Below are 54,923 nucleotides of genomic sequence, written 5' to 3' on the forward strand. Positions count from 1 at the left end.
CCCGCAAGCCTGATCCAGCTTCCAGGACACACCATGACGGCAGCCTAGCGCTGCGACGCGCCCGTCGTCGCCTCGTTTACCGCATGCCCGGCGGCATGCCGTAGACGTGCGAGATCGGCAACGTCATCAGCACCCGGCGGTCCTCCACCATCGCGTGCCGGTATTCGTCCCAGTCCGGATGCTCGCCGGCGATATTGCGGTACAACGCAATCAACCCCTCCACGGTGTCGTCATCAAGCGATGCGGCGGGCGGGGTGAGGATCGCACTGCCCTCAGCCACCGCATAGGCCCAGCCGTCGTCGGAGCTGACATGGATCGACGCGCGCGGATCACGACGCAGATTGCGGGTCTTGGCGCGAGGCTCGGTGATCGACGCCTGGATCGTCAGGTTGCGGGCATCGAAGTGGTACGAGATGTTCGACAGCTGCGGGCGACCGTCTTTTTTGATGGTGGCGAGCACCCCCAGCGAGTTCCCGCTGATCAGCGCCAGCAGCTTGTCGTCGAACACGTGACGCCCCATACCGCGAGCCTACGTCGCTACGCTCGAATCGATGACTGGTCAATCGCAAATCGACGGCAACATTCTCGAAGGCGTCTCGGCCACCACGCTGTGGACCTTGCACAACCGCGGCACCGAGGCCAAGCGCTCCGACGGCGTCATCCGCGACCCGTGGGCGATCACACTGTTCGACGCCATCGACTACGACTACCGCAAATTCGGCAGGCCCAACCAGTCGCACGCCCTGCGCGCCCAAGCGTTCGACGCAGCCGCTGCCGCATACCTCACGGAGCACCCGAAAGCATCGGTGGTGGCCCTCGCCGAGGGTCTGCAGACCAGCTTCTGGCGCCTCGACAGCATGGGCGTCGCAAGCGAATTGACGTGGTACTCCGTTGATTTGCCACCCGTCATGGCGCTGCGCGACGAGTTGCTGCCGCACGACGACCGCATCGTCAAGATCGCCCAGTCGGCGCTGGACCGCAGCTGGATGGACCCCGTCGACTCGACCAACGGCGTGTTCATCACCGCCGAGGGGCTGCTCATGTACCTCGATCCGGAGGACGCGCTTGGCCTGATCCGCGATTGCGCCGCCCGCTTCCCCGGCGGTCAGATGATGTTCGACTCCATCCCGCACTGGTTCAGCCGGCGCACCCTCAACGGAATGAAACTGTCCGACCGCTACGTCGCCCCGCCAATGCCGTTCGCACTCACGCCCGACGAGGCCCTCGCGCTGGCCGAGAGCATTCCCAACGTGCGCGCGGCTCACGATGTTCTGTATCCGCCTGGCCGCGGCCTGTGGAAGCTGACGAAGGCGCTGGACCACGTCGGGTTCTTCCACCGCAACCGGCCCAGCATCACGCTGCTGGAGTTCGGCCCATGACCCGCTACGCCGCATTCCTGCGCGGCGTCAACGTCGGCGGCGTCAACCTCAAGATGGCCGACGTGGCGGCGGCGTTCGAGAAGGCCGGCTTCACCAACGTCAAGACGATCCTCGCCAGCGGCAACGTGCTGTTGGACAGCCGCGACGGCGTGGATGCGGTGCGGAAGAAGGCCGAGAAGGCGTTGCGCGACGAATTCGGCTACGACGCTTGGGTACTCGCGTACGACCTCGATACGGTGCACTCAATATCCGAGAACTATCCGTTCGAACGCGAGGTCGACGGGCATCACTCCTACGTCACCTTCGTCACCGACGAGAACGTGCTCGACGAACTCGCGGCGCTCGCCGAGGAAACCGGGCCGGACGAGAAGATCCAGCGCGGCGAGGGCGTCATCTATTGGCAGATCCCCCGGGCCGCGACGCTGGACAGCACCATGGGCAAGACGATGGGCAAGAAGCGCTACAAGTCGTCGACGACCACCAGAAACCTGCGCACGCTGGACAAAGTCCTGCGCTAGGTACATTCGAAAAAATGACATCCACACCCACGGTCAAGGCGGACGGCACGGTGTTGACGGGCGTCTCGGAGACGGCGTTGATGACGCTGTGTGTGCGGGCGAACGAAGCCCGTCGTCCCGACGGCATCATCGACGACCCGATGGCGATCCGGTTGGTCGACTCCATCGATTTCGACTTCGCCAAGTTCGGGTTCACCCGCCGCCAGGACATGGCACTGCGCGCCCTCGGCTTCGACACCATGGCCCGCCGCTATCTGGCCGAGTATCCGCGAGCCACCGTCGTCGCCCTCGCCGAGGGTCTGCAGACCAGCTTCTACCGGATCGACGCCCGGGGGCTGGGCGGTCAATTCCGCTGGCTCACAGTCGATCTGCCGCCGATCATCGAACTGCGTCGCAAGCTGCTGCCGCCGTCGGACCGGGTCACGATGTGCGCCCAGTCGGCGCTGGACTTCAGCTGGATGGATCAGGTCGACGCCTCTGACGGCGTGTTCATCACCGCGGAGGGCCTGCTGATGTATCTGCAGCCCGAAGAGGCGATGGGACTGATCACCGAATGCGCTCGACGCTTCCCCGGCGGGCAGATGATGTTCGACCTGCCGCCGGCGTGGTTCGCCGCGTGGGCGCGCCGCGGCATGCGGACGTCGCTGCGCTATCGGGTGCCGCCGATGCCGTTCAGCCTGTCACCGTCGCAGGCGGCGGAGCTGGTGAACACCGTGCCGGGTATTCGCGCGGTGCACGATCTGCCGATGCCGGCCGGGCGGGGCCGGGTGTTCAACGCACTGCTGTGGACGATGCAGCGGCTGCCGCTGTTCGACAACGTCCGGCCGGTCTGGACGTTGCTCGAATTCGGGTAGCCGGGCGTCAGCCGAACGCTGCCTCGATGTAGCGCAGCGCGTCGGCCCGGTCGACGCCCAGCGCTTTGGCGGCCGACACGTAGTTGTACGCCGCGGTGGCCATCGCCGCGTCGGCCGGATCCTCGCGCGCGACGAAAGTGCCGAACCGTCCTCGCGTTTCGAGGATGCCCGCCGCTTCCAGCTCGCGATAGGCGCGGGCCACGGTGTTCACCGCCAGGCCGATCTTGGCCGCGAGCTCGCGAACCGTCGGCAGCCGCGTCCCCGGGGGCAGCCGACCATCGCGGACGCCGTCGATGATCTGCGACCTGAGCTGGTCGAACAACGGCTGCGCAGCGTTCGGCTCTACGCGTACCCAATCCCCCAACTCGGCCACGTGCTTAGTATCACCTAGACCCGCTAGTTTGGTCATGTGCAAGTGACGGTGCTCAGCGGAGCAGGCATTTCCGCCGAGAGCGGCGTACCCACCTTCCGCGACGTCGAAACGGGGCTGTGGGCCAAGGTCGACCCGTACGAGATCTCCAGCTCGCAGGGCTGGCAAGCCCACCCAGAGAAGGTGTGGGCGTGGTACCTGTGGCGGCATTACATGATGGAGTCGGTGCAGCCGAACAACGGTCATCTGGCCGTCGCCGCCTGGCAGGACCACGCCCAGGTGCACGTCGTCACCCAGAATGTCGACAATCTGCACGAGCGTGCCGGCAGCCGCAACGTCTACCACCTGCACGGCAGTCTGTTCGAGTTCCGTTGTGACGCTTGCGGATCACCGTTCGAAGGGGATCTTCCCGCGATGCCCGAACCGGTGGCGTCGGCCGACCCGCCGCAGTGCCCGTGCGGCGGGCTGATCCGGCCCAACGTGGTGTGGTTCGGCGAGGCGCTGCCCGAGGACGCGTGGCAGCGATCGGTGGACGCGGTCACCAATGCCGACGTGGTGATCGTCGTCGGCACGTCGTCGATCGTCTATCCCGCCGCGGGTCTGCCCGAACTGGCGCTGGCCAACGGCACGCCGGTGATCGAGGTCAACCCCGAGCGCACGCCGCTGTCCGACGCGGCGACGGTGACGCTGCGCGAGACGGCCGCCAGCGCCCTGCCGGGGCTGCTGCAACGGCTGCCGGCGCTGCTGCGCTAGCCGGCGGGTCGGACGGCGCGGCCGATCGCGAACTCCGCAACCGGTAGCGGCACCCATGCCGGCATCGCCCACTCCCGCCGCGCGCCTTGGACCTCGAATCCGGCGTCGACGATCGTCGCCTCGGTGTGGCGATGGGTATGGCAGTTGCCCAGCAGTCGCGGCCACACCGTCGCGTCGGCGATCTTCTGCAGTCGCGCCCGCGCCCCGGTACCGGCTATGTGCTCGAGATAGCGCAGCTCGCCGCCCGGTCGCAGCAGCGAAAAAAGCTGGCGCAACACGCTTCCCGGCTCATCCACCGAGCACAACACCAGCGAGCAGACGATCGCGTCGAAGGGTTCATCGGCGGTGAACTGCTCCACGGTGTCGGTACTGATGCTGACGGGCACCGGCGCGTCCTCGGCCGCCCGCTGCGCCAACACCGCCAGCCGCCGTTCGGGTTCGACTGCGATGACCTGCTGCAACGTCGTCGGATAGAACGCGAAGTTGGTGCCGGTGCCGGCGCCGACCTCCAGCACGCGACCGGACAGCCCCGCCAGGTTCTCGCGTCGCAACCGCCTGACCGTCTCGGGCTCGTGGCCCGACATCACGGTCCACACCCGCGCGAAGAACGGGTTGTCAACGGTATTGCTGGTGTTGGGCATCTGCCAGTCCCTTCAGCCGTTCGACGGTCTCCTGCGGCCCGGCGTCCCAGCCAATCATGCCGGACACGATCTGACCGCAGCACGCCGCGCGCATCACCCGGTCGGCGAACGCCTCGACGTCGCCCCACGGCAGGTATGGCCGCGAGATCAGCAGCGCCGCCACGCCGTGGGCCACGGTCCATAGTTCCAGCGCCATGGTCATCGCGTCGCCGGGCGGGTAGATGCCCTCGGCGATCAGCGCCTCCACCGAATTGCGCATGTGCACAAACGCCGAACTGTTCAGCGTCACATCGACATCGCTGCCCGGCCTGCCCTCGCCCATCATGGCGATCCGGTACAACTCCGGGGTCTGCCGGGCGAATCGCACGTAGGCCAGTCCCTGGGCGCGCAGCACTTCGATGGTCGAGGGTTGGTCGGCCGCCACCCGTTGCATCTCTTCGTCGAGTTTCTCGAAGTACCGGGCACACACCGCGTCGAGCAGCGCGTCTTTGTCCGCAAAATGCAGGTAGATCGACGGCGGTGTCACACCGACGCGCTGTGCCACCGACCGGATCGAAACCGCTTTGGCGTGGCCGGTTTCCAGCAACAGCTCAGTGGTCGCGTCGAGGATCTCCTCGCGCAACTGGTCACCGGATCCGCGCGGCGCGCGTCGACGCTTCACGTCAGCCCGCCTTGGCTCGCTCGCGGTTTTCGGCCGGCGCCGGCGCATCGGCCGAGTCGCTGAAGCCGATGCGCTGGTGTAGGCGGGCCAGCGGCCTCGGTGCCCACCAGTTCCACCGGCCCAGCCAGTGCATGAACGACGGCACCAGTGCCATGCGCACCAGGGTGGCGTCGGCAAGCACCGCCAGGGTCAGTCCCACCCCGAACATCCGCATGAATGCGACCTGCGCGGCGATCAACGCGGCGAACGAGATCGACATGATCAACGCCGCGGCGGTCACCACGCGGCCGGTCCGGGCCAGGCCCAGCGCGATGCTTTCGTCGTTGTCCGCCCGCGTCTTTCCGGATTGCAGCCAGTATTCCCGGATGCGTGACACCAGGAACACCTCGTAGTCCATCGACAGCCCGAAGGCGATGCAGAACAACAGCACGGGCATGTTGGCCACCAATGTGCCGGTGGGCGTGGTGCCGAACGCGCCGAGATGCCCGTCCTGGAAGATCCATACCAGTGCGCCGAACGCGGCGGTCAGCGATAACACGTTGAGCAGCAACGCTTTCAACGGCAGGATCACGCTGCCGGTGAGCAGGAACAGCAACACGAAGGTGATCGCGGCTATCACCCCGAGCACCAGCGGGAGCCGGGAGGTGATCGACTCGGAGCTGTCCCGGTTGATCTGGGCGACGCCGGTCAGCTGTACGTCCGCCGGCGCCGGCACCGCTCGCAGCTGATCCAATTGGGCTTCGGACGCCGCCGTGAAGAGCGGCGCATCGCTGCCGACGGTGAGGAAGGCACTGCCGTCGTTCAAACCCGTTGCCGCCGATGGCGGTCCGACGAGGCGCCCGTCGACAAATGTGCCACCAGGTGCGGATACCGACGAGACGTCGGTCACCTGCGACAGCGCGGCAGCATAGCGATCGAGCGCCGGCGGGCTGACACCCGCGACATCCGGGAGGACGACGGTGACGTTGGCGGCCGAGTCGATGGCGAAGTCGTTGCGCAGTTCGTCACCGACCTGTCGCGCCGAGGCCGACGCGGGCAGTACGCGGTCGTCGGGGAAGCCCCACTTGATGCCGAGGAACGGCGCGCCGAGCACCAGCAGCAGCGCCACGATCGCGACTGCGATCGGAACCGACCGGCGCATAACGTATTTCGTCGAGCGGTACCAGAACGTCTGCTCGACGGGCTTGCGTACCGGTTCGGGCCGCCCCAGGATGCGACGGAAGAGCCGACGCACGTCGAACGCGTCCAGCCGGTCACCGAGCAGCACGATGGCGGCAGGCGCCACGACGATCGCCGCGATGGCCGCGAACGCCACCACCGCGATACCGGCGTAGGCGAACGACTTGAGGAAGTACATCGGGAACAGCACCATCGCGACCATTGCCAGCGCGACCGTCATCGCCGAGAACAGTACGGTGCGCCCGGCCGTCGCCATGGTGCGCACCAGCGCCTGCTCGCGGTCGGCGCCGTCGGCGAGCTCGTCGCGGTAGCGGCTGATAATCAACAGGGTGTAGTCGATGGCCAATGCCAATCCCATTGCGACCGTGAGGTTCAGCGCGAAGATCGACACGTCGGTGACCAAGGTGACGGCACGCAGCACCGCCATCGATCCCAGGATCGCAAACGCGCCGACCGCCAACGGCAGCGCGGCGGCCATCAGCCCGCCGAAGACCCACACCAGCACCATGAAGCTCAGCGGGATCGCGATGGATTCCATCATCAACAGGTCGCGTTCGCTCTGTCCGTTGATCTGGACGTAGAGCATCGCCTCGCCGCCGGCGCGTACGGTGACGCCGTCGCGGTCGTGAATCAGCTTCTCGGTCAATGCCTTGGCGTGTTTCTGGGCGTCGCTTTCGCCGCCGGTGATGCCGGCGAGGATGAGCCCGGTCTTGCCGTCCTCGCTGACCAGCGCCGGCACGGCGGGCGGCGGCGCTGTCCACGCCGACGTCACCTCCGCCACATGCGGCGACGCCTGCAGCTGCGCGGCGATGTCGGCGGCGACGGCGCGGGCCGCCTCGCTTTGTGCGCCGCTATCGGAGGTGACGGCGATGACGAGCTGCATATCGCCCTGGCCGAATTTGTCCACCAGCAGCTGGGAGGCCTGCGCGGATTCCGACGTCGGGTCCTGGAAGCCGCCGGCGGACAGGTGGTTGGCGACGGGGATGCCGAAGATGCCGGCGGCCGCCATCACCAGTGCGGCGGTGACGAGGATTCGGCGCGGAGCGGCGATGGCCAGGTAGGCAATTCGTTGCAGCACGTCGCGTCCTTCCGCTGGCTTATCGTCGATAAGTTACCCGCGATAAGTTAGGGGTGTCAACGGCAGTCCCCACGCTTATTACGGGACCGGGCCGCCAAATGTTCACCGCCGCGCCTCAGCGCAATCAACGGAGCCTGCGCGATGTCGGTGCCGCGCCTTAAGCTTCCGAAGCATGGCGACCACCGAAGCGATCACCCCGGCCACCACGACCCTGTCCGATACGGGACTGTTGATCCTGCGCCTCGGCGTGGGCGCGGCCATGCTGCAGGCCGGTCTGCGAAAAGTCTTCGACTTCAACACAACTGCCGATTTCATGGAGGCCGGCGGCTGGCGGCTGCCGAAGTTTGCCGCGTTCATGGTGACCGCGGCAGAGACACTCGGCGGCATCGGTCTGCTGCTGGGTGTGCTGACACCGCTGGCGGCGTGCGCGGTGATCGCGGCGATGATCGACGCCTGGGCCGTGAATGTGTCGGCGGGCGCGTTCTGGTCCGACCCGTTCAACGCGCCGTTCCTCATCGCGATCGGCGCGACGGCGCTGCTCTTCACCGGTGCGGGCGCCTATTCCGTCGACGCCCGCGTGCTCGGCCGCTACCGCTGGCCGGCCCCGATCGCCGTCGGGCTGCTCATCGTGGCGATCGCGGCAGCCGTCGTGACCTGGGTCGTACTGAACGGCAGCAACCCGATCCACTTCAGCTCGCCGGTCTGACCGAATCTGTCACGCGGCCTTGGCTCGCTCGATCTGGGTGGCCACCTTTTCGGCGTCGTCGACCTGAAGAACCAGCCGGGCGTACGGCTCATCGACCAACTCGATGACCACGACCTTGGCCGGGTCGCGCACATCCCAGAACACCCGCTCGCCGTCGCGGTAGTAACTGCCGGCGGTGATCACGCGTGGTAGATGTATGCCCGGCGCCCGGATACCCTTGCGCTCCTTGGCGATTCCCGGGTCGGCCGTGGCGCCGCGCACGTGGCTGAGCGGTATGCGCATACGGCTTTTCAGCGCCCACAATTTGTTCAGTCCCTGGATCCGCACCACCAACCGATCGCCGTCAACAGTGACTTCGGCCATGTTCATCTCCTTCATCCCTCAGTGCGATGTCTCTCGACTCTGCGCCCAGTCGTTGACCAATCGCGTGTAGTCGCCGCCCGACCGGATCCGGATACGCAGGCCCAGCAGCGTTGCCGTCGACAGCTCCGGGTCTCCAAGCGACGAGGTAATGCCGTCGAGCTCCGCGAGCGCCGCCGACACTTCTGCGGCGACGTCCTCGTCGGCCTGTGCCTGCTCCACGGCGGACATCAGCAATAGGTCCAAACCACCGATGTCGTCGGAAAGCACGGCGCCGCGAAGCGCCGCCACGGGATCATTGGCAGCGACGATCGCCTTGACGTCGCCCGCGCGAACTGCTCGCAGGGCCGCGATGTACAGCCCGCGTTTACTACCGAAAGTGCGATAGAGGCTGTTGCGGTGGACGCCGAGCTCGCTCACCAGATCGTCGACCGAAACCGCGTTGAAGCCACGACGGGCAAACAACTTCGCTGCGCCCTCTACCACCGCTGACTCGTCGAAGCCCCGAGGACGACCCATAACTGCAGCGTAGTCAATTTAGGAATGAACAGTCAAGAATGATCATTCCCAAACGCTACTGGCGGGTTCTACTCCGAAGTAGGATTGCCACCGTTTTCCGAACCGTGACTCAATGATTCCTTAATGGTGACCCATACGCTCAGGGGCATGTGGATCGACGACACCAGTGCTGATGTCATCAAGGTTGACTTCGAGGCGCTCTACCACGGCGATGTCCTGGTAGAGGGTGACACCTCGGAGCAGCTCGACGACGAGCACACGCTGCCCACCGCGGTCTGACGCAAACGCGCGCCCCAGCGGCGCGCGTTCACCCGCGACAGTTTGCCCATACGGGCACCCCAGTCGATCTTCTATTTGCCGTTGAGATTCCCGCTTAGGCGACGTTCTCTTCTTCGTCGACCTCGATCATGTCGGCCAGCCTGCCGGTGATCAGCTCCTCGGCCTCGTCGACGATGCGCGCAACCAGCTCCCCGACCGTGGGGATGTCGTTGATCAGGCCCATCGACGTGCCGACGGACCAGATGCCCGCGTCGAGGTCACCGACCTCGTAGACCTTGTTGCCCCGTACGCCTGCGACCAGATCCTTCACATCCGGGAATTGCCCGCCATTGTTGAGGATCTCGACGACCTCACGCGACACCTTGTTGCTCGCGACGCGGGCGGTGTTGCGCAGCGGGCGGAAGATCAGCTCGGTGTCGAGCTCGCTGCCCGCGACGATGGCTTCCTTGACGTTCTGATGGATCGACGATTCGACGGTGCACATGAAGCGGCTGCCCATGTTGATGCCGTCGGCGCCCAGCGCCAGCGCCGCCACCAGGCCGCGGGCGTCGGCGAAACCGCCGGAGGCGATCATCGGAATGTCGATCTTGGCCGCCGCCGCCGGGATCAGCACCAGCCCGGGAATGTCATCCTCACCGGGATGGCCCGCGCATTCGAATCCGTCGATGCTGATGCCGTCCACCCCCAGGCTCTGTGCCTTGACTGCGTGGCGCACCGAGGTGCACTTGTGCAGCACCTTGATCCCGTTCTCGTGGAACATCGGCAGGTGCGGGGCCGGGTTGGAGCCCGCGGTTTCGACGATCTTGATGCCGGCGTCGACGATCACCTGGCGGTACTCGTCGTAGGGCGGCGGATTGATCGTCGGCAGAATTGTCAGATTCACGCCGAACGGCTTGTCGGTCAGATCTCGCGTCTTCGCGATCTCCTTGGCCAGATCCGCCGGCGTCGGCTGCGTCAACGCCGTCAAAAACCCCAGCGCACCCGCATTGGCAACGGCCGCAACAAGTTCCGCGCGGCCCACCCACTGCATACCACCCTGGACGATCGGGTGCTCGATACCGAACGTCTCGGTGAACTTCGTCGAAATCGTCATCGGGGCGCCATCCTGATCGCGCCGTCCAGCCGGATCACCTCGCCGTTGAGCATCGGGTTTTCGACGATGTGCACGGCCAGCGCGCCGTACTCGTCGGGATCGCCGAGCCGGGCCGGGTGCGGCACCTGCTTGCCCAGCGAGGCCTGCGCCTCCTCGGGCAGCGAACCCAGCAGCGGGGTCTTGAACAGACCCGGCGCGATGGTGACGACGCGAATGAGTTCACGGGAGAGATCGCGGGCGATCGGCAGTGTCATGCCGACCACGCCGCCCTTGGACGCCGAGTAGGCGGCCTGCCCGATCTGGCCCTCGAACGCGGCCACTGAGGCGGTGTTGATGATGACGCCGCGCTCACCGTTGATGGGCTCGGTCTTGGCGATGCGCTCGGCGGCCAGCCGCAGCACGTTGAACGTGCCGATCAGGTTGACCTCGACGACCTTCTTGAACCCGTCGAGCGGGAACGGCCCGTCCTTGGACAGCGTCTTGATCGCGTTGCCGATGCCGGCGCAGTTGACGTTGATGCGCAGCGGGCCCATCTTCTCGGCCGCGTCCAGCGCTTCGGTCACCGCATCGGGGTCGGTCACGTTGGCCTCGACGAACTGGGCGCGCTCACCGAGTTCCTTGACGGCGGTTTCACCCTTGAGGTCGATGACGACCACCGACGCGCCTTTGTCCAGCAGGCGTTTGGTGGTGGCCAGGCCGAGCCCGGAGGCCCCGCCGGTGACGACCGCTACGGCGTCTTTGATCTCCACTGATTGCGTTCCTTTCTCTAAACCCAGTCGCGTAAGACGGCTTCGGTATCCGCCCCACGAGGTGCCGGTGGCTTGGGTGTGGACGGTGCGGTACGGGAGAACCGCGGCGCCGGCGCGGGAAACAGCGCGTCGCCATCGCGGTAGAAGGTGCCGCGCTCGGTGTTGTGGCTCTCGTCTTCGACTTCGGCGAACGACAGCACCGGCGTCACGCAGGCGTCGCTGTCGGCGAACACCTTGGCCCAGTGGTCGCGGTCCTGCGAGGCGAACACCTCGGTGAGCTTGGCGCGCAGTTCGGGCCAGCGGGACATGTCATTCTGATCGGGCAAGTCCTTGGGGTCGAGCCCCAGCTTGTCGAGGAGTTCGGCGTAGAACTGCGGCTCGATGGCGCCGACCGCGACATAGCGGCCGTCGGCGCAGGTGTAGGTGTCGTAGTAGGGCGCGCCGGTGTCGAGCATGTTGACGCCGCGCTCATCGCTCCAGATCCCTTGCGCTCGGAAAGCCCACATCATCGCGGACAGCACGCTGGAGCCGTCGACCATGGCCGCGTCGATTACCTGGCCCTTGCCGGAGCGTTCGCGTTCCCACAGCGCCGAGAGGATGCCGACGAGCAGGAACATCGAGCCGCCGCCGAAATCGCCGACGAGGTTGAGCGGCGGGACGGGCCGTTCGCCCTTGCGGCCGATCGCGTGCAGCACGCCATTGAGCGAGATGTAATTGATGTCGTGGCCGGCTTGCTGGCTGCGCGGACCGGTCTGCCCCCACCCGGTCATCCGGGCGTAGATGAGTTTTTCGTTGACCTTCGCGCAGTCCTCGGGTCCGAGGCCCAGGCGCTCGGTGACGCCCGGGCGCAGGCCTTCGATGAGCACGTCGGCCTTGGCGATGAGTTTGAGGACCAGGTCGCGGTCCTCGGCGCTCTTGAGGTTCGCGGCCACCGAGCGACGGTTGCGCAGCAGGTAGTCAGGTTTGTTGTTGGTCGGGATGCCGGGGCCTTTGGTGGGCCGCTCGATGCGGACGACGTCGGCGCCCAGGTCGCCGAGGATCATCGCCGCATGCGGCCCCGGTCCGATGCTGGCCAGTTCGACGACTCGCAATCCCTGCAGTGGTCCCGCCATCACGCCTCCCAGTAGTTGACCGCGACATAGCTTACTTGTATAACCTTGTCGCCATGACTGTGGCCTCCAACACCTCCGGCGCCGAAACCTATACAAGCATCGACGACCTGATCGTCACGCTGTCCGACGGCGTGCTGTCGGTGACGATGAACCGGCCGGACAGCCTCAACTCGCTGACCGAGGCGATGCTGAACGGGATCGCCGAGGCGGTTGAGCAGGCCGCTTCTGATCCGCGCGTGAAGGTTGTGCGCCTCGGCGGCGCGGGCCGCGGGTTCAGCTCGGGGGCGGGGATCAGCGAAGAGGACCAGGCGCGTAAGGCGGCCAGTTCACCGGCGGGTGTGCTTGATGCGGCCAACCGTGCGGTGCGCGCGCTGGTGGCGCTGCCGCAGCCGGCGGTCGCGGTGGTGCAGGGCCCGTGTGCGGGGGTGGGCGCGTCGCTGGCGCTGGCATGCGATGTCGTATTGGCGTCGGATGCAGCGTTTTTCATGCTGGCATTCACCAAGATCGGGTTGATGCCCGACGGGGGCGCATCGGCGTTGTTCGCGGCGGCGGTGGGGCGCATTCGCGCGATGCGGATGGCGCTGCTGGCCGAGCGGATTCCGGCGGCCGAGGCATTTTCGTGGGGCTTGGTGACGGCGGTATATCCGGCTGAGGCGTTCGACGCCGAGGTTTCCAAGGTGATCGGCACGCTGGTGTCGGGGCCGGCGGTGTCGCTGCGCAAGACGAAGCAGGCGATCAATGCCGCGACGCTCACCGAGCTCGAGGGTGCGTTGGCGCGCGAGCGCGAGGGGCAGCTGTCGCTGCTGACGTCCAACGACTTCCGCGAGGGGACGCGCGCTTTCCAGCAGCGCCGTGCGCCGAAGTTCACCGACTCCTAAAGCCACTCGGCGAGCAGACGCAGAATCGCATTACCGCCGCCGGTTTCGTGCGATTCTGCGACTGCTCGTCTGGGGAAAATCGTTGGACTGAGCCACAGCCCGTCCGCCACCATCGAGTGGTGAGTACGCAATACGACATCGAACAACCGGTAAAGGCACCCGGTCGATGGCGCGTACTCGCCCCCTTCCAATTCCGCGAGTACCGCCTGCTGATCGCGGCCGTCTCGATCTCGATCTTCGCCGAGGGCATGTGGGCCGTGGTGATGGCGCTGCAGGTCATCTCCATCGACAACGACCCGGCATCGCTCTCGCTCGTCGCCACCTGCCTCGGCGGCGGCCTGGTGGCCTTCGTGCTGATCGGCGGTATCGCCGCGGACCGAATACCCCAGCGCACCATCATCATCGCGGTCGAGACGGTCAATGTCATCGCCGTGTCGGCGGTCGCCATCCTGGGACTGGTTGGCGCACTGCAGATCTGGCATATGGCGGTGGCCGCCGCCGCCTTGGGTATCGCGGCCGCGTTCTTCTTCCCCGCCTACAGCGCCATCCTGCCGCGAATCCTGCCCGCCGAACAGCTGTTGGCAGCCAACGGCGTTGAAGGCGTCGTGCGGCCGGTGTTCCAGCGGGCCGTCGGCCCCGCCGTCGCCGGCATGATCGTCGGCGCGACGCTCCCGACCGTCGGCGCCGTCGTCGTGGCGGTGCTGTTCGCCATCGGTCTGGTGCTACTAGTGGCCACTCGCCCGGCAACCAAGGACGCTGTGCCGGAAGAGACTTCGGAGCGCCCCCACGTGCTGCGCGACCTGCGTGACGGTTTTTCGTTCGTGGTGCGCACCCCGTGGCTGCTGTGGACCCTGCTGTTCGCCAGCATCTTCGTGTTGGTGGTGCTCGGCCCGATCGAGGTGCTGCTGCCGTTCATCGCGCAGGACCGTTTCGCCGACGGCGCCCGTATGTACGGTTTCATCCTGGCGTTCTTCGGGATTGGCAGCGCGATCGGCGCGCTGACGGTTTCGTCGGGACGGCTACCGCGGCGCTATCTGTCGGTGATGATGGCGATGTGGGGTCTGGGCTCGATCCCGCTGGTCGTCGTCGGGTACACCTCGTCGTTCCCGTTGATGGCCCTCGCGACATTCGTCATCGGTTTCACCGACGGTGCGGGCATGGTCATCTGGGGCACGCTGCTGCAGCGGCGGGTACCGACCGAGATGCTGGGCCGGGTGTCCAGTCTCGACTTCTTCGTCTCGCTGGCGTTCATGCCGCTGTCGTTCGCGATCGCCGGCCCGCTGTCGAAAGTCGTTTCGATGCAGACGATTTTCCTGGTGGCCGGTATCGCACCGATGCTGCTGGCCGTCGTCGCCGTCGCGGCCGCGCGGATGCGTCGCGACGAGTTGGCCCATCCCCTGCGCTAGGCTCACTCATTCCCATGCCGCGATATCGGTTTGGGTGAAGTCATCGCCTTTGAAGAGGAGTGGTAGGTCGGACTGCTTGGCGAGCGCATAGGCAAAGCAGTCACCAAAGTTGAGAGCAGCCGGATGCCGGCCCTTGCCGAAGCGACGCCACGCGGCAACGGCGGTGAGCGCCAACTGCTCATCCACTGGGACAACCTCGATGCCGACGGTGGAAACGAGCAGTTGGAGGTCGCGACCGGCATCCGGCCCCTGTCGACTCTCGACCAAGATCATCGCTTCGGTCAGGTTCGGCGCGGCAATGAAACGCTCGGCCGGCGCCTTGCCGGTCAGTGCGTTTGCGTAACGCGCAGCATCCGGTTCGGCGAGGATCACCGCCACTAGGGCGGAGCTATCGACGATCACCCCGGGAGGCCACGCTCGTCATAGCCGAGGATCTCGGCCTCGGAGCGATCATCCAGTGTCGGACGGCGGCGGCCGCGCTCGATGATGTCGTGCACGATGTCGGCAGCATCAGCCTGGCGTGCGGACCGCCGAACCCGCGCCAGACGCTCGGCGAGCGCGGTGCGGGTGGCCACGGTGATGGTCTCACCGGTGGCCTGCGCCAACTCGCGGGCGAGGCGATCGGCCTCGTCGTCCTTGATGTTCAGAGCCATATTCCTCAGGATAGTCCGGGTAGGAAGATAGGAGGGTGGATTTCTTCCTTCCATGGAAGAATTCGTTAGACGCCGAAGATCGGCGGCAACGCCAGCACCATGATCAGACCCCAGAAGAAGTGGGTGAGGATCGGCGCCAGCACACCGCCGGTGATGCGGCGCTCGAATGCGCAGACCGCGCCCAGGACGACCGCAGCGAAGCCCAGCATCGGGTTGCCGGTGGCCATCACCGCGGCGATGTAGAGCAACGTCGAAACGATCGCCGGGTAGTGCGTGCCCAGCGCGGTGTACAGCGCGCCGCGGAAGAACAATTCCTCGGCGACGCCGTTGACCAGCGTGATGGCCACGACGAGTAGCAACGGGCCGTAGTTCGCGAATTCCAATACACGACTGGCGTAGTCGGACAACACCGGGATCTCCCTGGCCACCAGCCCGCCGAGCACGAACACGCCGCCGAGCAGCAGCCCCACCGTCGTACCGGTGATCACCGGCCGCTGGTTGCGGCCGCGGAACCGCACGCATCCCAGGTGCAGTGGGCCAGATATCAAGGCGCCCAACGCCCATACCGCGGCCAGCGCCAGTGTCAGCCAGTAGAACGACTCGTCACCCGGCTCGCGGCCCAGCGAATAACCAAGCAGCGCAGCGCCGATCACCAAGACGACGGCAACGACGATCCGTCGCCGCAGTACGACCGCGGGCGGTTCATGATGCGGGACGGCGACCGTCGTGACAATGTCGCGTATCTCGCGTGACAGCGTCATACCAGCCGGGCCAATACGTCCAAACCGGTACGCAGCGCGCCCGCGACGGGACCGGGTACCGCGCCGATCAATCCCAGCGCGGGGCGCGCGAACGACGGTGTGACGGCGCGCGCGATGCGCTGGATGCGCCGTGTGTCGCCGCCCGCCCATACGGGGTCGGTGTCGGCGAGGTGGTGCGGGTCGGCGAGCTCGTTGACCGGGCGGGGGCGATGGCTGGCCAGGGCACGGGTGATCGCCTCGTCGACGGCGAGCAGGCCGCCGGGCGGATCGGGCACCAGATCCCGCAGGCCGTCGTCGGACGCCATCATCGGATGATCCAGCGATTCAACAAGATCCGCGGCCAACCCACCGGGAACGGGCAACGCGAATGCCGTCACGTGCGAGGCCAGCGCGGTATCAATTGCGGGAATCGGCACCACGGCCCGCCACTGCCCCTTCGCTTTTGCGTACGCCGTCAACAGGTCTCGGTAGGTGGTTGTTTCGGGGCCGAAGATGTCGTAGGCGCCGGCCGGTACCGTGTCGGCGTCGGCGGCGGCGACGAGGTAGTACAGCACGTCGCGGATGGAGATCGGGTCGATCGGGTTCGTCATCCAATCCGGCAGCGGCATCACCAGGAATCGATCGCCGACGTAGCGCAGCATCTCGAATGACGTTGAGCCCGAACCGATGATCATCGCCGCGCCCAGCCAGACCACGTCGGGCCCGCCGTCGACGCTCAGCGCGTGTGCCACCTCGGCGCGGCTGGTCAGGTGTTCGGAGAGTTCGTCGCCGTCGGGCACGAAGCCGCCGAGATAGACGATGCGCCCGACGCCGGCGGTTTTGGCCGCCGACGCGACGTTGGCCGCGGCGGCGTTGTCGGCGTCGCGAAAGTTGGGCTGACCGATGCCGTGCACCAGGTAGTAGACGATGTCGATCGGCTTGGTTTGTGCGAACGCTGCCGCAACCGATGCCTCGTCGTGTGCATCCAACGCGACGCCGGTGATGTCGTCGTACCAACCGAAATCGGCGAGTCGGTCGGGGTTGCGGGTCGCGGCGACGACGTCATGGCCCTCGGCGAGCAGAGCGGTGACCAGTCGCGACCCTACGTAGCCGGTGGCGCCGGTCACCAAGATCCGCACGCCACCACGCTACATCGAATTTTGCGGCCGCGGGCTACCGCGTACGCCCCTGACGTGGGCCTTTTGCGGCTGATCACGGCCGACACATACCATTCGATGCGGCGCCGCGGGGAACGCCAAGGCAATGGTGCTCGCTTTAGCGTCGTTACGGGAGGAACCCAAGAATGCAGATTCGCACTGGCAAGGCTCTGGGCGCTGCCGCCGCCGTCGCGGCGATCGCGGTGTCGATACCACTGTCGGTCACCGCTTACGCCGAGCCGACGCCGACGACGACAACAACGCCCGAGACGCCCGTCGCGGATCCACAGGGTCCCGGGTGTGACGCATTCAAGAAGGCGCACCCCGAGTGGAAGGCCATGGCCAAGCAGAAGACCGGTGCCGTCTTGGCCGCTATCCCCGAGATCAGCACGTTCAGCTCCGCGGTCACCGGCCAACTCAATCCCGAGTCCAACATCATCGGCGTGCTGGAGAACGGGCCCTATGTGATCTTCGCGCCGACCAACGATGCGTTCGCCGAGCTGCCACCCGGACAATTCGACGCTTTGAAGGCCGATCCGGCGGCGTTGACCCACCTGCTCTACTACCACGTGTTCCTGGGCCTGCTCGGCCCGGACGATGTCGAAGGCCAGCAGCCGACGCAGGCCGGCGAGCAGCTTGCGGTCAAGGGCAGCGGCGGCGACATCAAGGTCAACGAGACCGCGAAGGTCGTCTGCGGCGGCATCACGGCCAGCGAGGCGCGGATCTACATCATCGACAAGGTGCTCGATCCCGCCGCCGCGCCGACTGCGCTCACCCCGTCTGCCACCAGCACGACGACGACCACGACGACCACCACCACAACCACGACGACCGAGCAGCCCGCCTAAGCCTTCGCGATTTCGGCGCGCGCAGTCGCGGTCAGCGCGACCCAGCGCGCCGAAATCGCTTGGCTAGAGGCCGAGGTCGCGGCCGATGATCTCCTTCATGATCTCGGTGGTGCCACCGAAGATCGTCTGGATGCGCCCGTCGACATAATCGCGCGCGACGCGGTACTCCATCATGTAGCCGTAGCCGCCGTGCAGCTGCACACACTGGTCGACGACCTTCTTGGCCACCTCGGTGCACCACCACTTGGCCTTCGCGGCCTCGACGGCGGTCAGTTCACCGTCGACCACCGCCTGCAGGCAGCGGTCGATGTACTGCTCGGACACCTCGAGCTCGGTGTCCATCTCGGCGAGCAGGAAGCGGTTGTGCTGGAAGCTGCCGATCGGCTGGCCGAACGCCTTGCGATCCTTGGCGTATTGCAGTGTCTGCCGCCAGGTTTCGCGTGCGCCCGCGATGGCCGAGATCGCGATCGACAACCGCTCCGACGGCAAGTTGGCCATCAGGTGATAAAAGCCGCGGCCTTCCTTGCCCAGCAGATTCGACGCCGGCACCCGGACGTTTTCGAAGTGCAGCTCGGAGGTGTCCTGCGCGTGCAGGCCCATCTTGTCCAGCTTGCGACCGCGCTCGAAGCCCTCCATCCCGCGCTCAACCACCAGCAGACTGAAGCCCTTGTGGCCCGCCTCGGGATCCGTACGGCATACCACGACGACGAGATCGCTGTTGATGCCCGATGAGATAAAGGTCTTGGAGCCGTTGACAATCCAATCGTCGCCGTCGCGGACCGCGGTGGTGCGGATACCCGCCAGGTCGCTGCCCGCCCCGGGTTCGGTCATCGCGATCGCGATGATCAGCTCACCGCTGGCGATGCCAGGCAGCCAGCGCTCCTTCTGCTCGTCGGTGCACAGCTCTTTGAAGTAGGGGGCGACGACGTCGTTGTGCAGGCTCAGCGCGGGGCCCGGCACACCGGCCTTGGCCATCTCCTCGTCGATCACCGCGTTGAACCGGAAATCGTCGGACCCACCGCCGCCGTACTCCTCCGGCATGTTGAACCCGATAAGCCCGTATTTGCCCGCAGCCACATAGGCGGAGCGATCGACAATTCGCTCCTGCTCCCACTTTTCGGCGTTGGGCACGAGTTCGCGTTCGATGTATTGCTTGGCGGTCTCCCGCAGCGCCTCGTGCTCGGCCTCGAATACCTGTCGCTTCATCTGTGCTCTCTGTTCCTCGCGCAAGCGCTCGTCAGCGCGCTTTCCATACGGGCGTTCGCTTTTCGGCGAAGGCCAGTGGTCCTTCTTTGGCGTCCTCGGTGCGGAGCAAGGTGCCGAATTCGCGACCGGTGCGCATCCAGCCGGGCTCGTCGCCGGGGACGACGCCGTCGTCGGCGCCGTAGGCCACCCGCTTGCTGGCCTGAACGGCCAACGGCGCGTTGACCGTAATGCGTTCGGCCAGAGCCAAAGCCGCCTCGACGACGGTGCCGTCGGGAACCACCTGGTTGATCAGACCCCACTTCAACGCGTCGGCCGCCGACATCGGATCACCGGTGAACAGCAGCTCCATCGCCACCTTGCGTGGCAACTGCTCGGCGATGCGGAATACCCCGCCCGCGCCGGCGATCAGGCCGCGTTTCACCTCGGGCAGGCCGAATTTGGCGCGTTCCTCGGCGACGACGAGGTCGCTGGCCAAAGCCAGCTCGGTGCCCCCGCCCAACGCGGTGCCGTTGACCGCCGCGATGGTCGGCTTGTCGATGAAGTGACGCACGTAGCCGGCGAAACCCCACTCGCCGTGGTCGGGGTGATACAGATTCTCCCCGCGCGAGATGGCCTTGAGATCGGCTCCCGCGCAGAAGGATTTGTCGCCTGCGCCGGTGATGATCACCGCGCGGATTTCGGGATCTTTCTGAGCCTCGTCCAAAGCGTCACCGACCGCGATGCTGACCGCGGCGTTGACGGCGTTGCGGGCTTCGGGCCGGTTGATCGTGATGATCAGCACGTTGCCCTTGCGCTCGGTCAGCGCACCCGGCTGCATGACGGTTTCGGTCACAACAGTTCCAGGATGGTGGCGTTGGCCTGGCCGCCGCCCTCGCACATGGTCTGCAGGCCGTACTTAATTCCCTTGTCCCGCATGTGGTAGAGCATCGTCGTCATGATGCGCGCGCCCGAACCGCCGAGCGGGTGGCCCAGCGCGATCGCCCCGCCGTTGGGGTTGAGCTTCTTTCCATCGGCGCCGATGTCCTTGAGCCACGCCATCGGAACAGGCGCGAAGGCCTCGTTCACCTCGAACACGCCGATGTCCTCGAGGCTCAGCCCAGAGCGCTTGAGCGCCTTCTGCGTGGCGGGGATCGGTGCGGTCAGCATGATCACGGGGTCAGCGCCGGCAAGCACCGCGGTGTGCACACGCGCGATGGGCTTGAGGCCCAACTCTTTTGCCTTTTCTGCCGACATGAACAGCAGCGCGGCAGAGCCGTCGGAGATCTGCGACGAGTTACCGGCGTGGATGACGCCGTCTTCCTTGAACGCCGGCTTCAGCTCGCCCATCTTCTCGATGGTGGTGCCGCGGCGGATGCCCTCGTCCTTGAGCACCGGATTGCCGTCCTGGTCCTTGATCGCGACGATCTGGTCCTCGAACGCACCGGAATCCTGTGCGGCGGCGGCCTTTTCGTGCGAGCCGAGCGAGAACTCATCGAGCGCGGTGCGGCTGAAGCCCCACTGCTCGGCGATCATCTCGGCGCCGATGCCCTGGTTCGGGGTCTGGCTGTAGCGGTTCTTGAAGCCCTCGGGGTACGGGTTGCCGCCGCTGGCCAGCGAGGCGCCCATCGGCGTGCGCGACATCGACTCGACACCGCCGGCGACGACGACGTCATAGTGCCCGGCCACCACACCGGCCGCGGCGAAGTGCACCGACTGCTGGCTGGAGCCGCACTGGCGGTCGACCGTCACGCCAGGCACGCTCTCGGGCCAGCCCGCGGTCAGCAGCGCCGTGCGGCCGATGTCGAGCGCCTGCTCACCGGCCTGCATGACGCAACCCCAGATGACGTCGTCGACGATCGCGGGGTCCACACCGGCGCGCTCGACCAGGCCGTTGAGCACTTGGGCGGACAGCTCCGCCGGATGGACGCCCGACAGCCCGCCGTTGCGCTTACCAACCGGGGACCGGACTGCCTCGACGATGACGGCTTCTGCCATGACACTTCTCCTTTGAAGATGGGTCTTTGCATGAACAAGACTTTGCACCGAAACTAGATGAAGTTAGTTTACTAGGTCAACCTACTGGTTGGTAGGCTGTCCTCGACGAGTCGGCGCCCGGAGGCCCCGTCCACATGGTTTACTGAGTTGTATACCTGGCCGCTGTGGCCGGGCGCGTCAACAGGAGACCTTGGTGGCTGGAAACACCCCGCTGGCGCCGATGATCGGGCCGGATGCCGTGACGCCGCTGGGCGGCGCGCCCATCCGATCGCCGAAAACCGCCGAACTGGTGGCCGGCACCCTGCGCCGGATGGTGGTCGACGGGCAACTCAAGGACGGCGACTTCCTGCCCAACGAGGCCGAGCTGATGAGCCACTTCGGCGTCAGCCGGCCGACGCTGCGCGAAGCCGTGCGTGTGCTGGAGTCCGAGCGACTGGTCGAGGTGCGCCGCGGCTCGCGCACCGGGGCCCGCGTGCGGGTGCCCGGACCGGAGATCGTCGCCCGCCCCGCGGGCCTGCTGCTCGAGCTGTCGGGCGCCACCATCGCCGACGTCATGGTCGCGCGCGCCGCGATCGAACCGATGGCCGTGCGACTTCTCGCCGAATCCGGCACACCCGAGGCATTCGACGAACTCGACAAAATGCTGGCCGACGACATCCCGGCCGGTTGGCAGTCGGGCCAGCTTGCCGAAGTCACCGGCATGTTCCACCGTCGAGTGGTCGAGCTGTCCGGCAATGCCACGCTCGGCATCATCGCTGGCATGCTGCACGAAATCACCGTGCGGCACATGGCATTTCTCTTCAAGGAACGCCGGCCGGTGTCGAAGGCCGACTACGAGAAGCTTATTCGGTCCTACGGACGGCTGATGAAGTTCGTGCGGTCCGGTGACGCCGAGGCGGCAGAAGCGCACTGGCGCAAACACCTCGACACCACCCGTGATCTGCTGCTGAAGGGCATCGAGACCATCAAGGTCCGCGACGTGATGGGCTAGTCGGGCCAGACTGCCAATCTCGCGTCCGTCTCCCGCCAACCCGTGTCGGTCTTCCAGCGCATCGGCAACAGCCGATACCACCAGCTGCCCGCAGGACCATCCGAACCGACATGGTCGACCGTGATCGAAATCACGTCATCCTCAAGCTGTTTGGCGTGCGTTTCCAGGTAAACGCCGGCTTCGTCGTCGACGTCGGACATCAGCTCGCCGTAGAGCAACCGCGGCCCCGGCCGCCGGTACACCAGCACGCACTGCTCGCGCTGCGGGCAATGGCCGGCCCGAACGGCGGCAAAACACCCGGTGTCCACCTCACCGAGATCGCTCATCACCCGGCCGGTCTCGTCGACCCAGACTGCGACCGGGTCAGGTGGCTTCGGCCCGCTCGCTGCCATAGACGTGCACCGGCAGGTTGTCATCCCACGGCTGACGCGTCACCATGTCGGCCACGCGCACATACCCTCGTTCGAACTCCCCCGTCGCGGCGTCGACGAGCCGGTATTCCTGACGCTGCTTGTGAATCGGCTGCGCGTCGAGCAACACCACCCGCACCTCGCCCGGTTCAAAGTGGCACCGCTCCTGCAACGCCTCGATCAACTGCTCGTTGTGCATGTGGCCGTCGCCGAAATTCCAGCCAATTGCCGTCGAACAGATCCGTTCGCCGTCGGTCAGCACGTACTCGTCCTCGTTCTGGCCCGCCATCGCACGATGTGCGAGCGTGAACATCGCGCGACCGTGAGTGTTGAAGGCGCGGAACGCATATCCCATGTACAGGTACATCTGCGCGGTTTCCGGGCTGCCGTAATACCGCTCCATCTGCGCCTGCGGCATGCTCGCGATCGACACGACGTTCTTCTCGATCTTCTCGGCGGCCGAGGGTTTCACAAACCACAGCGTGGTGTCCCAGTTGCCCGCGTAGTAGCGCATACCGGGCAGGAACGAAATCTTGCGCGGGAACAGGTTTCCCAGCACCACGGTGCCTGCGCTGACGATAAACAGCAGCGCGACGGGCAGCGGGTTGTTCAGATCCGAGAGCCCGAGATCGGCATGGCCGACGAACAGCGTGATCACGCCGAAGATCATGAATACGTTCCACTCCAGCGGTACGCCCATCGGGATCGCCGACAGGATGCCGAAGTGGAAGCAGACCATCACGAACGCGGCCACGGCCGTCGGCCATCCCCCGTGCGAGAAAAACAGCACCAGCGGCACCAGCATCTCGATCGCGGTGCTGATGTGCGCGAAGAAGCGCGACAGCGGTCCCGGCCGCAGATCATCGGGGAAGTGCTCGAAGAACCTGCGCTTCAACCACTTCGGCCGGATCACCGGGTTGTTGGACATCATCGTCGAGATGACGAACGGGAAGTGCTTGTTGAGCTTCGACGTCGCCGCGCCAATCCAGATGATCAGGAACACGACCTTGGCGGCGACGATCATGTCCACTCCGGTGAACAGGAAGCACACCGTCATCGCCGCATACACCTCACCGCGGGCGGCCAGGAAGATCACCTTGTCCCGCAGCCCCAGCACCGCCAGCAGGCCGAGGATCGTCCAGATCTGCCAGGTCGGCAGCACCCCGATCGTCGTATCGAGCGCCGGGATCGGCCCGGTGCCGTTGGAGAACAGCGCCACCAGGAGCATCACCAGCAGCGCGGCGTACAGGCCGGCGTCGACGGGCGTGCGGGCGGTGCCCTTTGTGAGCGGGACCCGGCCAGGCCACGGTGGCAGCCGGATGGTGCCGGGGCGCAACCAGTACAGGATGGAGCCCATGGGCGGGAAGAAGCGGTTATTCAGCGGGCCGAAGCCGCAGCCGAGGCCGACGACCTCGAACAGCATCGTGTAGAGCACGACCTTCTGGAAGACGATCGGCTCGGTCCACCACTGCGCCACGTTGGTGAAGCCGTCGACGCCGGTGGTCGCCAGCGCGAACAGCCAGCCGCCGAGGATGTACAGGAGGATCTTGACGACGTAGAAGAGGTGCAACACAACCGGGGTGCCGAAGCCGACCTCGGCCCAGTGGCGAGCCATCGGCTTGATCTTCTCCGCGCGAGTGCCCTTACTCCACTCTTCGAAGTCGACGACGGGCGCGTCCTGCTTCAGAAACCCCATGGCCCCACAGATTAGAACGTGTTCTAGGTCCGCGACACCATATGGGCCCGCGAGACTGTAGTTGTTGAGAAGAAAGTGCGAGTGCGGGCCTCGATAACTACAGTCTCGCGGTCAGACCTTCGCCGGTGGGCGGTAGAAGAGCACCAGCTGCCCGATGCCGCCGGCGAGGCCGAGCCCGAGCGAGATGATCAACCCCCACCAGCCGTGCAGGTAGTCGTAGAAGCCGGTGCCCGAGAACAGCGCGTAGTCGAGGCTGAGCTTGCCCGCCCCGATGGTCGCCACCGCCACCGCCGACGCCGCGAGCACCAGGTTGTACTCCCAGCCCTCCTTGACGATGAAAAAGCCGTTGGGCCGGTGCACCGTCCACGCGGCCACCAGCATCAGGGCGACGAAGCCCGCCGCCGGGATCGGCGTGAGCAGCCCGACGGCCAGGCCGAGGCCCGCGGCCATCTCGGTGGTGGCGGCGATGCGGGCGTGCAACGTGCCCGGCTTCATGCCGATGCTCTCGAACCAACCGGCGGTGCCGGCGATCCGCCCGCCGCCGAAGAACTTGTTGTAACCGTGCGCGGCCATCGTCAGACCGAGCACCAGGCGCAGGATCAGCAGTCCGACATCGTAGGCACTCATGCAACAGAATCTAGGCCATCTGTTAAGTCGGCGGCTAGTGGCCCAGCGCGGCGTCCAGTCGCTCGACGTAGGCGTCGACGTCCCCGATGGCCGACTCTGCGGCGTGCACGCTGACCGCGACGGTGGCGCCGATCCCGTGCACGCCGTGGGTCAGGCCCATCATCGGTGACAGCCCCGGATAGCCGGCGGTGACGACGACGGGCGCGTCACCGAAGCGAAGATCGGCGGCGCCGCGGTTGACACTCGACACCACCGTGTTACCGGTGACGGTGTCCGAGCGCAGGGTGGGGTCGAATTGTGCAACGCCCCAACGCAACAGCGGCGCCGGCACGGCGGCGAACGCCTGACTCGCCGCCAGCATCGCCGGATGCTCGGCGCGCCGGCGACGCATCGCCAAGTCCTCGGCGATCCGGTCCCGACGTTCACCCACCGGCAACAACGGGTACAGACCGACGCTGACATTGCCGAAATGATTGTGCGCATGACGCGCACCGGTTTTCGCCATCGGCACCTCCGCGCCGAGCGTGGCCGGATCGTCGCCGAGCGCGCGCAGATGAGCCGCGAGCGCCTCTGCCACCGCCGTCAGCACCGCCACCGTCACCGTTGGCCCCGACAAATGCGCGCGGTGCCGGATCAGTGTGCGGACGCTGCGCACACCCGCAGGGCGTGCGTTGGTGCGCAGCGCCGGACGTGAGTCGGCTTGCGGCGGAACGAGTCCGGCGTCGGTATCGCGTACCAACCGCCGATGTGAGCGAGCCGCCCGATAAGCCCGCCACGGCAGCACGGCACCCCGAAATCGCGGCGGCGACGGCACAGCGGGCACCGACCCGGCGCGACCCAACAGCAGGGCCGCCAACGCCGACGACCGGATGCCGTCGCCGAGCGCGTGGGCGGCCTGCAGCACGACCACCGCGCCCGGCCCCGCCGCGCCGGGTATTCCGTCGACGGGCGTGAAAACATGCAGCTTCCACACCATCTCGGAAGCATCGAGCTGGCGCTCGGCCAGTCGCACGACCTCGTCCAGACATTCGCGCCACGTGCCGCCGGGGTGCACGGCGAATTGAGTGTCGTCGACGTCGCGCCGCACCCACGCCGGATACGTGAACACCCCGCGATCCTCGACGCGCACCGTCAGTTCGGGGCAGCTCTGGGCCCGGCCGCGCACTTCCCGCATGGCCCGCGGCACATCGGCGGGCACACCGGCGAAGCCGTAGAGCAGAAACTGGTCGTTGGGAATCTTGGTCGACATCCAGTAGGTCTGGGCGTCGACCGCCGCCAACCGGGGCATCTAGCCTGCCGGCCCGATGAAGTCGAGGACGCGCCGCGCGACGGTGTCGGGCTGCTCGAGCTGCAGGAAGTGGCCGGCCTGACCGACGAGGGCGATGTCGCTTCCGTCGGGCAGCACTCGCTGCACCCACTGCGCGAAAGCTGAGGTGGCACAACCGTCGTCGGTCCCGTGTAGGTAGAGGGTGGGCAGCACCGGCGCGGAAAGCCAGTGCCGGTGAAGCTCCGCATACTGCGTCGGTGGCCGGCTGCCGCGGACCGTCGCCCGGTAGTACCCGAGTGCCGCCCGCCATCGCTCCGGCGCACCGATCGCGGCGTCGACGTGTCGCAGATCCTCCGTCGCGTTGTAACCCGGCGACCACTGCCGCCACAGCCGCGGCACCACCCACGACGCGGAACGGTCTGGCAGCCAAGGCAATTGGAAGTACATGATGTACCAGCTGCGCAGCGCCTGCGCCGGCAGCTGCGCAACAAGGCGGCCGGCCCGAGGTACGCGGCCCAACGGCCGGAACGACGCCGCGGGCGGCACCGACATGACGACCGCCTTGCGAAACGGGCTGTCGGGCATCGCAGAAAGCCCGGAGGCCGCGATGGCGCCCCAGTCGTGGCCGATGATGACGTCGCGACCCGTTGGCCCGGCGGCTTGCAACACCCGCAGCGCGTCGTCCATCAGTGCGCCGACGTGGTAGCTGCCGTCGGACGGAATAGACGACGGCACATAGCCCCGCATGAACGGCGCGACCACCCGCCATCCGGCGTCGGCCAACAGCGGCGCAGCCTTGCGCCACCCGTACGCGGTGTCCGGAAAGCCATGCAGGCACAAGGCAATCGGGCCGTCGTCAGGACCCCATGTCAGGGCTCGCAGCTGCACCGCGGGCGCGGAGACGTCGATCCAGCGCACGGGCCTAGACGGGGTCGAACTTCGAGATCAGCCAGCGGTCGCCGACCTTATCCAGCGTCACCCGCACGCTCGACGCGGTGTTGGTGGGTGCTTCCTGTCCGACGGTCACCGTCTGGTTGATGAACAGCAGCACCACAGCATGATTCGGGTCGGCCGAGACCGACGCGGCCGCCGGCACGGTCGCGACCGCGGAGATCTGCTTTTCCTTCGCCCCCGGGATCACCACATCGTTGGTCAGTGACGTGTAGGAGTCGCGGAACTCGCCAGTGAGCCGATCGCGGGCCCCGGTCAGTTGTTCCTCGACCTTGTCGGGCGCATACGACAGGATCGCCACGGTGCTGTCCTTGGCGGCCTGCACCGACTCCTGGGCCGCCCGTTCGGAATCGCGGACCGAGTTGTCTTGCCATTTCAGGTATCCCGCGCCAAGAGCCAACACCAGCGCGAGCGCCGGCAGCACGACGAAGGCCAATACCCGCGACCAGTTCACCCGTCTTTTCGCGGATTCTTCGGCGGGTGCCTCCTCGTCGGCCTCGACCGCCTCGACCGCCTCGTCGATGGTCTCCTCCGTCTCCTCGGCGGGCACGTCTTTGCTTTCCTTCTCCACGTCCACGGTTTCCTCGGTTCGTTCGGTCACGGCACGAACTCCACGTTGGACACCTTGGCTTCGTCTCCGATCTGCTGCACGGACAGCCGCATCCTCCAGGCCCGCGGTGCCTGCTCGGGCGCACCGGCGTTGCTGGTGTTGACGGTCACCGCGACAAGCACCTGGGCTTCGTTGTCGGAGACCGATTCAAGACCCGCCTCGGTGATCTTGCCGACCGACTTCGACTGCGCCTGCTTGACGACTTCCTTGAACGGCTGCGCGCGCCGCTCGAAGTCGTCGTAGAACGTGCCGGTCGCCGAGTCGAGGATGCGCTGCACGTCGGCGTCGACCTGCTGATGGTCGATGGTCGTCAGGTTCAGCGCGCCTTGGCGGCCGACCTGCAGGAAAAGCTGGCGCTGGTCCTCGGCCTGCTGCGACTGATAGGTCTGCAAACCCAGCCAGCCGACCAATCCCGCCAACGCCACGACCAACACCAGGCCGACGATGGTCGCCAGCTTCACGTGCGACATCGGCGGCTTGGGCGGAAACTCGTGCTTGCCACGCTTGGGCGGGGTCTCGTCGGCCTCATCGGCCTCATCGGCCTCGGCGGCCTCGGCGGCCTCGGCGGCCTTGGCCGCCTCAGCGACGTCCGTCGCCTCGGTGGCGGTGGACTCCGGCTCGGCGGCGTTCGAGGTTTCCTCGCTCAATTCCCCTTCGGGGGCAGCAGCATCGTCTGCCATGTTTGCTCCTCTGCGGCACTGTCAGCCAGGTTGGCTTGTGTGTACACACGCCCGTCCGGTCCAACGTACGTGCCGGTCGACGGGTCGTATTCGGCGGCCGCTAATGGCGGCGGCGCCGGACCCGGCGGCGGAGCTGCTTGCGCAGGTGGAGTGCCCGGCGGCACGTGCGGAATGGGCTGTCCGGACAGCGTCGCGTTCGGATCGCCCTTCCAGTTGTAACCGTCGTTGAGCGGCACGTAGTACTCAGAGCTCTCGCACTGCTTGACCGTGGGGGCGCGTTTGCCGGGCACCGTGATGCACGGCAGGTTGCGGGCGCCGCGCACGTTGAACGGCGCGTCTTGCGGGATCCGGCAGTACACGTCGCCGGCCGGCCGATCGGGATAGTCCTCGAGCGACGGGTTGCGCTGCTGCTGGGCGGGCAGGAAGCCGGTGGTGCAGGGCGGCGGCAGGTTGAGATTCAGGTTCAGGGTCAGGTAGTCGCCCATGTAGTCCTGTTTGGTGTTCGCCTTGGCCACGCCGATGGCCTGGGTGGTCGCGGTGCCCTGCGGCCGCAGCACCAGCAGCTGCTCGATGCTGGGCTGATAGGTGACGGCGACCTCGCCGAGGCTTACCAGGTTGGCCAGCACGATCGGCAGCGTGGGCTGCAGCCGGTTGAACAGCGCCTGCAGCTCGCCGGCCGCGCCGGGTCCCTTCTCCAGGATTCCGGCCACCGCCGGGTCCTGGGTTTGCAACTGGCCGGTGACGCTGGCCAGATTCGACGCCCAGGCGTGGATCGAATCCGCGGTGTCGGTCTGGGTGTCCAGCACGGGTTTGGACTGATCGATCAGCGTGGTCAGCGGGTCCAGGTTCTTACGCGCGTCGATGGCCAGCGTGGTTCCGGCGTCGACGAGCCGCGACAGCTCCGGGCCGAGTCCACCGACGGCCAGGTAGGCCTCGTCGACGGCCGTCTTGAGGTTGTCGCGCGGGATCGCCGCCAGGCCGCGGTTGGTGATGTCCAGCAACGTATTGATGTCGGTGGGGACCCTGGCGCGGTCCTGCGTGATCACGTCGCCGTCCTTGAGCACCGGCCCCTCGCCACTGCGCGGGATGAGCTGGACGAACTGTTCACCCACCGCCGACACGCTGTGCACTTCGGCGTCGACGTCCGCGGGGATCTTGATGTCCGATGTCAGCGACAGCTCCGCCTCGACACCGGTATCGGTCAGCTCCACGCTTTTCACCGTGCCGACTTCAGTGCCCCGATAGGTGACGTTGCCGCGGGGATACAGCCCGCCCGTCTCGGGCAGCTCCAACGTCACCCGGTACTGCCCGAAACCCATGAGTGCGGGCAGCCGCATGTAGCCGAAGACCATGATTCCCAGCGCGACAAGCGCCAGCAGGCCGAAGATCAACAGCTGGATGACGATCTGTCTGGTCAATCGCATGTCACGGCCCCTGATCCCAGCGATACGCCGCGAGCAACGGATTGCCGCCAGGCGGCGGGACGTGATGATTGCACGGGCTGGGCAGCTGGCCGATGGTGCGGCCCCACTGCAGTTCCAACCAGGTCAGGTTGCACTCGAACCGCGTTCCGGTGAACAACCCCTGGTCGATTCGGCTCAACGTCATGTCGACGATCAGCGACAGGTTGGCGTAGTCGCCGCGGATCCAGTTGTGCAGCGTCTCCTTCGGGAACGGGAACGTGGGCAAAAAGCTCAACGCGCGGGTGAGCGCCGGACCCGCGTTGGCGAGTGATTCCAGCACGGGGCCAAGGTCTTTGAGCTCCTGAACCAGCGCTTCCTTGGTCTGGTTGACCGAATCGGCGGCCAGCGCACTGAACCTGCCCAGCTGCGCGAGCGCCTCGGTGAGATTGTTGCGCTGATCCTTGAGCACGTTGAGCGCGTTCGGGATCGTCCGTAATGCGTTGTCCACCACCGGCTTCTGCTCGGCGAACTGGCCGACCAGGTTGTTCACGCTCTCGTTGGCGGCGATGATGTCGTTCTTCTGGTCGTTGACGTAGGCGATGAACCGGTCCAGCTGCTCGATCAGGCTGCGCAGCTCGGCCTCCCGGCCTGCCCACGCGCTGCTGAACGCCTCGGTGATGTCCTGAACGTTGCCGATCCCACCGCCGTTGAGCAGCAACGAGATCGACGCCAGCGTCTGCTCGGTGCTCGGGTACTTGCTGCCCGACGACAACGGGATCAGCGAACCTTCGCGCAGCCTGCCCTCCGGCGGCACGTCCGTCGGAGGCGCCAATTCGATGTGCAGGGAACCCAGCAGGCTGGTCTGACCGAGCTTGGCCGTCGCGTTGGCGGGCAGTTCGACATTGCCGTTGAGCGTCATGGTGACCAGCGCGTGCCAGCCCTGACGCTCGATCTTCGTCACATTGCCTACCGTGACGTCGCCGACGCGCACGCGGGAGTTGGGCTCGATGTTGTCCACGTCGGGCATCTGCGCCTGGATGGTGAACGCGCCGGGGCCCTGGCCTTCCACGCCCGGTAGCGGAATCGAGTTCAGCCCTTGCCAATTGGCGCAGCCGGATACTGCGAATGCCAGCGCCAGCATTACCGCTGCCACGCGAATCCAGTGCCGGCGCATCATGATCCGGCTCCCGCTGGCACCATCAGACCGCGCAGGCCGTCGGCCGGGTCGGGGGTGGTCGGCGCCTCAGCCGCGAGCGGCGGACCGGGCGGGGCGCCGTGTGCCGGCGGGGTGCCGTCCATCGGAGGCGGAGGGGCCGGCGGGCCTTGCGGCGGAATGTAATCGGGCCGCATCCACTCCTCGCTGTAGGTGATCTCGTTCGGCCGCGCGGAGGCGCCGACGAACAGGTTCTGGCCGATCGGCGGGAAGTTGTACTGGCGGTTCTTGATGATCGGCGCCAGGTACTGCACGCACAGCTTCGCCGACTGCTCGGCGCCCAGCCGCGACGCCGCCTGCACCGCACCGCAGAGGAAGCTGATCGGATCGGCGAAGTTGTTGACCGCCAGCACCGCGCTCGCCGCGCCCTGGGCGGGCTGGTAGACGTTCACGTAGTTCTGGAATGTGTTGGGTGCCACGTGCAGGAACTGCTTGACGTCGTCGAGGCTGTCGGTCAGCGCCTGGGTCACTCCGGCCAGCTTGTCCGACGTCGTGCCCAGGGCCTCACGGTTGTCGGCGACGAAGGTCTGCACCTCGCCGACGACGGCGTTGAGATCCCTGACGGCGTCGGCGACTTCGTCGGGGTTGTCGGCGAGCACCCCGGTCACCGATGCCAGGTTCTGGTTGAGCTGCCGCATCAGGTTGGTGCTGTCCTGCAACGCCGAGACCAGGATCGACAGGTTCTTGACGGTGGAGAAGATGTCGGTGCTCTTGTCGCCGAGCGCCGAAAACGCTTGCGACAGTTTGATGATGGTGTCGCGGATGTTGGCGCCCTGGCCGCGCAGGTTGTCGGCGGCGGTGTTGATGACCGAGCCCAGCGGGCTGACCCCGCCGGGTTCGGTGGGCTGCAACTGCTCGGACAGCCGCTCCAGCTGCTGGCGGAAGGTGTCCCACTCCACCGGAACCACGGTGCGTTCGCGCGGGATGACGGCGTTGTCTTCCATCTTCGGTCCGCCGGTGTAGACGGGCGTGAGCTGGATGGCGCGCGAGGTCACCAGCGTCGGCGACAGGATCGCGGCATTGGCGTCGGCGGGCACGTCGTGTTTGCCGTCGTACCAGAACGAGATCTTGACCCGCTCGGGTTCCGGCTCGATCTTTTCGATCTTGCCGACCGTCACACCGAGGATGCGGACGTCGTCGCCGACGTAGATGCCGTTGCTGTTCTCGAAATACCCGACGACGTCGACACGGTTGAGCGGTCCGGTGGACCGCAACAACACCGCGCCACCGGCCACCAGCAGCAGGGCGAGGGCGACGCCCAACCAGGTACGCGCGTTGCGGATCATGATCCGGCCTCCGCGGGTAGATGCGGCACGGCCTCACCCGGCGCCGGCACGAAAACCGGGTTGGGCGTGGGCAGCGGAATCGACTGCTGCCCCGGCGGCGCCTCGGCAGGCGGACCCGGCGGCGGACCACCGGGCGGCGGCGCGGGCGGCGGCTCGCGGTACGGGTAGCAGCCGGGGCCGGGCAGCGGGATGCCCGGCGGACCGCAATGTCGGTCTTCGGGATTGCCGGTGATGGCATCAGGCAGCGTCATGGGTGGATCCCCGCCCTGACCGGTGCGCGGATACGGCATCGGCATCGCCGGGGTGCCGGGCTGGCCGATCTGCGGATCGGAGCGCTCGGACGGCAGCAACACGTTGGGGTCCAGACCCAGATCGGAGAACGCCGCATCGATGAACGGCTGAACGAACTGTCCCGGCAGCAGATTGACGATCCAGTTCTTGAAGAACGGGCCCGACGACACCGATTCGCCCAGCGACATCGCATAGGAGTTGAGGAGGTTCAGCCCCTTCTGCACCCGTTCCTTGCGGTTGTCGATGATCGTCAGCACCCCGTTGAGCTTGTCCAGCGCCGGTCTCAGCGTGGCGCGGTTCTCGGCGATGAAGCCCTGCAGCTGCTGGCTCAGCGCGGAGATGCTGCCCGAAATCTGGTCCAGCGCAGCGCTTTGGGTTTCCAGCTGGAACAGCAGTGCGTTGGTGTTGGCGACCAGACTGACCACCTGATTGCTGCGCTCGGCCAGCACCTTGGTCGCCTTGTTGGCGTTGGTGAGCAGCTGACGCAACTCGGCGTCGCGTTCGTTGAGGGTCTCCGAGAACCGGGCCACCCCCTCGACGGCGATCCGCAGTTCGGGCGGAGTCTCGGAGAACGTGTCCGCCAAAACCCGTAGCGAGTCGGACAATTGGTCGGTGTTGAGCCCGCTGATCGTCGTCGCGAGATCGCCGAGCGCTTCGGGCAGCTGATACGGCGACGTCGTGCGCTCCAGGGGAATCGTGCCCTCCTGGCGTCCGTCGCCGCGGGAGGTGACCTCCAGGATCTTCGCGCCCAGCAGACCTTTCGTCTTGATCGCCGCCTCGCTGCGATCACCGAGCCGGACGTTGTTGTCGACGTCGAACTTGACCAGCACCTGCGGCCCGTCCAGCTCGATTCCCGTCACCTCGCCGACCCCGAAACCCGAAACCTGCACGTTCGCACCGGTTGTCAGCCCACCGGCCTCGGCGAAGTGCGCCGAGTACTCGGTGCGGGGGTTCAGGAACGGGATCTTGTCGTACTGCAGCGACAGCAGCACGATGCCGGCCGTCAACCCCAGCCCGATGGCGCCCATCACGAATGGGTTGCGTTCGGAGAATGGTTTCATCGCGGCGTGCACCTCCCCGACTTCTGGCCCGCCACTTTCACATACACCGGTTGACCGCCCTTGCCGTTGAGCTTGAGCACGAGGTCACACAGGTAGAAGGCGAAGAAGTCGCCGTAGATCCCCTGCCGCCCGAGCGCCTGGTAGGCGTCGGGAAGGGTGTTCAGCAGGTTGTCGAAGTACTCGTGGTCGGCGACGACGATGCCTGCGGCCCGGTCTGTTTCGACGACCGTCTTGGCGAACGGCTGCCGGGCCTGCGACAACAGGTCGGTGATCGAACCGGCCGCGGCGTTGGTGTACGCGACGCTGTTGCTGATGTCTTCCTTACGGGCTTCCAGACCCCGCACGAGTTCGGCCAGTGCGTCGACTCCCTTTGCGAATTGGTCACTTTGATCGCCCAGCGAACCCAGCACGGTGTTGAGGTTGACGATCACCTCGCCGATCAACTGGTCCCGGTCGGCCAGCGTGTTGGTCAGCGCCGCGGTCTGGTTGAGGAACGACCCGATGGTCCCGCCCTGCCCCTGGAAAGCCTGAATCAACTGGTAGGACAACGCGTTGACCTGATCGGGATCCAGCGCGGAGAACAGCGGACGGAACCCGCCTATCAACGCGTCCAGGTCCAGCGCCGGCGAGGTGCGGGCCAACGGAATCGTGGCGCCCTCATCGAGTCTCGTGGTGCCGCCGGCGCCTTCCACCAACGCGAGATAGCGCCCGCCGATGAGGTCGTCATACCGGATGACGGCCCGGCTGCCTTCGGTCAGCACCACCGAATCCTCGGCGGTGAACTCGACCAGCGCCGTGGTGTCGTCGCGGATGGAGACGTTGCGGACCCGGCCGACCTCCACCCCGGCGATCCGGACGAAGTCACCGTTCTCCAGCCCCGTGACGTTGAGGAACTCGGCGTTGTAGGTCTTGGTCTTCTCGCCGAACCGCAACTCGCCGAACACCATGTACAACGCGAACACGCCAAGCAGACACACCGCGAAAAAGATCGAGAGACGCAGCAGAGCGTGTCGCCATTGGGTCATGTCCGGCTGCCTTTCTCGGTCGAAGTGTCTGTGTGCTGGGCGATTACGGCGATGGCGCGACCTCCCGCGGAATCGGAACCGGCGGCAGCGGTGTCGGCTGCATCTGCGCAGGCGCGGGCACCACGAACGGTTCCGAACCCGGCCGCGGTCCTGGATCCTTAGGTGCACCCGGCGGCGGCGCGGGCGGCAGCCCGGGCCACAGCGGAGTGCCGTCCGGCGCGTACAGCTTGGCGCCGTAGGCGGGCGCACCCGGGTACGGAATCGGCCCTGGCGCAGGGCCTCCGAACAGATTGCGGATGCTCGGCGGTTCGGGCACCGCGCGCGTCACCGGCAGGTAGTTGGCGTAGCCCGGGAACCCGATACCCGGGTTGGGCCGCCAGTCCACCCCGGTGCCGAAACCGGTGTTGGTGATGAGCTGGCGCACCGGCCAGTTCTCGCTGACGTTGGGCAGCGACCCGCAGCCGGGCTTGCCGCCCGGTCCGCCCTTGGCGCCGACGATGGGAAGGTTGTCGGGGTACCGGTACGGGTCGTCACCGAGCGCCAGGCCCGCGTCGAGGACGAGCGAATACCCGTTGCCGCCGGGGCCTTCGTAACCTCCGTGGTCCAGCAGATGTTTGGCGCCCAGCAGCAGACACGTGTACTCCGGGTTGTACTTCATCAACAGGTTCGTCGTCGGCTCGAGCACGTTGATGGCCTTGATGAGGTTGGCCTGGTTGGGTGCGAGCAGATCCACCCCGCTGCTGGAGAACCCAATCGTGGCCAGCAGCAACGCATCCAGCTGCTGCGCGCGATTGGTGATGGTGACGCTCGTCGTGCTTGCGGCGTTCAGCGTCGTCAGGATGTCTTGTGCGGCAACGCTATAGGTGTCGCTGAAGGCCTTGAGCGCCTGCCAGTCGGCGCGCACGGTCTCACTGCGAGGATTCAGCGCGAGGAATACCTCATTGGCGTCAGTGGTGGCCTGGCCGATCCGCTCGCCTTTACCGCGCACTCCTTGCGCGAGCGCGGACAGGACGCTGTTGAGTTTGGCCGTGTCGATCTGGTCCAGCACGCCGACCACGTTCTCGAATACCGTGTTCACCTCGGTGCTGACGTTGCGCGACTGCAACACCTGATTGGCCTGCAGCCGTTGCGGGCTCGGATCGCTGGGGTAGACGAGGTCGACGAACTTCGCGCCGAACACGGTGGTGGCCCGGATCTGCGCCTCGACATTGGCCGGGATGTTCTTGATCTGGTCGGGGTCAATCTCCAACTTCAACGTCACGGGCTCACGGCCGCCGGTTATCGACGCGACCCGTCCGACCTGGACGCCGCGCATCTTGACCTTGGCGTTGCTCTCCATCACCAGGCCGGACCGGTCCGAGGTCAAGGTAACCGGGACAAAGGATTTCAGCGTGCCGGCGAACAACGCGTACGTCAGCCAGATTGCGGCGACCACGCCTATCAGCAAGAAGAGCGTCCACCACCCCGGGTGCAGGCCCTCGTCTTCTCTCGGATCAGCCATACCGCTACCCAGCCAGGTTGAAGTTGCCGGATTGCCCATAGACGGCAAGCGAAATCATCATCACCACGAATGCGGCGACGATCAGGGACATGCGCACGGCACGTCCGACGGCCTCCCCCACGCCCGCCGGTCCGCCGGTGGCGGTGAACCCGTAGTAGGTGTGGATGAGCATGATCACCACCGCCATCGCGATGCTCTGCACGAATGACCACACCAGGTCGGTGGGGTTCAAGAATGTTCTGAAGTAGTGGTCGTAGACGCCGGTCGACTGGCCGTAGATGGTGGTGGTGCCAAAGCGCGCCGCCCAGAACGACGCCAGCACGCCAACGCAATACAGCGGAATCACCACCAGGATGCCGGCCACCACGCGGGTGGACGCGAGGTACGCGACGCTGCGGATCCCCATCACCTCGAGGGCGTCGATCTCCTCGTTGATCCGCATGGCGCCGAGTTGTGCGGTGGCGCCGGCGCCGATGGTGGCGGCCAGGGCGATGGCCGTCGTCGCCGGTGCGATCAACCGGACGTTGAAGAAGGCCGAGGCGAAACCGGTCAGGGCCTCGACGCCGATCTCGGAGAAGTCGGTGTAGCCCTGGACCGCGACCAGCGCACCAGTGGTCACCGTCAGGAACGCCACGATCGCGACCGTTCCGCCGATCACAATCAACGCCCCTGCGCCCAAGCCCATCTGGGCGATGATCCGCATCAACTCGATGCGGTAGTGGACGAACGCGAAGACGATGTTGCGCAGCGTGCTGCCGTAGAACTTGGTCTGGATCCCGACGTTGTTCCAGCCGCTGACCCAGCCGTCCACCCTGCGCGCCAACCGCGGGTACCGGCGACCAAACGCAGTGCTGGTCATAACGTCACCTTCACCGCGACGGCGGTGGCGACGACGTTGATCGCGAACAACGCCATGAAGGTGAACACCACGGTCTCGTTGACCGCATTACCCACGCCGGCCGGGCCGCCACCCACGGAAATGCCCTTGTAGCAGGCGATCAGACCCGCGGAAAGCCCGAACAGCGCGGCTTTGATCAACGCGATCGTCACATCGAGGGCGCCGATGATCAGGGTCAGGCCTGCCGCGAACGCCCCGGGCGAGACGTGCTGGATGTAGACGCAGAAGAAGTACGCACCGGCGAGCCCGACGAGAATCACCGTCGCGGCCAGCGCCAGCGACACCACGGTCGCGGCCAGAACGCGCGGAACCACAAGCGCTTGAATGGGATTGACGCCCATTACCCGCAGCGCGTCGAGTTCTTCACGAATCGTGCGCGCGCCCAGATCGGCGCACATGGCGGTGGCGCCGGCGCCGGCGACCACCAACACCGTGACGATCGGCCCGATCTGGCGCACCGTGCCCAACGCCGCGCCGGTGCCTGAGAAGTCCGCGGCGCCGAACTCGGTCAGCAGGATGTTGAAGGTGAACGTCAACAAGACCGTGTAGGGCACCGTCAGCATCAGCGTCGGCACGATCGACACCCGCGCGACGAACCAGGCCTGTTCGATGAACTCGCGCCACGCGAAGGGCGGTTTGAACATCAAGACGAAGGTGTCGAGCGCCATTCCGTAGAAGCTGCCGACGGCGCGCACCGGCTTGCCAACGATGTTGGAAGCGGCCATCAACGGGTCCTTCCTCGCGTGCTGCTCAGTGCCATGACCCGGTGACTTCCCTCCGACAAAACTTCAGCTACCTCCACGTGAGCCGCGGCCAGTCCACACAGCGGAGAGACGCCGGAGAACCGTACATCACCGATTTCCCGGCCAGCAACACTTACGCCCCCGTCACGCCGATCGTCGCAGGGCACGCCCGGATCACCGAGGTGACGGTGCGGGAGCGCCACGCTCCCGGCATCGGACGGCATACGAAAGGCTACGTCGGAAGGCTAGGTCGGCGAAGCAAATTTCAAGGTCACAATCGAGAAAGATTTGGAGACTGCGCCGCGATAATGTTTGGTCAGTGCCTTAATACAATGGGCGAAACATCCACTCAAGCAAACATTCTCATGTCTGCGGATCGTTATTGCGGTTTGCCCGAACCTATTTGCCGTGTCAAAGATTCTTGACCGCCCGACGACGGCTGCGGCGACCAGAACTCATCGCCGATCCGCGCCGAGGGCGCGAAGCGCGAAGTCGAGCACGCCGGCCTGTACCCGCTGCAGCTGGCGTGGGTCATCACTGGACAGCGTCGTCATGCGGCGGCTCACCACGGCGCTGATCGCGACCGCGTCGAGTTCAGGATCGGTCAACGGAAACGACCCGGTGTCGCGGCCGCGCCGCAGAATCGCGGCCAGCGAGCGCTCCCGGTCGACGTGCGACCGCTCACGGGCCTCTCGGTAACCCTTCGCGGCGCGCACCTCGTCGGAGTCCAGCACCATGAAATGCGTGCGCAGCCGCAAATCATGAGCGAGGCCGAACATTTGCTCGATCCATGCCTTCAGGGCCGCGACGGGGTCTGCGGATGCGTCGTCGGCAATTCGATCGAGCCGCTCGGCCAGCGCGTCGCTCTCCTGGCGCAGCATCGCGAGGAAAAGCTCGTCCTTGGACGCGAAGTGACGGTAAAACGCGCGGGTGGACACCCCGGCCCGGGACAGGATGGCCGCGACGGGTATGGGCCCGCTGTGCGGCTCGGACAAACACCCGTACGCGGCGTCGATGATCCCTTCGCGGTCGTCATCGCTCGTCGTATCGGGCTGCACGAGGGCCGATTGTAGGGAGCGCGTCGGGGGCGGGCCGAGGGCCGCCGCAAACGTGCGCCTGGGTAACGTGAGGCGGGGGTCTGGCGAGAGGATGTCCGTGAGCAAGGCGCGCAGCGAAGCACAGACCGTGAAGTTCCGTGGTGCCGAAGGCCTGTTTTTGGTGGCGGACGAGTGGAATCGCGGCGCCAATTCCGACCGGCCGAGCGTATTGATGCTGCACGGCGGCGGGCAAAACCGGCACTCGTGGAAGAACACCGGCCAGATATTGGCCGACGACGGCCTGCACGTCGTCGCGCTGGACAGCCGCGGACACGGCGACAGCGACCGCTCACCCGAGGCGAACTATTCGGTGGACATCCTGTGCGAGGACACGCTTGCGGTACTCGAACAGATCGGGCGGCCGGTGATGCTGATCGGCGCCAGCATGGGCGGGATGACCGGAATTCTCGCGGCCCGAGCCGCTGGACCGCAGAAGGTGACGGGGCTGGTGCTCGTCGACGTGGTGCCGCGCTACGAGAAGAGCGGAAGCGCCCGTATTCGCGACTTCATGTTCAACCACATCCACGGCTTCGACACGCTGGAGGCAGCCGCCGAGGCGGTCGCGGAGTATCTGCCGCACCGGACCAAACCGCGCAGCCCCGAAGGGTTGAAGAAGAATCTGCGCCACCGCGACGGACGGTGGTACTGGCATTGGGATCCACAGTTTCTCAGCAAGCCGATGGACGACCCGTTCATCCGGGTGGAAAAGCTCGAGCAGGCCGCAATCGAACTGACGATTCCCATCCTGCTGATCCGCGGGAAGCTCTCGGACGTGGTGAGCATCGAGGGCGTGCAGGACTTCCTCGCCAAGGTGCCGCACGCGGAGTTCGTCGAGCTCTCCGACGCCGGACACACCGCGGCCGGCGACGACAACGATGCATTCACCGACGTCGTCGTGCAGTTCGTGAACCGGTGATGTTCGCGGGCGGCGGTTAGGCCAACAGCGGCACCGTGCCGTGGCGAGTGTCTGTGAGGATCTCAAACATGGCGCGCCGAGTCGCGACGAGCTCGGTGTCGCGAATGTGCGGCCCCCACACCGCGACCTTGCACGTCGCCAACGCCGAGTTGTAGCAGAAACTTCGACGTGCCGTTGGTGTCGGTGTAGGTCAGCCCGATGACATCGCCGGGTTCGGCAGTGATCTTGCCCTCCAACTCGATTCCGTCGGCCAGCCCGGTGAACGACCACGCGAACGGGTAGTAGCTGCCGCGGGTGAGCCGGGTGGCGGCGATCGATCGCACGGCGTATTCACTTCCGCCATGGCGCCATACGAACAGTGTGGCCTCCGGCAGCCGAAGTGGCCCGATTCTCGCTCGGGCCGTGACGATTTCGAGTGTCGAGTCGGGCGCGTTGTCGAAACCGCACACCTGGCCGAACGCATACGCCGGAGTGTGCCGTCGTCCCCAGTTGTGGTTGACGCTGCCGGTCCAGCCGTCGACCACGACCCGGACGTCGTCGATCTCGAGTTGGCCGTCGAACTGGGCGAGCGGATGGCGGACCATCGTCTTCGCGGTCGGGAACCGCGCGCGATATGCCCGCTCGGTGAGCAGTTTCACCGGCTCCTCGTCACCGGGTGTGATGCGCAGATCCCAACGGGCCGAATGCTTTCCGCCGGTGATCACGCCGCGAGCTGAGCGGTCGTCGAGCGTGGCGGCCGCGATCTGGGCGGTCCAGGTGTCGTACTCGAAGGCGGCGGAGCCCATCGGATAGGGCTCCTTGACAGCCCGATTGCCGGCGCCGTCGGGATCGAACAGCATCACCCACACATCGGCGGAGGGATCGCCGGCCGTCGGGCGCAACACGGTCTCGCGCAGCCACAACGCGCGTGGACCGTCCGGGTCGTTGGCGCGGATGAAGCGACTCTCGTAATAGGGGGCCTTGTCGGACTGCACAACTCCAGCATCCAATACTTGAGCAGTGACGGGAACGATGATCGCGATCTACGTGCTCGCCGGCATCGCCGTGGTCGAGGCCATCGCGCTCGTCGTGTTCTGGGTGGTGTTGACCCGTACTCGGCGCGAGGCCGACGAGCTACGCCGGCGCGTCGACACCCGCACCATGCTGCTCACCGGTGGCCGGGAGGCCGTCAGCAAGGTGTGGCAGACGGCCAGCATCCTGCGCAAGGAGGGCCTCGGCGCGGCCGTGCGCTCATCCATCGAGGACCTCGCCGACTGGGCCGAGGTGGAACGGCCCGACCTCGCGCGGCTGGCGCCGAGTGGCAAGGTGGTGATTCTGTTCACCGACATCGAGGAGTCGACGGCGCTGAACAACCGCATCGGCGATCGGGCGTGGGTGCGGCTGATCAGCAGCCACGACAAGATGGTCCGCCGATGCGTGAATCGCCATTCCGGCCACGTGGTGAAGAGTCAGGGCGACGGGTTCATGATCGCGTTCGCCCAGCCGGAGCAGGCGGTGCGGTGCAGCCTCGACATCCAGCGCGCACTTCGCAAGCGGCCCAACGGCATTCGCGTGCGGATCGGTATTCACATGGGCAAGTCGGTGCGGCGCGGCGACGACTTGTTCGGCCGCAACGTCGCGATGGCCGCGCGGGTGGCCGGTCAGGCCGATGGCGGTGAGACGTTGGTGAGCGAACCGGTGCGCAACGCGCTGGCCGACGTCGAGGACATCACGTTTGACGATGGCCGCGAGGTTGAGCTCAAGGGGTTCTCCGGCACGCATCGGCTGTACGCGGTGGGGTAATCAGCCCTTCTCGGCCTCGGCCAGGCGCTGGTGCAACCGGGCGCGGATGTCGTCGGGCGTATAGGAGTTGCGTCGGCGTTGATCCCGCGCCACCAGCACACCGCCGGCGACGACACCGGCGACACTGGCCAGGCCAATCCACTTCCAGATGCTGCGCATGAACAAAGTGTGCCTCTAAGTTGGGCGTGTGGACGCGAACACGGTGTCGTTGGAGCGCGCGTTGGATGAGACCCGCACCGGGGACATCTGGTTGTTTCGCGGTGGATCGGGACCCGACCGGGCGATCCAGACGCTGACCAACGCCCCGGTCAACCACGTCGGCATGACCGTCGCGATCGACGACCTGCCGCCGTTGATGTGGCATGCCGAACTGGGCGACAAGCTCACCGACATGTGGACCGGCGACAACCATCGCGGGGTGCAGCTCAACGATGCGCGCCAGGCCGTGGAGCGGTGGGTGCACAACTACGGGCAGCGGTGCTGGCTGCGTCAGCTCATCCCGCACGCCAGCCGTGAACAAGAGGATCGGATGCTGCGGGTGATCGCGCGGATGGACGGCACGCCGTTCCCGTCGACGATGCGGCTCACCGGCCGCTGGTTCCGGGGCCGGGTGCCGACGCTGGCTGATTGGACGCGGGGAATTCCGTTCGTGGACAGCAAAGTTCGTGAGTCGACGCAGCGTAAGAAGGCGCAGAAACGCGAAGTGGGTTTGGAGACGGCGTATTGCGCGGAGACCGTCGCGATCACCTACGAGGAGATGGGCCTGCTCACCACCGAGAAGCACTACAGCTGGTTCGATCCGGGCAAGTTCTGGAGCGGCGACAATCTACCGCTGGCGCCGGGCTACCGGCTGGGTGACGAGATCGCCGTCGTGGTGTAGCTGTCCGTCCCGAGATCGACGAAATGGTCGCTGTCGAGCGTCCGATTGCAACCATTGCGTCAGTCTCGACGGGGCAGCATTCGCTTCGCCTGCCGGGTAACGCCAGGCACCGTGTTCGCCAGATCTGGCCGGCTCTTGGCGAAACCGCGAAGTGCGCGATAGAAAGACCAAACTTGCTGGGGCGTGGGAACCTTCGGTATCCACGCCAGCTCCCAATGAATTCGGTTGATCGGGTCGTCGAAGAACACGGCGTAGTAGCCGGGCCAATACTGCGGGTATTCCTTCGGCTCGTCGGTGACCGGGACATCTCGCTTCATCAAGAAGTCGCGATGAAAGCGGTCGACCTCTTTTCGGCTGCGGGCCCACAGCGCAATGTGGTTGATGCCGACCGCCTGGTCGCTATGGGTCAACTTCACCCCCGTGCGCGCTGGCTGAATACCAATGTAGCTGTGCGGGTTGACATATCGCGTCATGTAGTAGATCGACTGGTATTCCATGTTCAGAGACGAGAAGCTGCTGTATCCGAGCCAGCCGAACAACTCGTCGTAGAACGCAATGGAGTCGTCATAGTCCAATACCGCGAACTCGACATGGCTGACACCGCGCCACCGCATCCCGCCTCCTCCATTGACTACTACGAACTGTAGTAGTCAATGCGCTCGATGTGAAGGCCAGTGGACTACGGACTAGTCGTGGCGACTGGCGACGAGGTCGACGCCATGGTTGTTCAACAACTGCAATTGCCCGTTCTCGTGACCATGGTGTCGATCTCGCCCGCAGCCAGGAATTCGACCACGCCGCGAGACCACGCATCACTCTTCATCGATCGACGCCACGCCGACATCGATACTGGCTTGCTTGAGCCGCTTGTCCCTCGTCCACAACTTCGCTCCGTCCGCGATGAGCACCGATCCGAGGAGGCCGGCGTCGACCGCACTGAGCCCGCGGCCCCACAGCCGGTGAGAATTGACCAGATGGAGAAGCTCTTCGTGGGTGACGACCGGAAACTGATGGAGGTTTTCCAGTGAGTCCAGGACCACCTCGCGCTGCGTGATCGAACCCAATGCCAACTCTTCGATGACCATTGGGTGACAACCGACCTCGTCTGCGACCAGCAGTGCCGCCAGCCTCGGATCGTTCGCGTGGAAGTGATCGATCCACACCGAAGTGTCGACGAGAATCACTCGCCTGACGCCCTCCGCCGAGGGGCGGCTGTGGCCTGTGGATCTGTTCCACCCAGCGCAGCGAGTCTGCGCGCACTCTCCACTCGGATCAGCGTCTGCAAACCCTGCCGGAGTAAGGCGGCGTTCTCATGCACCCCCGTGAGCTCGGCCGCCTTCTCCAGAAGCGCATCGTCAATGGTTACCGTCGTTCGCATTGCGCACCTCATTCTGCATCAAATGATGCATTCCATGATGCCATACGCGGCGGACGCTAGAAGCACGCCGCGCAACCGTTGACACTGCGGTGAGGGCGCAAAAGTGCGGGAGAACACCGCCATAGCCGCAGAGTCAACGGGCGCTAGACGTTGAACCTGAACTCCACCACGTCGCCGTCGGCCATGACGTAGTCCTTGCCCTCCATGCGGACCTTGCCCGCCGCCTTCGCCGCCGCCATCGACCCAGCGGCCACCAGGTCGTCGAACGACACGATCTCGGCCTTGATGAAGCCCTTCTCGAAGTCGGAATGGATGACGCCCGCGGCCTTGGGCGCCGTGTCGCCCTGGTGAATCGTCCACGCCCGCGCCTCTTTTGGACCCGCCGTCAAGAACGTCTGCAACCGCAGTGTGTGAAAGCCCGCCCGCGCCAACGCATCCAGGCCCCGTTCGGTCTGCCCGATCGACTCCAGCAGCTCCGCCGCCGACTCGTCGTCGAGCTCCTGCAACTCCGCCTCGATCTTGGCGTCCAGGAACACCGCGTCCGCCGGCGTCACCAACTCCCGCAGCGACGCCACGCGCGCGGAATCGGTCAGCACCGCCTCGTCGGCGTTGAACACATACAGGAACGGCTTGGTGGTCAACAGGTTCAGCTCGCGCAACTCCCCCGCATCGAAGCCCGCCCCGAACAACGTCGTGCCGCCGTTGAGCACCTCCTGCGCGGCCGCCGCGGCGTCGTAAACCGGCCGCCGGTCCTTGTGCGTCCGCGCCTCCTTCTCCAGCCGCGGCAGCGCCCGCTCCAGCGTCTGCAAATCGGCCAGGATCAGCTCGGTCTCGATCACCTCGATGTCGGACTTCGGATCGATCCGGCCGTCGACGTGCGCGACGTCGTCGTCGGTGAACACCCGCACCACCTGGCAAATCGCATCGCATTCGCGAATGTTGGCCAGGAACTTGTTGCCCAGCCCGGCGCCCTCCGACGCTCCCTTCACCAGACCCGCGATGTCGACGAACGTGACCGTCGCCGGGACGATCTTGGCGGAGTCGAACATCTTCGCCAGCACGTCGAGCCGGGAATCGGGCAACGGCACTACGCCCTCGTTCGGCTCGATCGTCGCGAACGGGTAGTTGGCCGCCAGCACGTTGTTGCGCGTCAGCGCGTTGAACAAGGTCGACTTGCCCACATTCGGCAGCCCGACGATTCCCAGGTTTAGACCCACAGGCACCAGAGTCTAGGAGAAGTGACGTACTCGCCCGTGTGTGCTGGCAGCACTCCGCCAGAGATAGCCGGTACGGTCGACGTGTGTCAGGACAGCGCGCACGGTCGGCGGTGGAAGCCGACCATCGATCCGCGCACCCCAACATCCCGGGTCTGCCGTGGTGGGGAGCTGTGCTGCTGGCGGTGACGGCTACCGCCATGGGCTTCGCGTTCGACGCCGGCTCCGGCGAACGAGAGCTGAGCATGGTCTTTGCGGGGTGCTACGCACTGGGCTGCATCCTCGCCGTGCTCGCCGTCCGTCAGGCGGGCATCTTCACGGCGGTTATTCAGCCGCCGCTGATCCTCTTCGTCGCGGTGCCAGGCGCATACTTCCTGTTCCACGGCGGGCAGATCACCAGCCTCAAGGACACGCTGATCAACTGTGGCTATCCGCTGATCGAGCGGTTCCCGTTGATGTTCTTCACCTCGGCCGCGGTGCTGCTGATCGGCATGGCCCGCTGGTATTACGGCATCACCGCGAAGTCGAAGACACCCGCCACACAAAAATCCAAGGCCGCCGCGGGCACTGGCCTGCTGGCCGCGGTGACGTCCAAGATCTCGTCGCTCACCGCCCGCCAACCGGCCGACGACGGGCTCGAACGCGAGCCGCCGCGGCGCAAACGCCCCAGCGAGCGGCCTGCCCGCGCAGGCAAGGCCACCGCGCCGGGCGCCACCCGCGTCGCCCGCAAGCCGGTGAAACGGGCCACGCCGTCGCGCTCCCGGCATACCCGTCCCCCCGAGCCCGACTTCGTCGATCCCGCGGAGCGTCCGCGCCGGCCCCGCCCGTCGCGACGGGCCGAGCCGTCGGCGGCCGACGAACCGCGCTGGCGACCCCGCACCCAAGCCCCACGCGAACGCAGGCAGCCGCCCACCGACCGCCGCGCCGCCTATGAGCGTGCCCGGCGGCGGGTCGATGACTTCGATGCGTTCGAGGCCCAGGAGGCCGCCCGCAATGGGACTCACCATCCGATCTCGCGGGTGCGGTATCGCGGCACCGACGACGGGGACGACGCCCGTGCGCAGTACCGAACCCGGCCGCGGTCGCGGCGGGATACCGATGCGTGGGAGTACGACGCGTAATCAGCGGCGCGCGGGACGGATCTCCCGCGGCAGCGCGAAGACCAGCGTCTCGTTCGCCGTCGTGACCGGCTGAACGATGTCAAAGCCGTACTCGGCCAATCGCTCGAGCACACCCCGCACCAACACTTCAGGCACCGAGGCACCTGAGGTGACGCCGACGGTCGTCACGCCGTCGAGCCAGGCCGGGTCGATGTCGTCGGCGTAGTCCACCAAGTGGGCGGCATCGGAGCCGGCGCCCAGCGCCACCTCCACCAGCCGCACCGAATTCGACGAGTTGCGCGAGCCCACCACGATCACCAGTTCGCATTCCGGGGCCATCGCCTTCACGGCGACCTGACGGTTCTGGGTGGCATAGCAGATGTCGTCGCTGGGCGGGTCCTGCAGCTTGGGGAAGCGTTCTCGCAGCCGCTGCACGGTCTCCATCGTCTCGTCGACGCTCAACGTGGTCTGGGACAGCCAGATGACCTTGTCCTCGTCGCGGACGGTCACCTTGTCCACCGCGTCTGGGCCGTCGACCAGCTGCACGTGATCGGGCGCCTCACCGGCGGTGCCGATGACCTCCTCGTGGCCTTCGTGGCCGATGAGCAGGATGTCGTAGTCGTCGCGGGCGAAGCGCTTGGCCTCGTTGTGCACCTTGGTGACCAACGGGCACGTCGCGTCGATCACCTGCAGGTTGCGTTCCTTGGCGTTGACGTGCACCGTCGGCGCCACACCATGCGCCGAGAACACCACGATGGCGCCCTCGGGCACCTCGTCGGTCTCGTCGACGAACACCGCGCCCGCCTTGGCCAGCGTGTCCACCACGTGGCGGTTGTGCACGATCTCGTGGCGCACGTAGACCGGGGCGCCGTGTTTCTCCAGTGCGCGCTCCACGGTTTCGACGGCGCGGTCGACGCCGGCGCAATACCCTCGCGGCTCGGCCAGCAGGACGCGTTTACCCGTCACGCCGCCACTCACCGAGCTCGAAGCACCCGGAATCCCCATGTTGATCGTCGGCGGCATGGCTTCCAGGGTACTGACCCTCGACCTCGACAAGCCAGCCGTAGGCTAGGGGCCATGGGAACAGCACCGTATGGGGTCCGGCTGCTGGTCGGAGCGGCGGCGACGGCCATCGAGGAAACCCGGAAGCTTCCACAGGCGATCTTGACCTATCCGATGACGGTTGCCAGCCAGGTCGCGCACATCGTGATGAAGGTGCAGCAGGACCTGGCCGACTTGGTCATCAAGGGCGACGAGACGCTGGAACAACTGTTCCCGCCAAAGGATGAGCAGCCCGAATGGGCCACGTTCGACGAGGACCTGGAAGACGAGCTGCCCCCGCGGCCCAGCGGCGACGGGGAACGCCGCACCGAGGGCCGGTTCGCGCTCTTCACCAGCGGCGAGCCGGATCAGCCCGGCGACGGTCCCGCCGAGAAGGAAGCCAGGCTGGCGAAGGCCGACCCGCCCGACATCGTGCACGAGCTGGACTATGAGTCGCTGACGCTGGCACAGCTGCGGGCCCGGCTGCCCTCGTTGCGGGTGGCCGACCTCGAGGCGCTGCTGGCCTATGAGGGCGCCACCAGGGCGCGGGCACCGTTCCAGACCCTGCTGGCCAACAGGATCACCCGCGCCACCGCCAAGTGACGTCTTCTGAGCCCGGGCAGTCCCCCGAGAACCCGTGGCCGGTCCGCGCCGTCGCCACCCGGGTTGCCAAGTGGATCGACCGCCTCGGCATCGTCTGGGTCGAGGGCCAGTTGACCGAACTGAAGGTCCGGGCCGACTCCAAGACGGCGTTCATGGTCTTGCGCGATCCCGCCGCGGACATGTCTTTGAGCCTGACCTGTCCCCGCGACCTGGTGCACAACGCGCCCGTCAAGCTGTCAGAGGGCACCCAAGTGGTGGTGTGCGCGAAGCCGTATTTTCACACCGGACGGGGCTCATTCTGGTTGCGCGTCAGTGAGATTCGCGCCGTCGGCATCGGCGAGCTGCTGGCCCGCATCGAGCGGTTGCGCAGGCTGCTGGACGCCGAAGGCCTGTTCGATCCGCGACTCAAGCGCCCGATTCCGTTCTTGCCCAACTCTATTGGGCTGATCACCGGCCGCGCATCGGCCGCCGAGCGCGACGTGATGACGGTCGCGTCGGCACGCTGGCCAGCGGTGCGGTTCGCGGTGCGCAACACCGTGGTCCAGGGCCCCAACGCGGTGCCGCAGATCGTCGCGGCGCTGGCAGCGTTGGACGCCGATCCCGCCGTCGACGTGATCGTGCTGGCTCGCGGCGGCGGCAGCGTCGAGGATCTGCTGCCGTTCTCCGACGAATCGCTGTGCCGCGCGATCGCCGCGTGCACTACGCCCGTCGTCAGCGCGGTCGGCCACGAACCCGACAACCCGGTGTGCGACCTCGTCGCCGATCTGCGCGCCGCCACCCCGACCGATGCCGCCAAGCGCATCGTCCCCGACGCCGCCGCCGAACAAGCCCTGGTCACCGACCTTCGCCGGCGCAGCGCCCGCGCCCTGCGCAACTGGGTCAACCGCGAGCAGCACGCGCTCGACCAGTTGCGCAGCCGCCCGGTGCTGGCCCAGCCGTTGAGCGCCCTGACCGCCCGCTCCGAGGAAGTGCACCGGGCGATCACCGCCGCGCGCCGCGACATCACCCGGCTGATCGCCGCCGAGACCGACCGCGTCGGCAACTTGTCGGCCCGGCTGGCCACACTGGGACCCGCGGCCACCCTCGAACGGGGTTACGCCGTGGTGCAGACGGTCTCGGATTCCGGGGAGGCGACGGTGCTGCGCACGACGGACGACGCGCCCGCGGGCACCCGGCTGCGGGTGCGAGTGTCCGACGGGGCCATAGCGGCGACGAGCGACGGCGCCGAGGAGGCCAAGACATGAAGCCCATTAGTGAATTGGGGTACGAAGAGGCCCGCGACGAGCTGATCGATGTCGTGCAGCGTCTCGAACAGGGCGGACTTGACCTCGATGCGTCGCTGAAACTGTGGGAAAGAGGCGAAGAACTGGCTCGACGCTGTGAAGAGCACTTAGCTGGTGCCCGCAAGCGAGTGGAGGATGCGCTGGCCTCCCGGGACGCCGACGAAAGTTGACAATGCAACCAGTCTCGAAGTAGGGACTCGAAACTGAAACATGTTTCATTTATGCTCGCCGCATGGGCGATGCTTCGTTGACGACTGATCTTGGCCGTGTGCTGGTGACCGGGGGCTCCGGTTTTGTCGGGGCCAACCTGGTGACCACCCTGCTCGAACGCGGTCACGAGGTCACCTCCTTTGACCGGGCACCGTCCCCGCTGCCGGCCCATCCTCGGCTTCGGGTCATCGAGGGCGACATCTGCGATCCGGAGACCGTCGCGAAAGCCGTCGAGGGTATCGACACGATCTTTCACACCGCCGCGATCATCGACCTGATGGGCGGCGCCTCGGTCACCGAGGAGTACCGCCAGCGCAGCTTCGCGGTGAACGTCGGCGGCACCGAGAACCTCGTGCACGCGGGACAGGCGGCGGGCGTGAAACGCTTCGTCTACACCGCGTCAAACAGCGTGGTGATGGGCGGCCAGCCGATCTCCGGCGGCGACGAAACACTGCCCTACACCGAGCGATTCAACGATCTCTACACCGAAACCAAGGTCGTCGCCGAACGATTCGTGTTGTCGCAGAACGGGGTTGGCGGCATGCTCACCTGCTCCATCCGGCCCAGCGGTATCTGGGGCCGCGGCGACCAGACCATGTTCCGCAAGGTTTTCGAAAGCGTGCTCGCCGGCCACGTCAAGGTGCTCATCGGCGGCAAGCACATCAAGTTGGATAACTCCTACGTACACAACCTGATTCACGGCTTCATCCTGGCCGCCGAGCACCTGGTGCCGGGCGGGACGGCACCCGGTCAGGCCTATTTCATCAACGACGGTGAACCGATCAACATGTTCGAGTTCTCCCGGCCGGTGGTCGAAGCGTGCGGTGAGCCCTACCCGCGTTTGAGGATCTCCGGAAAGCTGGTGAAGTGGGTGATGACGGTGTGGCAGTGGCTGCACTTCCGCTTCGGACTGCCCAAGCCGATGCTGGAGCCCCTTGCCGTGGAACGGCTTTATCTCGACAACTACTTCTCCATCGCCAAGGCGCAGCGGGATCTGGGCTACCGGCCGCTCTACACCACCGAACAGGCGATGAAGGAGTGCCTGCCGTACTACGTCGACCTGTTCAACCAGATGAAGGCCGCGGCGCACCCGCATGCGGTAGCGGTCGTCACGGAAGAGCACGTAGCGGGCTGACCTCACCGGTCGCGCTGTTGACCAACGCAGCCCGGTCCAACCGCGCCTGCAGCGGCAGCACATCCATCACGGCGGCCACCACCGTCGGCAACTGAGCCAGTGTCGCGCGCGGCGCGAGCGAGCAGTGCGGCAACCAGATGCCCGGCCGATAGTGCTTGTGCAACTCGGCGCCGGTCGCGGTGACGGCCTCGACGACGAGCTGCTGGCGTGCCACCACGTCGGCGCTCACTCCGGAAACCAGCCACGCCCGCCCGCGGCGGAACAACCCCACCCCGTCAAAACTCAGCTCCACCGGCTCGCCGCCGTCGAGTGCCGTCAGCGCGGCGATCACCTCGGCGTCATCCCATTTGCGCAACACCGCATACGAGACGTGCGGGACGTGGCGGCCGTGGGTGTGGGAGCGCAGGCTGGGCACACCGCGCTCCTCGAGCCGGTTCCACAGCCCGCGCACCGCCCGCTCGGATCGCCGGTCGAAGAGCAGGCAGACCGCGAGCGCCACGGCTCAGTGATACAGGTGCACCGGCTGGTGCGTGGCGTTCTCGATCCGCGTCGACGCCTCATGGAGCAATTCGGTGCCCAGGGCGATCAGCGCGCGGGCCGCGGCGATTTCCTCGCCGACCATCGGCTGGTTGTCGTCCTTCGGGTTGCGGTAGGCGTCGCCGGTGGTGGTCAGGGTGGCCTCGTCGCGGAGCTTGGCGTGCGCGGACGCGTGGGTGTGCACGTCATCCTCGGAGAACTCGATCTCGACGTGCCACTGGTTGTCCAAGGCCTTGTCGTACATCGCAATCACCTCCACCTACAAGGGTGCGCCGTCGCGAGCCTTCGCACCAGATGTGGGAGTGAAATGGCGGACGAGATGGCGCAGCGCGACGACCTGCATGGGCTCGACCGCGTCGGAGACCGCGCCAAGGATGCGGCCTGCGGCGTCGGCGGGGATGGAGGGCGGCACGACGTAGAGCACGGCGCTGCGCGAATGCGTGCCCATCAGATAGATAGTGTCGCCCGCGACCAGCTGGTAGGGGTCAACGGCGATCGCCGAGTTACCCCGGATGATTCGCGACGGCGCCGGCTGCCACATGCTGCGGTCGTAGACCACCCGATGCACCGGGCCCAGCCACCGACCGAAAACTGCAACGAGATCCGGCAGTTCCGTTTTCAGGTCGGTGCTCTTGGGCCACCACGCGCCATCGACGCTGTCCGGAAGAGTGGAATGACCACACAATGCCAGCCGGGTAACACTCGAAGACTTGGAAGCGACTTGCACCATAGGTGGTGCTCCCGTCAGCTATAGAACCAATCGCAGACGGTAACCGGGTGGCGGCACGCGACGAACCTACGACTCTTCCAGGGTAGCCCACCGGCCGACGGGACCGCCGGTCCCATGCTGCGCGAGTTTTATCGTCAACGCGGACAACGGATTTAATTTCTTAATGTCGGCTACGTGAATTTCGCGTCGTCAGGCATTCAGCCCCGTAGCATCGGGGATTCCACCATTTAAAGGAGGAGCTGTGCCCGACGGTAAACCCAACATTCTGGTCATCTGGGGCGACGACATCGGCATCACCAACCTGAGCTGTTACAGCGATGGCCTAATGGGCTACCGCACCCCGAACATCGACCGCATCGCCGCTGAGGGCATGCGCTTCACCGACTCCTACGGTGAGCAAAGCTGCACCGCCGGCCGCGCGGCGTTCATCAGCGGGCAAAGCGTGTACCGCACCGGCATGAGCAAGGTCGGTATTCCCGGCGCCGACATCGGCTGGGCCGCGGAGGATCCGACGATCGCCGAACTGCTCAAGCCGCTGGGGTATGCCACCGGACAGTTCGGCAAGAACCATTTCGGCGATCACAACAAGTATCTGCCGACCGTGCACGGGTTCGACGAGTTCTTCGGAAACCTGTACCACCTCAACGCCGAAGAGGAGCCGGAGCAGTTCGACTATCCACACAAAGACCAGTTCCCGAAGCTCTATGAGCTGGCCCATCCACGCGGGGTGCTCAAGTGCAAGGCCACCGACGAGGTGTCCAAAGAACCCGACGATCCCAAGTTCGGCCCGATCGGCAAGCAGACCATCGAGGACACCGGTCCGCTGAACCGCAAGCGGATGGAAACCATCGACGACGACATCGCCGATGCCACCGTCGACTACATCAGGCGCCAGAACGAGGCGGGCAACCCGTTCTTCGTCTGGTGCAACTTCACCCACATGCATGCGTTCACGCACACCAAGCCGGAAAGCGTTGGCCAGGCGGGGCTGTGGCAGTCCCGCTACCACGACACGATGATCGACCACGACCGCAACGTCGGCACGGTGCTGGATTGCCTCGACGAACTCGGCATCGCCGAGGACACCATCGTCATCTACTCCACCGACAACGGCCCGCACCGCAACACCTGGCCGGACGCGGGCACCACCCCGTTCCGCAGCGAGAAAGACACCAACTGGGAGGGCGCCTTCCGCGTGCCCGAGCTGATCCGCTGGCCCGGCAAGATCCCGGCAGGCGTGGTGTCCAACGAGATCATCCAGCACCACGACTGGTTACCCACCCTCTTGGCCGCCGCCGGCGAACCCGACATCATCGAGAAGCTCAAGAAGGGACATAAGGCCGGGGCCGACGGAAAAACCGAGTACAAGGTCCACATTGACGGGTACAACCTGCTGCCGTACCTGACCGGCGAGGTGGAGCACAGCCCGCGGCGGGGCTTCTTCTACTTCTCCGACGACGGCGATTTGGTCGCCATGCGGTTCGAGAATTGGAAGGTCGTGTTCATGGAACAGCGTTGTCAGGGCACGCTGCGGATCTGGGCTGAACCGTTCACGCCACTGCGGGTGCCCCTGCTGTTCAACCTGCGAACCGACCCGTTCGAGTTCGCCAACATCACCTCGAACACGTATTACGACTGGCAGTTCAAGCACGATTTCTTCGTGTTCTACGCGACCGCGATGGCGACGAAGTTCCTCGAGACGTTCAAGGAGTTCCCGCCGCGACACCCACCGGCCAGCTTCAGCATCGACCAGGCAGTGGAGAAACTGAACGAGTTCCTGGCGAAGGACTAGATGGTGGACTCCTGGATCGACGGCCCTGCGAAGTCGGCGATTGTCGACTTCGTGGGGCGCGCCGTCGCCGAGGTAGAACCGGCTTCGCGCGTCGCCGTGTTCGACAACGACGGGACGCTGTGGTGCGAGAAGCCGGCCTATATTCAGCTCGACTTTCTGGTGCGCCGGTTCGTCGAGCAGGCCACCGCGGACCCGTCGCTGCGTGACACGCCGCCGTACAAAGCCGCCGTCGAGGGTGATCTGAACTGGTTCGGCGACGTCGTCACCAAGCACTATCAGGGCGACGACTCACAGTTGAAAGTGCTTGCCGGGGCGATACTTTCGGCGCACAGCGATATCACCGTCGAAGAGCACGCCGCGCGGGTGAAGGCGTTCTTTGCCGAGGCCCAACATCCGACGCTGAACCGGCCGTATACGGCATGCGGCTATCGACCCATGGTCGAACTGCTGCGCTATTTGGAAGACAACGGCTTCACCACGTTGATCGCCTCCGGTGGCGGCCGCGATTTCATGCGTCCGGTCACCATGGACATGTACGGCATTCCGCCGGAGCGGGTAATCGGCAGCTCCGTCGGGCTGGAGTTCCGCGATGGAAACCTTTACACCACAGAGAAAGCGGAGTTTCTCGACGACGGCCCGGTCAAGCCGGCGCGCATCTGGGGCCGGACCGGGCGACGGCCGATCTTCGTCGCAGGCAATTCCAACGGCGACATCGAAATGCTGCAGTACGCCTCGGCGGGGTCTGGGCCATCGTTCGGTGTGCTGGTGCTGCACGACGACGCCGAACGCGAATTCGACTACACCGCAGGCGCGGAGAAGGCGCTGGAGCTGGCCGGCTCCAGCGGCTGGACCGTCGCCAGCATCAAGAATGATTGGGCCACCGTCTTTGCCTAACCCCTTTGCGTCGACTCTGCACTCAGGGCGCAGAAGCTCGAGTAACCCCCGCGCTGGATGCAGAGTCGACACATGACGGCCGAGGATCTGGTGTGGATCCCGGCGCAATCGGCCGTCGTCGGCTCCGACAAGCACTACCCCGAGGAAGCGCCCGCCCGCGAGGTGAGCGTCGACGGGTTCTGGATCCAGCCTTACCAGGTGACCAACGCGCAGTTCGCCGAATTCATCGCTGCCACAGGGTATGTCACCGTCGCCGAGCGTCCGCTGAACCCCGACGACTATCCGGGCGCCCCGCCGGAGAACCTGCAGCCGGGGTCGATGGTGTTCACCCGCACCGCCGGGCCCGTCGACCTCCGCGACATCTACCAGTGGTGGACGTGGACGACGGGCGCATGCTGGAACCACCCCCGCGGTCCGCGGTCGTCGTACAAGGGCCGCGAGGACCATCCCGTCGTGCACATCGCGTACGAGGACGCCGAGGCCTTCGCGGCGTGGGGGGGCCTGGAGTTGCCGACCGAAGCCGAATGGGAGGTCGCGGCCCGCGGCGGCCTCGCGCACGCGACCT

63 protein-coding genes and 1 pseudogene (1 of these 64 running past the window's edge) are annotated in these 54,923 nt (G+C 66.2%); 21 read left to right on the forward strand and 43 right to left on the reverse strand.

The genetic code is table 11. The features are described 5' to 3' along the window. Positions 1-76: 76 nt before the first annotated feature. Positions 77-520: a PPOX class F420-dependent oxidoreductase gene (locus CWS39_RS20280; RefSeq protein WP_102144720.1), complete on the reverse strand. Its 444-nt coding sequence runs from the start codon at positions 518-520 to the stop codon at positions 77-79. A 31-nt stretch (positions 521-551) separates the two neighbouring features. On the opposite strand from CWS39_RS20280, the gene CWS39_RS20285 reads away from it, so the two are divergent. The 3 genes from CWS39_RS20285 to CWS39_RS20295 are packed head-to-tail and all read left to right on the forward strand — an operon-like array spanning position 552 to position 2,751. Continuing rightward, entirely contained in the window at positions 552-1,379 is an 828-nt protein-coding gene (locus CWS39_RS20285; protein ID WP_102144721.1) for a class I SAM-dependent methyltransferase, read from the forward strand. Continuing rightward, a complete protein-coding gene (locus CWS39_RS20290; RefSeq protein ID WP_102144722.1) occupies positions 1,376-1,897 on the forward strand; it encodes a DUF1697 domain-containing protein in 522 nt (173 codons plus the stop codon). Before CWS39_RS20285 ends, CWS39_RS20290 begins: the two co-directional genes overlap by 4 nt. A gap of 14 nt (positions 1,898-1,911) precedes the next feature. Continuing rightward, entirely contained in the window at positions 1,912-2,751 is an 840-nt protein-coding gene (locus CWS39_RS20295) for a class I SAM-dependent methyltransferase (RefSeq protein ID WP_102144723.1), read from the forward strand. Positions 2,752-2,758: 7 nt separating this feature from the next. Here CWS39_RS20295 and CWS39_RS20300 read toward each other — a convergent pair whose 3' ends face one another. Beyond that, positions 2,759-3,124 (reverse strand): Rv1152 family transcriptional regulator, encoded by a 366-nt coding sequence (locus CWS39_RS20300; protein WP_102144724.1) that lies wholly within the window; start codon positions 3,122-3,124, stop codon positions 2,759-2,761. A 36-nt stretch (positions 3,125-3,160) separates the two neighbouring features. Between CWS39_RS20300 and CWS39_RS20305 the strand changes: the two genes are divergently transcribed. Beyond that, positions 3,161-3,874 (forward strand): NAD-dependent deacylase, encoded by a 714-nt coding sequence (locus CWS39_RS20305; protein WP_102144725.1) that lies wholly within the window; start codon positions 3,161-3,163, stop codon positions 3,872-3,874. On the opposite strand, the gene CWS39_RS20310 is transcribed toward CWS39_RS20305, so the two are convergent. Genes CWS39_RS20310 through CWS39_RS20320 form a run of 3 tightly spaced genes read right to left on the reverse strand, consistent with a single transcriptional unit; the run spans position 3,871 to position 7,433 of the window. Then, positions 3,871-4,515 (reverse strand): class I SAM-dependent methyltransferase, encoded by a 645-nt coding sequence (locus tag CWS39_RS20310; RefSeq protein WP_102144726.1) that lies wholly within the window; start codon positions 4,513-4,515, stop codon positions 3,871-3,873. The genes CWS39_RS20305 and CWS39_RS20310 overlap by 4 nt on opposite strands. Next, entirely contained in the window at positions 4,490-5,176 is a 687-nt protein-coding gene (locus CWS39_RS20315) for a TetR/AcrR family transcriptional regulator (protein WP_431306154.1), read from the reverse strand. Before CWS39_RS20315 ends, CWS39_RS20310 begins: the two co-directional genes overlap by 26 nt. Position 5,177: 1 nt before the next feature. Next, on the reverse strand, positions 5,178-7,433 hold the full coding sequence (locus tag CWS39_RS20320) for an MMPL family transporter (protein ID WP_102144728.1): 2,256 nt from the start codon (positions 7,431-7,433) through the stop codon (positions 5,178-5,180). Between the two features lie 172 nt (positions 7,434-7,605). On the opposite strand from CWS39_RS20320, the gene CWS39_RS20325 reads away from it, so the two are divergent. Beyond that, the gene (locus CWS39_RS20325) at positions 7,606-8,139 is read left to right on the forward strand and encodes a DoxX family protein (RefSeq protein ID WP_102144729.1); all 534 of its coding nucleotides are present in this window, start codon (positions 7,606-7,608) and stop codon (positions 8,137-8,139) included. Positions 8,140-8,148: 9 nt separating this feature from the next. Here CWS39_RS20325 and CWS39_RS20330 read toward each other — a convergent pair whose 3' ends face one another. Both CWS39_RS20330 and CWS39_RS20335 read right to left on the reverse strand, forming a co-directional pair. Next, complete coding sequence (locus CWS39_RS20330; protein ID WP_102144781.1) at positions 8,149-8,502, reverse strand: hypothetical protein; 354 nt, start codon at positions 8,500-8,502, stop codon at positions 8,149-8,151. Positions 8,503-8,520: 18 nt separating this feature from the next. Beyond that, positions 8,521-9,018: a TetR/AcrR family transcriptional regulator gene (locus CWS39_RS20335; RefSeq protein ID WP_102144730.1), complete on the reverse strand. Its 498-nt coding sequence runs from the start codon at positions 9,016-9,018 to the stop codon at positions 8,521-8,523. A gap of 147 nt (positions 9,019-9,165) precedes the next feature. Here CWS39_RS20335 and CWS39_RS30070 point away from each other — a divergent pair, with 147 nt between their 5' ends. After that, entirely contained in the window at positions 9,166-9,297 is a 132-nt protein-coding gene (locus CWS39_RS30070) for a hypothetical protein (protein WP_101953086.1), read from the forward strand. Between the two features lie 94 nt (positions 9,298-9,391). Here CWS39_RS30070 and CWS39_RS20345 read toward each other — a convergent pair whose 3' ends face one another. From CWS39_RS20345 to CWS39_RS20355, 3 genes are read right to left on the reverse strand one after another with little or no spacing between them, the layout of a single operon-like run. Then, the gene (locus CWS39_RS20345) at positions 9,392-10,390 is read right to left on the reverse strand and encodes an NAD(P)H-dependent flavin oxidoreductase (protein WP_102144731.1); all 999 of its coding nucleotides are present in this window, start codon (positions 10,388-10,390) and stop codon (positions 9,392-9,394) included. Beyond that, a complete protein-coding gene (locus CWS39_RS20350; RefSeq protein WP_102144732.1) occupies positions 10,387-11,139 on the reverse strand; it encodes a 3-hydroxyacyl-CoA dehydrogenase in 753 nt (250 codons plus the stop codon). The genes CWS39_RS20345 and CWS39_RS20350 overlap by 4 nt, the downstream gene beginning before the upstream one ends. A 17-nt stretch (positions 11,140-11,156) precedes the next feature. Then, complete coding sequence (locus CWS39_RS20355) at positions 11,157-12,251, reverse strand: CaiB/BaiF CoA transferase family protein (protein ID WP_102144733.1); 1,095 nt, start codon at positions 12,249-12,251, stop codon at positions 11,157-11,159. Positions 12,252-12,304: 53 nt separating this feature from the next. Here CWS39_RS20355 and CWS39_RS20360 point away from each other — a divergent pair, with 53 nt between their 5' ends. Continuing rightward, a complete protein-coding gene (locus tag CWS39_RS20360; RefSeq protein ID WP_199178222.1) occupies positions 12,305-13,129 on the forward strand; it encodes an enoyl-CoA hydratase in 825 nt (274 codons plus the stop codon). Positions 13,130-13,266: 137 nt separating this feature from the next. Next, a complete protein-coding gene (tet(V), locus tag CWS39_RS20365) occupies positions 13,267-14,535 on the forward strand; it encodes a tetracycline efflux MFS transporter Tet(V) (RefSeq protein ID WP_199178224.1) in 1,269 nt (422 codons plus the stop codon). 6 nt (positions 14,536-14,541) lie between these two features. On the opposite strand, the gene CWS39_RS20370 is transcribed toward tet(V), so the two are convergent. The 4 genes from CWS39_RS20370 to CWS39_RS20385 all read right to left on the reverse strand — a co-directional run bounded on the left by CWS39_RS20370 (position 14,542) and on the right by CWS39_RS20385 (position 17,067). After that, positions 14,542-14,937 carry a type II toxin-antitoxin system VapC family toxin gene (locus tag CWS39_RS20370; RefSeq protein WP_102144734.1) on the reverse strand — a complete coding sequence of 132 codons (396 nt, stop codon included), beginning with the start codon at positions 14,935-14,937 and terminating at the stop codon, positions 14,542-14,544. Continuing rightward, a complete protein-coding gene (locus tag CWS39_RS20375) occupies positions 14,934-15,188 on the reverse strand; it encodes a type II toxin-antitoxin system VapB family antitoxin (protein ID WP_102144735.1) in 255 nt (84 codons plus the stop codon). Before CWS39_RS20375 ends, CWS39_RS20370 begins: the two co-directional genes overlap by 4 nt. A 65-nt stretch (positions 15,189-15,253) precedes the next feature. After that, positions 15,254-15,949 (reverse strand): CPBP family intramembrane glutamic endopeptidase, encoded by a 696-nt coding sequence (locus CWS39_RS20380; RefSeq protein ID WP_102144736.1) that lies wholly within the window; start codon positions 15,947-15,949, stop codon positions 15,254-15,256. Further along, positions 15,946-17,067, reverse strand: a complete 1,122-nt coding sequence (locus tag CWS39_RS20385; protein ID WP_102144737.1) for an NAD(P)H-binding protein — start codon at positions 17,065-17,067, stop codon at positions 15,946-15,948. Before CWS39_RS20385 ends, CWS39_RS20380 begins: the two co-directional genes overlap by 4 nt. A gap of 164 nt (positions 17,068-17,231) precedes the next feature. Here CWS39_RS20385 and CWS39_RS20390 point away from each other — a divergent pair, with 164 nt between their 5' ends. Continuing rightward, positions 17,232-17,933 carry a fasciclin domain-containing protein gene (locus CWS39_RS20390; RefSeq protein WP_102144738.1) on the forward strand — a complete coding sequence of 234 codons (702 nt, stop codon included), beginning with the start codon at positions 17,232-17,234 and terminating at the stop codon, positions 17,931-17,933. A 63-nt stretch (positions 17,934-17,996) separates the two neighbouring features. On the opposite strand, the gene CWS39_RS20395 is transcribed toward CWS39_RS20390, so the two are convergent. Genes CWS39_RS20395 through CWS39_RS20405 form a run of 3 tightly spaced genes read right to left on the reverse strand, consistent with a single transcriptional unit; the run spans position 17,997 to position 21,113 of the window. Next, a complete protein-coding gene (locus CWS39_RS20395; protein WP_102144739.1) occupies positions 17,997-19,139 on the reverse strand; it encodes an acyl-CoA dehydrogenase family protein in 1,143 nt (380 codons plus the stop codon). 31 nt (positions 19,140-19,170) lie between these two features. Further along, positions 19,171-19,956, reverse strand: a complete 786-nt coding sequence (locus tag CWS39_RS20400; protein ID WP_431306156.1) for a crotonase/enoyl-CoA hydratase family protein — start codon at positions 19,954-19,956, stop codon at positions 19,171-19,173. Positions 19,957-19,967: 11 nt separating this feature from the next. Next, a complete protein-coding gene (locus CWS39_RS20405; protein ID WP_102144741.1) occupies positions 19,968-21,113 on the reverse strand; it encodes a thiolase family protein in 1,146 nt (381 codons plus the stop codon). A gap of 193 nt (positions 21,114-21,306) precedes the next feature. Here CWS39_RS20405 and CWS39_RS20410 point away from each other — a divergent pair, with 193 nt between their 5' ends. Beyond that, a complete protein-coding gene (locus CWS39_RS20410) occupies positions 21,307-22,104 on the forward strand; it encodes a FadR/GntR family transcriptional regulator (RefSeq protein WP_102144742.1) in 798 nt (265 codons plus the stop codon). Here the strand turns inward: CWS39_RS20410 and CWS39_RS20415 are convergent. From CWS39_RS20415 to CWS39_RS20490, 16 genes are all read right to left on the reverse strand, one after another. Beyond that, positions 22,101-22,496 carry a hypothetical protein gene (locus tag CWS39_RS20415; protein WP_102144743.1) on the reverse strand — a complete coding sequence of 132 codons (396 nt, stop codon included), beginning with the start codon at positions 22,494-22,496 and terminating at the stop codon, positions 22,101-22,103. The two genes, CWS39_RS20410 and CWS39_RS20415, sit on opposite strands and share 4 nt — an antisense overlap. Further along, positions 22,468-24,210, reverse strand: a complete 1,743-nt coding sequence (locus CWS39_RS20420; protein WP_102144744.1) for a DUF3556 domain-containing protein — start codon at positions 24,208-24,210, stop codon at positions 22,468-22,470. Before CWS39_RS20420 ends, CWS39_RS20415 begins: the two co-directional genes overlap by 29 nt. 111 nt (positions 24,211-24,321) lie before the next feature. Then, entirely contained in the window at positions 24,322-24,837 is a 516-nt protein-coding gene (locus tag CWS39_RS20425; RefSeq protein ID WP_102144745.1) for a DoxX family protein, read from the reverse strand. A 34-nt stretch (positions 24,838-24,871) separates the two neighbouring features. Next, positions 24,872-26,125 (reverse strand): wax ester/triacylglycerol synthase domain-containing protein, encoded by a 1,254-nt coding sequence (locus CWS39_RS20430; RefSeq protein WP_102144746.1) that lies wholly within the window; start codon positions 26,123-26,125, stop codon positions 24,872-24,874. Continuing rightward, positions 26,126-27,022 carry an alpha/beta fold hydrolase gene (locus CWS39_RS20435; protein ID WP_102144747.1) on the reverse strand — a complete coding sequence of 299 codons (897 nt, stop codon included), beginning with the start codon at positions 27,020-27,022 and terminating at the stop codon, positions 26,126-26,128. It abuts the gene before it with no gap. Positions 27,023-27,026: 4 nt separating this feature from the next. Next, positions 27,027-27,656: a hypothetical protein gene (locus CWS39_RS20440; protein WP_233213601.1), complete on the reverse strand. Its 630-nt coding sequence runs from the start codon at positions 27,654-27,656 to the stop codon at positions 27,027-27,029. Beyond that, entirely contained in the window at positions 27,653-28,345 is a 693-nt protein-coding gene (locus tag CWS39_RS20445) for a tetratricopeptide repeat protein (RefSeq protein ID WP_102144748.1), read from the reverse strand. The genes CWS39_RS20440 and CWS39_RS20445 overlap by 4 nt, the downstream gene beginning before the upstream one ends. Then, entirely contained in the window at positions 28,309-29,769 is a 1,461-nt protein-coding gene (locus CWS39_RS20450; protein WP_102144749.1) for an MCE family protein, read from the reverse strand. Before CWS39_RS20450 ends, CWS39_RS20445 begins: the two co-directional genes overlap by 37 nt. Position 29,770: 1 nt before the next feature. Beyond that, the gene (locus CWS39_RS20455; RefSeq protein ID WP_102144750.1) at positions 29,771-30,925 is read right to left on the reverse strand and encodes a virulence factor Mce family protein; all 1,155 of its coding nucleotides are present in this window, start codon (positions 30,923-30,925) and stop codon (positions 29,771-29,773) included. Further along, complete coding sequence (locus CWS39_RS20460) at positions 30,922-32,247, reverse strand: MCE family protein (protein WP_102144751.1); 1,326 nt, start codon at positions 32,245-32,247, stop codon at positions 30,922-30,924. Before CWS39_RS20460 ends, CWS39_RS20455 begins: the two co-directional genes overlap by 4 nt. Then, positions 32,244-33,599 (reverse strand): MCE family protein, encoded by a 1,356-nt coding sequence (locus CWS39_RS20465; protein ID WP_102144785.1) that lies wholly within the window; start codon positions 33,597-33,599, stop codon positions 32,244-32,246. The genes CWS39_RS20460 and CWS39_RS20465 overlap by 4 nt, the downstream gene beginning before the upstream one ends. Then, on the reverse strand, positions 33,596-34,624 hold the full coding sequence (locus tag CWS39_RS20470) for a virulence factor Mce family protein (protein ID WP_102144752.1): 1,029 nt from the start codon (positions 34,622-34,624) through the stop codon (positions 33,596-33,598). The genes CWS39_RS20465 and CWS39_RS20470 overlap by 4 nt, the downstream gene beginning before the upstream one ends. A 43-nt stretch (positions 34,625-34,667) precedes the next feature. Next, positions 34,668-36,125 carry an MCE family protein gene (locus CWS39_RS20475; protein WP_102144753.1) on the reverse strand — a complete coding sequence of 486 codons (1,458 nt, stop codon included), beginning with the start codon at positions 36,123-36,125 and terminating at the stop codon, positions 34,668-34,670. Positions 36,126-36,129: 4 nt separating this feature from the next. Beyond that, positions 36,130-36,984 (reverse strand): ABC transporter permease, encoded by an 855-nt coding sequence (locus CWS39_RS20480; protein ID WP_102144754.1) that lies wholly within the window; start codon positions 36,982-36,984, stop codon positions 36,130-36,132. Beyond that, positions 36,981-37,748, reverse strand: a complete 768-nt coding sequence (locus CWS39_RS20485; RefSeq protein ID WP_102144755.1) for an MlaE family ABC transporter permease — start codon at positions 37,746-37,748, stop codon at positions 36,981-36,983. Before CWS39_RS20485 ends, CWS39_RS20480 begins: the two co-directional genes overlap by 4 nt. Positions 37,749-38,221: 473 nt before the next feature. Further along, complete coding sequence (locus CWS39_RS20490; RefSeq protein WP_199178223.1) at positions 38,222-38,824, reverse strand: TetR/AcrR family transcriptional regulator; 603 nt, start codon at positions 38,822-38,824, stop codon at positions 38,222-38,224. A 91-nt stretch (positions 38,825-38,915) separates the two neighbouring features. On the opposite strand from CWS39_RS20490, the gene CWS39_RS20495 reads away from it, so the two are divergent. Beyond that, positions 38,916-39,779 (forward strand): alpha/beta fold hydrolase, encoded by an 864-nt coding sequence (locus tag CWS39_RS20495; RefSeq protein ID WP_431306155.1) that lies wholly within the window; start codon positions 38,916-38,918, stop codon positions 39,777-39,779. Positions 39,780-39,795: 16 nt separating this feature from the next. Here the strand turns inward: CWS39_RS20495 and CWS39_RS20500 are convergent. Then, positions 39,796-40,753, reverse strand: a pseudogene (locus tag CWS39_RS20500) (hypothetical protein). A 37-nt stretch (positions 40,754-40,790) separates the two neighbouring features. On the opposite strand from CWS39_RS20500, the gene CWS39_RS20505 reads away from it, so the two are divergent. After that, positions 40,791-41,561: an adenylate/guanylate cyclase domain-containing protein gene (locus tag CWS39_RS20505; protein WP_102144756.1), complete on the forward strand. Its 771-nt coding sequence runs from the start codon at positions 40,791-40,793 to the stop codon at positions 41,559-41,561. On the opposite strand, the gene CWS39_RS20510 is transcribed toward CWS39_RS20505, so the two are convergent. Continuing rightward, positions 41,562-41,720: a hypothetical protein gene (locus CWS39_RS20510; protein ID WP_102144757.1), complete on the reverse strand. Its 159-nt coding sequence runs from the start codon at positions 41,718-41,720 to the stop codon at positions 41,562-41,564. A gap of 43 nt (positions 41,721-41,763) precedes the next feature. Here CWS39_RS20510 and CWS39_RS20515 point away from each other — a divergent pair, with 43 nt between their 5' ends. After that, entirely contained in the window at positions 41,764-42,441 is a 678-nt protein-coding gene (locus CWS39_RS20515; protein WP_102144788.1) for a guanylate cyclase, read from the forward strand. 59 nt (positions 42,442-42,500) lie between these two features. On the opposite strand, the gene CWS39_RS20520 is transcribed toward CWS39_RS20515, so the two are convergent. The 4 genes from CWS39_RS20520 to ychF all read right to left on the reverse strand — a co-directional run bounded on the left by CWS39_RS20520 (position 42,501) and on the right by ychF (position 45,036). Continuing rightward, the gene (locus CWS39_RS20520) at positions 42,501-43,055 is read right to left on the reverse strand and encodes a VOC family protein (RefSeq protein WP_102144758.1); all 555 of its coding nucleotides are present in this window, start codon (positions 43,053-43,055) and stop codon (positions 42,501-42,503) included. Positions 43,056-43,253: 198 nt separating this feature from the next. After that, entirely contained in the window at positions 43,254-43,625 is a 372-nt protein-coding gene (locus CWS39_RS20525) for a type II toxin-antitoxin system VapC family toxin (RefSeq protein WP_102144759.1), read from the reverse strand. Further along, positions 43,622-43,819 carry a type II toxin-antitoxin system VapB family antitoxin gene (locus tag CWS39_RS20530; RefSeq protein WP_102144760.1) on the reverse strand — a complete coding sequence of 66 codons (198 nt, stop codon included), beginning with the start codon at positions 43,817-43,819 and terminating at the stop codon, positions 43,622-43,624. Before CWS39_RS20530 ends, CWS39_RS20525 begins: the two co-directional genes overlap by 4 nt. Positions 43,820-43,962: 143 nt before the next feature. Next, entirely contained in the window at positions 43,963-45,036 is a 1,074-nt protein-coding gene (gene ychF, locus CWS39_RS20535) for a redox-regulated ATPase YchF (protein ID WP_102144761.1), read from the reverse strand. Between the two features lie 83 nt (positions 45,037-45,119). On the opposite strand from ychF, the gene CWS39_RS20540 reads away from it, so the two are divergent. Beyond that, positions 45,120-46,154 carry a DUF6542 domain-containing protein gene (locus CWS39_RS20540; protein WP_102144762.1) on the forward strand — a complete coding sequence of 345 codons (1,035 nt, stop codon included), beginning with the start codon at positions 45,120-45,122 and terminating at the stop codon, positions 46,152-46,154. Here CWS39_RS20540 and CWS39_RS20545 read toward each other — a convergent pair whose 3' ends face one another. Continuing rightward, positions 46,155-47,156 carry a 4-hydroxy-3-methylbut-2-enyl diphosphate reductase gene (locus CWS39_RS20545; protein WP_102144763.1) on the reverse strand — a complete coding sequence of 334 codons (1,002 nt, stop codon included), beginning with the start codon at positions 47,154-47,156 and terminating at the stop codon, positions 46,155-46,157. 54 nt (positions 47,157-47,210) lie between these two features. Here CWS39_RS20545 and CWS39_RS20550 point away from each other — a divergent pair, with 54 nt between their 5' ends. The 4 genes from CWS39_RS20550 (at position 47,211) to CWS39_RS20565 (ending at position 50,405) form a co-directional block, all read left to right on the forward strand. After that, on the forward strand, positions 47,211-47,777 hold the full coding sequence (locus CWS39_RS20550; RefSeq protein WP_102144764.1) for a lipid droplet-associated protein: 567 nt from the start codon (positions 47,211-47,213) through the stop codon (positions 47,775-47,777). After that, a complete protein-coding gene (gene xseA / locus CWS39_RS20555; protein ID WP_102144765.1) occupies positions 47,774-49,021 on the forward strand; it encodes an exodeoxyribonuclease VII large subunit in 1,248 nt (415 codons plus the stop codon). The genes CWS39_RS20550 and xseA overlap by 4 nt, the downstream gene beginning before the upstream one ends. Continuing rightward, a complete protein-coding gene (locus tag CWS39_RS20560; protein WP_102144766.1) occupies positions 49,018-49,230 on the forward strand; it encodes an exodeoxyribonuclease VII small subunit in 213 nt (70 codons plus the stop codon). Before xseA ends, CWS39_RS20560 begins: the two co-directional genes overlap by 4 nt. 62 nt (positions 49,231-49,292) lie before the next feature. Then, a complete protein-coding gene (locus CWS39_RS20565) occupies positions 49,293-50,405 on the forward strand; it encodes a 3-beta-hydroxysteroid dehydrogenase (protein WP_102144767.1) in 1,113 nt (370 codons plus the stop codon). Here the strand turns inward: CWS39_RS20565 and CWS39_RS20570 are convergent. From CWS39_RS20570 to CWS39_RS20580, 3 genes are read right to left on the reverse strand one after another with little or no spacing between them, the layout of a single operon-like run. Beyond that, positions 50,380-50,904: a 2'-5' RNA ligase family protein gene (locus CWS39_RS20570; RefSeq protein ID WP_102144768.1), complete on the reverse strand. Its 525-nt coding sequence runs from the start codon at positions 50,902-50,904 to the stop codon at positions 50,380-50,382. The two genes, CWS39_RS20565 and CWS39_RS20570, sit on opposite strands and share 26 nt — an antisense overlap. Positions 50,905-50,907: 3 nt before the next feature. Next, positions 50,908-51,186, reverse strand: coding sequence for a dsRBD fold-containing protein (locus CWS39_RS20575; RefSeq protein ID WP_102144789.1), 279 nt, complete (start codon positions 51,184-51,186; stop codon positions 50,908-50,910). A 15-nt stretch (positions 51,187-51,201) separates the two neighbouring features. Further along, on the reverse strand, positions 51,202-51,672 hold the full coding sequence (locus tag CWS39_RS20580) for a DUF5994 family protein (RefSeq protein ID WP_102144769.1): 471 nt from the start codon (positions 51,670-51,672) through the stop codon (positions 51,202-51,204). Between the two features lie 241 nt (positions 51,673-51,913). Between CWS39_RS20580 and CWS39_RS20585 the strand changes: the two genes are divergently transcribed. From CWS39_RS20585 to CWS39_RS20595, 3 genes are all read left to right on the forward strand, one after another. Beyond that, positions 51,914-53,464, forward strand: a complete 1,551-nt coding sequence (locus CWS39_RS20585; RefSeq protein WP_102144770.1) for an arylsulfatase — start codon at positions 51,914-51,916, stop codon at positions 53,462-53,464. After that, a complete protein-coding gene (locus tag CWS39_RS20590; protein ID WP_102144771.1) occupies positions 53,465-54,358 on the forward strand; it encodes an HAD family hydrolase in 894 nt (297 codons plus the stop codon). It abuts the gene before it with no gap. Between the two features lie 72 nt (positions 54,359-54,430). Beyond that, a protein-coding gene (locus tag CWS39_RS20595) for a formylglycine-generating enzyme family protein (RefSeq protein WP_102144772.1) crosses the window boundary here: on the forward strand, positions 54,431-54,923 show its 5' portion. It continues 395 nt past the right edge of the window; only the first 493 of its 888 coding nucleotides appear in the window; the start codon lies at positions 54,431-54,433; its stop codon lies beyond the right edge, outside the window.

Origin of the sequence: Mycobacterium hubeiense (assembly GCF_002838065.1) — a bacterium.
Taxonomy (GTDB): domain Bacteria; phylum Actinomycetota; class Actinomycetes; order Mycobacteriales; family Mycobacteriaceae; genus Mycobacterium; species Mycobacterium hubeiense.

Coding starts and splice junctions, on each gene's coding strand:
- CWS39_RS20280 (WP_102144720.1), bottom strand. CDS start 520: ATGGGGCGTCACGTGTTCGACGACAAGCTGCTGGCGCTGATCAGCGGG.
- CWS39_RS20285 (WP_102144721.1), top strand. CDS start 552: ATGACTGGTCAATCGCAAATCGACGGCAACATTCTCGAAGGCGTCTCG.
- CWS39_RS20290 (WP_102144722.1), top strand. CDS start 1,376: ATGACCCGCTACGCCGCATTCCTGCGCGGCGTCAACGTCGGCGGCGTC.
- CWS39_RS20295 (WP_102144723.1), top strand. CDS start 1,912: ATGACATCCACACCCACGGTCAAGGCGGACGGCACGGTGTTGACGGGC.
- CWS39_RS20310 (WP_102144726.1), bottom strand. CDS start 4,515: ATGCCCAACACCAGCAATACCGTTGACAACCCGTTCTTCGCGCGGGTG.
- CWS39_RS20325 (WP_102144729.1), top strand. CDS start 7,606: ATGGCGACCACCGAAGCGATCACCCCGGCCACCACGACCCTGTCCGAT.
- CWS39_RS20330 (WP_102144781.1), bottom strand. CDS start 8,502: ATGGCCGAAGTCACTGTTGACGGCGATCGGTTGGTGGTGCGGATCCAG.
- CWS39_RS20335 (WP_102144730.1), bottom strand. CDS start 9,018: ATGGGTCGTCCTCGGGGCTTCGACGAGTCAGCGGTGGTAGAGGGCGCA.
- CWS39_RS30070 (WP_101953086.1), top strand. CDS start 9,166: ATGTGGATCGACGACACCAGTGCTGATGTCATCAAGGTTGACTTCGAG.
- CWS39_RS20345 (WP_102144731.1), bottom strand. CDS start 10,390: ATGACGATTTCGACGAAGTTCACCGAGACGTTCGGTATCGAGCACCCG.
- CWS39_RS20355 (WP_102144733.1), bottom strand. CDS start 12,251: ATGGCGGGACCACTGCAGGGATTGCGAGTCGTCGAACTGGCCAGCATC.
- CWS39_RS20360 (WP_199178222.1), top strand. CDS start 12,305: ATGACTGTGGCCTCCAACACCTCCGGCGCCGAAACCTATACAAGCATC.
- CWS39_RS20375 (WP_102144735.1), bottom strand. CDS start 15,188: ATGGCTCTGAACATCAAGGACGACGAGGCCGATCGCCTCGCCCGCGAG.
- CWS39_RS20380 (WP_102144736.1), bottom strand. CDS start 15,949: ATGACGCTGTCACGCGAGATACGCGACATTGTCACGACGGTCGCCGTC.
- CWS39_RS20390 (WP_102144738.1), top strand. CDS start 17,232: ATGCAGATTCGCACTGGCAAGGCTCTGGGCGCTGCCGCCGCCGTCGCG.
- CWS39_RS20395 (WP_102144739.1), bottom strand. CDS start 19,139: ATGAAGCGACAGGTATTCGAGGCCGAGCACGAGGCGCTGCGGGAGACC.
- CWS39_RS20400 (WP_431306156.1), bottom strand. CDS start 19,956: ATGCAGCCGGGTGCGCTGACCGAGCGCAAGGGCAACGTGCTGATCATC.
- CWS39_RS20405 (WP_102144741.1), bottom strand. CDS start 21,113: ATGGCAGAAGCCGTCATCGTCGAGGCAGTCCGGTCCCCGGTTGGTAAG.
- CWS39_RS20415 (WP_102144743.1), bottom strand. CDS start 22,496: ATGGCAGCGAGCGGGCCGAAGCCACCTGACCCGGTCGCAGTCTGGGTC.
- CWS39_RS20420 (WP_102144744.1), bottom strand. CDS start 24,210: ATGGGGTTTCTGAAGCAGGACGCGCCCGTCGTCGACTTCGAAGAGTGG.
- CWS39_RS20425 (WP_102144745.1), bottom strand. CDS start 24,837: ATGAGTGCCTACGATGTCGGACTGCTGATCCTGCGCCTGGTGCTCGGT.
- CWS39_RS20430 (WP_102144746.1), bottom strand. CDS start 26,125: ATGCCCCGGTTGGCGGCGGTCGACGCCCAGACCTACTGGATGTCGACC.
- CWS39_RS20445 (WP_102144748.1), bottom strand. CDS start 28,345: ATGGCAGACGATGCTGCTGCCCCCGAAGGGGAATTGAGCGAGGAAACC.
- CWS39_RS20450 (WP_102144749.1), bottom strand. CDS start 29,769: ATGCGATTGACCAGACAGATCGTCATCCAGCTGTTGATCTTCGGCCTG.
- CWS39_RS20455 (WP_102144750.1), bottom strand. CDS start 30,925: ATGATGCGCCGGCACTGGATTCGCGTGGCAGCGGTAATGCTGGCGCTG.
- CWS39_RS20460 (WP_102144751.1), bottom strand. CDS start 32,247: ATGATCCGCAACGCGCGTACCTGGTTGGGCGTCGCCCTCGCCCTGCTG.
- CWS39_RS20465 (WP_102144785.1), bottom strand. CDS start 33,599: ATGAAACCATTCTCCGAACGCAACCCATTCGTGATGGGCGCCATCGGG.
- CWS39_RS20470 (WP_102144752.1), bottom strand. CDS start 34,624: ATGACCCAATGGCGACACGCTCTGCTGCGTCTCTCGATCTTTTTCGCG.
- CWS39_RS20475 (WP_102144753.1), bottom strand. CDS start 36,125: ATGGCTGATCCGAGAGAAGACGAGGGCCTGCACCCGGGGTGGTGGACG.
- CWS39_RS20480 (WP_102144754.1), bottom strand. CDS start 36,984: ATGACCAGCACTGCGTTTGGTCGCCGGTACCCGCGGTTGGCGCGCAGG.
- CWS39_RS20485 (WP_102144755.1), bottom strand. CDS start 37,748: ATGGCCGCTTCCAACATCGTTGGCAAGCCGGTGCGCGCCGTCGGCAGC.
- CWS39_RS20495 (WP_431306155.1), top strand. CDS start 38,916: ATGTCCGTGAGCAAGGCGCGCAGCGAAGCACAGACCGTGAAGTTCCGT.
- CWS39_RS20505 (WP_102144756.1), top strand. CDS start 40,791: ATGATCGCGATCTACGTGCTCGCCGGCATCGCCGTGGTCGAGGCCATC.
- CWS39_RS20510 (WP_102144757.1), bottom strand. CDS start 41,720: ATGCGCAGCATCTGGAAGTGGATTGGCCTGGCCAGTGTCGCCGGTGTC.
- CWS39_RS20520 (WP_102144758.1), bottom strand. CDS start 43,055: ATGCGGTGGCGCGGTGTCAGCCATGTCGAGTTCGCGGTATTGGACTAT.
- CWS39_RS20530 (WP_102144760.1), bottom strand. CDS start 43,819: ATGCGAACGACGGTAACCATTGACGATGCGCTTCTGGAGAAGGCGGCC.
- CWS39_RS20545 (WP_102144763.1), bottom strand. CDS start 47,156: ATGCCGCCGACGATCAACATGGGGATTCCGGGTGCTTCGAGCTCGGTG.
- CWS39_RS20550 (WP_102144764.1), top strand. CDS start 47,211: ATGGGAACAGCACCGTATGGGGTCCGGCTGCTGGTCGGAGCGGCGGCG.
- CWS39_RS20560 (WP_102144766.1), top strand. CDS start 49,018: ATGAAGCCCATTAGTGAATTGGGGTACGAAGAGGCCCGCGACGAGCTG.
- CWS39_RS20565 (WP_102144767.1), top strand. CDS start 49,293: ATGGGCGATGCTTCGTTGACGACTGATCTTGGCCGTGTGCTGGTGACC.
- CWS39_RS20575 (WP_102144789.1), bottom strand. CDS start 51,186: ATGTACGACAAGGCCTTGGACAACCAGTGGCACGTCGAGATCGAGTTC.
- CWS39_RS20580 (WP_102144769.1), bottom strand. CDS start 51,672: ATGGTGCAAGTCGCTTCCAAGTCTTCGAGTGTTACCCGGCTGGCATTG.
- CWS39_RS20590 (WP_102144771.1), top strand. CDS start 53,465: ATGGTGGACTCCTGGATCGACGGCCCTGCGAAGTCGGCGATTGTCGAC.